Annotated in this window: 50 protein-coding genes, 1 tRNA gene and 2 pseudogenes (1 of these 53 running past the window's edge); 33 read left to right on the top strand and 20 right to left on the bottom strand. The window is 68.7% G+C overall.

Translation table 11 applies throughout. The features are described 5' to 3' along the window. A protein-coding gene (locus AB0N66_RS12020) for a YafY family protein (protein WP_365431968.1) crosses the window boundary here: on the bottom strand, positions 1 to 255 show its 5' portion. It extends 732 nt beyond the left edge of the window; only the first 255 of its 987 coding nucleotides appear in the window; it begins with the start codon at positions 253 to 255; its stop codon lies off the left edge, out of view. Positions 256 to 357: 102 nt separating this feature from the next. On the opposite strand from AB0N66_RS12020, the gene AB0N66_RS12015 reads away from it, so the two are divergent. The 5 genes from AB0N66_RS12015 (at position 358) to AB0N66_RS11995 (ending at position 7,062) form a co-directional block, all read left to right on the top strand. Beyond that, a complete protein-coding gene (locus AB0N66_RS12015; RefSeq protein ID WP_365431965.1) occupies positions 358 to 1,875 on the top strand; it encodes an MFS transporter in 1,518 nt (505 codons plus the stop codon). Positions 1,876 to 2,083: 208 nt separating this feature from the next. Next, a complete protein-coding gene (locus AB0N66_RS12010; RefSeq protein WP_365431962.1) occupies positions 2,084 to 2,845 on the top strand; it encodes a DeoR/GlpR family DNA-binding transcription regulator in 762 nt (253 codons plus the stop codon). A gap of 155 nt (positions 2,846 to 3,000) precedes the next feature. After that, the gene (pfkB, locus tag AB0N66_RS12005) at positions 3,001 to 3,954 is read left to right on the top strand and encodes a 1-phosphofructokinase (RefSeq protein ID WP_365431959.1); all 954 of its coding nucleotides are present in this window, start codon (positions 3,001 to 3,003) and stop codon (positions 3,952 to 3,954) included. A gap of 556 nt (positions 3,955 to 4,510) precedes the next feature. Next, positions 4,511 to 6,640: a fructose-specific PTS transporter subunit EIIC gene (locus AB0N66_RS12000; RefSeq protein ID WP_365431956.1), complete on the top strand. Its 2,130-nt coding sequence runs from the start codon at positions 4,511 to 4,513 to the stop codon at positions 6,638 to 6,640. A gap of 128 nt (positions 6,641 to 6,768) precedes the next feature. Continuing rightward, positions 6,769 to 7,062: a hypothetical protein gene (locus AB0N66_RS11995; RefSeq protein WP_365431953.1), complete on the top strand. Its 294-nt coding sequence runs from the start codon at positions 6,769 to 6,771 to the stop codon at positions 7,060 to 7,062. A gap of 32 nt (positions 7,063 to 7,094) precedes the next feature. On the opposite strand, the gene AB0N66_RS11990 is transcribed toward AB0N66_RS11995, so the two are convergent. From AB0N66_RS11990 to AB0N66_RS11975, 4 genes are all read right to left on the bottom strand, one after another. Continuing rightward, entirely contained in the window at positions 7,095 to 7,844 is a 750-nt protein-coding gene (locus AB0N66_RS11990; protein WP_365431950.1) for a DUF6227 family protein, read from the bottom strand. Positions 7,845 to 8,001: 157 nt separating this feature from the next. Then, positions 8,002 to 9,231, bottom strand: a complete 1,230-nt coding sequence (locus tag AB0N66_RS11985) for an Ig-like domain-containing protein (RefSeq protein WP_365431947.1) — start codon at positions 9,229 to 9,231, stop codon at positions 8,002 to 8,004. Between the two features lie 384 nt (positions 9,232 to 9,615). Continuing rightward, complete coding sequence (locus AB0N66_RS11980; RefSeq protein WP_365431944.1) at positions 9,616 to 10,647, bottom strand: P1 family peptidase; 1,032 nt, start codon at positions 10,645 to 10,647, stop codon at positions 9,616 to 9,618. Further along, the gene (locus AB0N66_RS11975; protein ID WP_365431941.1) at positions 10,644 to 11,891 is read right to left on the bottom strand and encodes a low temperature requirement protein A; all 1,248 of its coding nucleotides are present in this window, start codon (positions 11,889 to 11,891) and stop codon (positions 10,644 to 10,646) included. The genes AB0N66_RS11980 and AB0N66_RS11975 overlap by 4 nt, the downstream gene beginning before the upstream one ends. A gap of 196 nt (positions 11,892 to 12,087) precedes the next feature. Here AB0N66_RS11975 and AB0N66_RS11970 point away from each other — a divergent pair, with 196 nt between their 5' ends. Continuing rightward, positions 12,088 to 12,273, top strand: coding sequence for a hypothetical protein (locus AB0N66_RS11970; RefSeq protein WP_365431938.1), 186 nt, complete (start codon positions 12,088 to 12,090; stop codon positions 12,271 to 12,273). 106 nt (positions 12,274 to 12,379) lie between these two features. Here the strand turns inward: AB0N66_RS11970 and AB0N66_RS11965 are convergent, their stop codons facing one another. The 6 genes from AB0N66_RS11965 to AB0N66_RS11940 all read right to left on the bottom strand — a co-directional run bounded on the left by AB0N66_RS11965 (position 12,380) and on the right by AB0N66_RS11940 (position 18,213). After that, a complete protein-coding gene (locus AB0N66_RS11965; RefSeq protein ID WP_365431935.1) occupies positions 12,380 to 12,859 on the bottom strand; it encodes an MscL family protein in 480 nt (159 codons plus the stop codon). A gap of 141 nt (positions 12,860 to 13,000) precedes the next feature. Next, positions 13,001 to 13,639: a hypothetical protein gene (locus tag AB0N66_RS11960; RefSeq protein ID WP_365431932.1), complete on the bottom strand. Its 639-nt coding sequence runs from the start codon at positions 13,637 to 13,639 to the stop codon at positions 13,001 to 13,003. Positions 13,640 to 13,784: 145 nt separating this feature from the next. Beyond that, the gene (locus tag AB0N66_RS11955; protein ID WP_365431929.1) at positions 13,785 to 14,663 is read right to left on the bottom strand and encodes an S-methyl-5'-thioadenosine phosphorylase; all 879 of its coding nucleotides are present in this window, start codon (positions 14,661 to 14,663) and stop codon (positions 13,785 to 13,787) included. A gap of 79 nt (positions 14,664 to 14,742) precedes the next feature. Further along, on the bottom strand, positions 14,743 to 15,078 hold the full coding sequence (locus AB0N66_RS11950) for an FmdB family zinc ribbon protein (RefSeq protein WP_365431926.1): 336 nt from the start codon (positions 15,076 to 15,078) through the stop codon (positions 14,743 to 14,745). Between the two features lie 69 nt (positions 15,079 to 15,147). Further along, positions 15,148 to 16,410, bottom strand: a complete 1,263-nt coding sequence (locus AB0N66_RS11945) for an MFS transporter (protein WP_365431923.1) — start codon at positions 16,408 to 16,410, stop codon at positions 15,148 to 15,150. 261 nt (positions 16,411 to 16,671) lie between these two features. Further along, positions 16,672 to 18,213, bottom strand: coding sequence for a potassium/proton antiporter (locus AB0N66_RS11940; protein ID WP_365432710.1), 1,542 nt, complete (start codon positions 18,211 to 18,213; stop codon positions 16,672 to 16,674). 249 nt (positions 18,214 to 18,462) lie between these two features. Between AB0N66_RS11940 and AB0N66_RS11935 the strand changes: the two genes are divergently transcribed. Beyond that, entirely contained in the window at positions 18,463 to 21,216 is a 2,754-nt protein-coding gene (locus AB0N66_RS11935) for a penicillin acylase family protein (RefSeq protein ID WP_365431920.1), read from the top strand. 72 nt (positions 21,217 to 21,288) lie between these two features. Here AB0N66_RS11935 and AB0N66_RS11930 read toward each other — a convergent pair whose 3' ends face one another. After that, a complete protein-coding gene (locus AB0N66_RS11930) occupies positions 21,289 to 21,864 on the bottom strand; it encodes a 5-formyltetrahydrofolate cyclo-ligase (RefSeq protein WP_365431917.1) in 576 nt (191 codons plus the stop codon). A 131-nt stretch (positions 21,865 to 21,995) separates the two neighbouring features. On the opposite strand from AB0N66_RS11930, the gene galU reads away from it, so the two are divergent. The 7 genes from galU (at position 21,996) to AB0N66_RS11895 (ending at position 27,781) form a co-directional block, all read left to right on the top strand. Then, on the top strand, positions 21,996 to 22,898 hold the full coding sequence (gene galU / locus AB0N66_RS11925; protein ID WP_365431914.1) for a UTP--glucose-1-phosphate uridylyltransferase GalU: 903 nt from the start codon (positions 21,996 to 21,998) through the stop codon (positions 22,896 to 22,898). Positions 22,899 to 22,902: 4 nt separating this feature from the next. After that, complete coding sequence (gene glp / locus AB0N66_RS11920; protein ID WP_365431911.1) at positions 22,903 to 24,225, top strand: gephyrin-like molybdotransferase Glp; 1,323 nt, start codon at positions 22,903 to 22,905, stop codon at positions 24,223 to 24,225. A gap of 60 nt (positions 24,226 to 24,285) precedes the next feature. Next, positions 24,286 to 24,798 (top strand): cyclic pyranopterin monophosphate synthase MoaC, encoded by a 513-nt coding sequence (moaC, locus tag AB0N66_RS11915; protein WP_365431908.1) that lies wholly within the window; start codon positions 24,286 to 24,288, stop codon positions 24,796 to 24,798. After that, positions 24,795 to 25,340 carry a MogA/MoaB family molybdenum cofactor biosynthesis protein gene (locus AB0N66_RS11910; RefSeq protein ID WP_365431905.1) on the top strand — a complete coding sequence of 182 codons (546 nt, stop codon included), beginning with the start codon at positions 24,795 to 24,797 and terminating at the stop codon, positions 25,338 to 25,340. Before moaC ends, AB0N66_RS11910 begins: the two co-directional genes overlap by 4 nt. After that, the gene (locus AB0N66_RS11905) at positions 25,337 to 26,071 is read left to right on the top strand and encodes a GNAT family protein (RefSeq protein ID WP_365432707.1); all 735 of its coding nucleotides are present in this window, start codon (positions 25,337 to 25,339) and stop codon (positions 26,069 to 26,071) included. The genes AB0N66_RS11910 and AB0N66_RS11905 overlap by 4 nt, the downstream gene beginning before the upstream one ends. Positions 26,072 to 26,244: 173 nt before the next feature. Next, positions 26,245 to 27,612: a gephyrin-like molybdotransferase receptor GlpR gene (gene glpR / locus AB0N66_RS11900; protein ID WP_365431902.1), complete on the top strand. Its 1,368-nt coding sequence runs from the start codon at positions 26,245 to 26,247 to the stop codon at positions 27,610 to 27,612. A gap of 95 nt (positions 27,613 to 27,707) precedes the next feature. After that, positions 27,708 to 27,781, top strand: a tRNA-Ala gene (locus AB0N66_RS11895). A gap of 95 nt (positions 27,782 to 27,876) precedes the next feature. On the opposite strand, the gene AB0N66_RS11890 is transcribed toward AB0N66_RS11895, so the two are convergent. Continuing rightward, positions 27,877 to 28,287, bottom strand: a complete 411-nt coding sequence (locus tag AB0N66_RS11890) for a helix-turn-helix domain-containing protein (protein WP_365432704.1) — start codon at positions 28,285 to 28,287, stop codon at positions 27,877 to 27,879. 180 nt (positions 28,288 to 28,467) lie between these two features. On the opposite strand from AB0N66_RS11890, the gene AB0N66_RS11885 reads away from it, so the two are divergent. Together AB0N66_RS11885 and AB0N66_RS11880 are read left to right on the top strand one after the other, a co-directional pair. Next, entirely contained in the window at positions 28,468 to 28,926 is a 459-nt protein-coding gene (locus AB0N66_RS11885) for a cupin domain-containing protein (RefSeq protein WP_365431899.1), read from the top strand. 194 nt (positions 28,927 to 29,120) lie between these two features. Next, complete coding sequence (locus tag AB0N66_RS11880) at positions 29,121 to 29,720, top strand: DinB family protein (RefSeq protein WP_365431896.1); 600 nt, start codon at positions 29,121 to 29,123, stop codon at positions 29,718 to 29,720. A gap of 84 nt (positions 29,721 to 29,804) precedes the next feature. Here the strand turns inward: AB0N66_RS11880 and AB0N66_RS11875 are convergent, their stop codons facing one another. Continuing rightward, a complete protein-coding gene (locus tag AB0N66_RS11875; RefSeq protein WP_365431893.1) occupies positions 29,805 to 30,290 on the bottom strand; it encodes a GNAT family N-acetyltransferase in 486 nt (161 codons plus the stop codon). A gap of 84 nt (positions 30,291 to 30,374) precedes the next feature. Here AB0N66_RS11875 and AB0N66_RS11870 point away from each other — a divergent pair, with 84 nt between their 5' ends. After that, positions 30,375 to 31,178 (top strand): exodeoxyribonuclease III, encoded by an 804-nt coding sequence (locus AB0N66_RS11870; protein ID WP_365431890.1) that lies wholly within the window; start codon positions 30,375 to 30,377, stop codon positions 31,176 to 31,178. 135 nt (positions 31,179 to 31,313) lie between these two features. Here AB0N66_RS11870 and AB0N66_RS11865 read toward each other — a convergent pair whose 3' ends face one another. Further along, positions 31,314 to 31,940, bottom strand: coding sequence for a MerR family transcriptional regulator (locus tag AB0N66_RS11865; protein ID WP_365432701.1), 627 nt, complete (start codon positions 31,938 to 31,940; stop codon positions 31,314 to 31,316). Positions 31,941 to 32,093: 153 nt separating this feature from the next. Here AB0N66_RS11865 and AB0N66_RS11860 point away from each other — a divergent pair, with 153 nt between their 5' ends. From AB0N66_RS11860 to AB0N66_RS11845, 4 genes are all read left to right on the top strand, one after another. Next, entirely contained in the window at positions 32,094 to 33,611 is a 1,518-nt protein-coding gene (locus AB0N66_RS11860) for an NAD(P)/FAD-dependent oxidoreductase (protein WP_365431887.1), read from the top strand. Then, positions 33,608 to 34,543: an alpha/beta hydrolase gene (locus AB0N66_RS11855; protein WP_365431884.1), complete on the top strand. Its 936-nt coding sequence runs from the start codon at positions 33,608 to 33,610 to the stop codon at positions 34,541 to 34,543. The genes AB0N66_RS11860 and AB0N66_RS11855 overlap by 4 nt, the downstream gene beginning before the upstream one ends. Continuing rightward, positions 34,540 to 35,418, top strand: coding sequence for an SDR family oxidoreductase (locus AB0N66_RS11850; protein WP_365431881.1), 879 nt, complete (start codon positions 34,540 to 34,542; stop codon positions 35,416 to 35,418). The genes AB0N66_RS11855 and AB0N66_RS11850 overlap by 4 nt, the downstream gene beginning before the upstream one ends. 115 nt (positions 35,419 to 35,533) lie before the next feature. After that, positions 35,534 to 35,755, top strand: a complete 222-nt coding sequence (locus tag AB0N66_RS11845) for a hypothetical protein (protein ID WP_365431878.1) — start codon at positions 35,534 to 35,536, stop codon at positions 35,753 to 35,755. Positions 35,756 to 35,836: 81 nt separating this feature from the next. On the opposite strand, the gene AB0N66_RS11840 is transcribed toward AB0N66_RS11845, so the two are convergent. Continuing rightward, complete coding sequence (locus AB0N66_RS11840) at positions 35,837 to 39,322, bottom strand: S41 family peptidase (RefSeq protein WP_365431875.1); 3,486 nt, start codon at positions 39,320 to 39,322, stop codon at positions 35,837 to 35,839. Between the two features lie 200 nt (positions 39,323 to 39,522). Here AB0N66_RS11840 and AB0N66_RS11835 point away from each other — a divergent pair, with 200 nt between their 5' ends. Together AB0N66_RS11835 and AB0N66_RS11830 are read left to right on the top strand one after the other, a co-directional pair. After that, positions 39,523 to 40,113 (top strand): TetR/AcrR family transcriptional regulator, encoded by a 591-nt coding sequence (locus AB0N66_RS11835; RefSeq protein ID WP_365431872.1) that lies wholly within the window; start codon positions 39,523 to 39,525, stop codon positions 40,111 to 40,113. Positions 40,114 to 40,261: 148 nt separating this feature from the next. After that, positions 40,262 to 42,478: an MMPL family transporter gene (locus AB0N66_RS11830; RefSeq protein WP_365431865.1), complete on the top strand. Its 2,217-nt coding sequence runs from the start codon at positions 40,262 to 40,264 to the stop codon at positions 42,476 to 42,478. A gap of 66 nt (positions 42,479 to 42,544) precedes the next feature. Here AB0N66_RS11830 and AB0N66_RS11825 read toward each other — a convergent pair. Both AB0N66_RS11825 and AB0N66_RS11820 read right to left on the bottom strand, forming a co-directional pair. Continuing rightward, a pseudogene (locus AB0N66_RS11825) lies at positions 42,545 to 43,286 on the bottom strand (hypothetical protein). A gap of 84 nt (positions 43,287 to 43,370) precedes the next feature. Continuing rightward, complete coding sequence (locus tag AB0N66_RS11820) at positions 43,371 to 43,817, bottom strand: ATP-binding protein (RefSeq protein ID WP_365431862.1); 447 nt, start codon at positions 43,815 to 43,817, stop codon at positions 43,371 to 43,373. A 136-nt stretch (positions 43,818 to 43,953) separates the two neighbouring features. Here AB0N66_RS11820 and AB0N66_RS11815 point away from each other — a divergent pair, with 136 nt between their 5' ends. The 5 genes from AB0N66_RS11815 to AB0N66_RS11795 all read left to right on the top strand — a co-directional run bounded on the left by AB0N66_RS11815 (position 43,954) and on the right by AB0N66_RS11795 (position 53,092). Beyond that, the gene (locus tag AB0N66_RS11815) at positions 43,954 to 44,799 is read left to right on the top strand and encodes a helix-turn-helix transcriptional regulator (RefSeq protein ID WP_365431859.1); all 846 of its coding nucleotides are present in this window, start codon (positions 43,954 to 43,956) and stop codon (positions 44,797 to 44,799) included. Beyond that, positions 44,796 to 44,984, top strand: a complete 189-nt coding sequence (locus AB0N66_RS11810) for a DUF397 domain-containing protein (RefSeq protein WP_365431856.1) — start codon at positions 44,796 to 44,798, stop codon at positions 44,982 to 44,984. The genes AB0N66_RS11815 and AB0N66_RS11810 overlap by 4 nt, the downstream gene beginning before the upstream one ends. Before the next feature lie 393 nt (positions 44,985 to 45,377). After that, positions 45,378 to 51,467, top strand: coding sequence for a DNRLRE domain-containing protein (locus AB0N66_RS11805; protein WP_365431853.1), 6,090 nt, complete (start codon positions 45,378 to 45,380; stop codon positions 51,465 to 51,467). A gap of 435 nt (positions 51,468 to 51,902) precedes the next feature. After that, positions 51,903 to 52,211, top strand: coding sequence for a transposase (locus AB0N66_RS11800; protein WP_365431851.1), 309 nt, complete (start codon positions 51,903 to 51,905; stop codon positions 52,209 to 52,211). Beyond that, entirely contained in the window at positions 52,208 to 53,092 is an 885-nt protein-coding gene (locus AB0N66_RS11795) for an IS3 family transposase (RefSeq protein WP_365431848.1), read from the top strand. The genes AB0N66_RS11800 and AB0N66_RS11795 overlap by 4 nt, the downstream gene beginning before the upstream one ends. 17 nt (positions 53,093 to 53,109) lie before the next feature. On the opposite strand, the pseudogene AB0N66_RS11790 reads toward AB0N66_RS11795, so the two are convergent. After that, a pseudogene (locus tag AB0N66_RS11790) lies at positions 53,110 to 53,349 on the bottom strand (ATP-binding protein); the annotation flags it as partial. A gap of 317 nt (positions 53,350 to 53,666) precedes the next feature. On the opposite strand from AB0N66_RS11790, the gene AB0N66_RS11785 reads away from it, so the two are divergent. Both AB0N66_RS11785 and AB0N66_RS11780 read left to right on the top strand, forming a co-directional pair. Then, positions 53,667 to 53,912 carry a hypothetical protein gene (locus AB0N66_RS11785; protein WP_365431845.1) on the top strand — a complete coding sequence of 82 codons (246 nt, stop codon included), beginning with the start codon at positions 53,667 to 53,669 and terminating at the stop codon, positions 53,910 to 53,912. Positions 53,913 to 54,252: 340 nt separating this feature from the next. After that, entirely contained in the window at positions 54,253 to 54,402 is a 150-nt protein-coding gene (locus AB0N66_RS11780) for a hypothetical protein (protein ID WP_365431842.1), read from the top strand. 22 nt (positions 54,403 to 54,424) lie between these two features. On the opposite strand, the gene AB0N66_RS11775 is transcribed toward AB0N66_RS11780, so the two are convergent. Beyond that, positions 54,425 to 54,781, bottom strand: coding sequence for an SsgA family sporulation/cell division regulator (locus tag AB0N66_RS11775; RefSeq protein WP_365431839.1), 357 nt, complete (start codon positions 54,779 to 54,781; stop codon positions 54,425 to 54,427). A gap of 209 nt (positions 54,782 to 54,990) precedes the next feature. Here AB0N66_RS11775 and AB0N66_RS11770 point away from each other — a divergent pair, with 209 nt between their 5' ends. From AB0N66_RS11770 to AB0N66_RS11760, 3 genes are read left to right on the top strand one after another with little or no spacing between them, the layout of a single operon-like run. Next, entirely contained in the window at positions 54,991 to 56,052 is a 1,062-nt protein-coding gene (locus AB0N66_RS11770) for an energy-coupling factor ABC transporter permease (protein WP_365431836.1), read from the top strand. A gap of 1 nt (position 56,053) precedes the next feature. Then, positions 56,054 to 56,815, top strand: a complete 762-nt coding sequence (gene cbiQ / locus AB0N66_RS11765; protein ID WP_365431833.1) for a cobalt ECF transporter T component CbiQ — start codon at positions 56,054 to 56,056, stop codon at positions 56,813 to 56,815. Further along, a complete protein-coding gene (locus tag AB0N66_RS11760) occupies positions 56,803 to 57,564 on the top strand; it encodes an ABC transporter ATP-binding protein (protein WP_365431830.1) in 762 nt (253 codons plus the stop codon). Before cbiQ ends, AB0N66_RS11760 begins: the two co-directional genes overlap by 13 nt. The last annotated feature ends 107 nt before the right edge of the window (positions 57,565 to 57,671 follow it).

Genomic DNA, 57,671 nt, shown 5'->3' with positions numbered 1-57,671 from the left:
CCCCACCGCGATCGCCACCGCCTCCTCGTCGTCGAGGACGAGGGGCGGCATCGCCTTCCCCGCCACCAGCCGGTACCCGCCGTCGGAGCCCTTGGTCGCCTGCACCGGATAGCCCAGTTCGCGGAGCCGGTCGATGTCCCGCCGGACGGTACGACGGGATACTCCGAGCCGCTCGGACAGCTCACCGCCGGGCCACTCGCGGGTCTGGAGGAGGGAGAGGAGCTGGAGAAGCCTGGCCGGCGTATCCGTGGTCATGTCCGAGCCCCCGTCGTCACGTCGTTGCTTCCGTCGTCATGTTTCTCAGAGTGCCGCACAACTAGGACACGATCTGACCTAATCGAGACCTACCTTCGGTGCATGACCTCCACCGAGACCATTCTCAACAGCCCGGCCCCCGCGGCCGACCGACGCCGTTGGTTCGCACTCGCGATCGTGATGACCGCGGCCTTCATGGACCTCGTCGACGTCACGATCGTCAACATCGCGATCCCGTCCATCCAGCGGGAAGCGGGCGCCTCGGTCAGCCAGATCCAGTGGATCACGGCGGGTTACGCGCTGGCCTTCGCCGCCGGGCTCATCACCGGCGGGCGGCTCGGCGACATCCACGGCCGTAAGCGGCTCTTCCTGGTCGGCATAGGCGGATTCACGATCGCGTCGGCCTTGTGCGGCTTCGCCGCGAACCCCGAGATGCTCGTCGCCTCCCGCATCCTCCAGGGCGGGATGGCCGCGCTGATGGTGCCGCAGGTGCTGTCGATCGTGCACGCGACCTTCCCGGCGCACGAGCGGGGCAAGGTGTTCGGGCTGTTCGGCGCGGTTGTGGGACTGGGCGCCGTGTCCGGCCCGCTGCTCGGCGCACTGCTCACCGAGTGGAACCTGTTCGGCCTCGAATGGCGGCCGATCTTCCTCATCAACCTTCCGGTCGGTATCGCGGGTCTGATCCTCGGCCGCCGCTTCATCACCGAGTCCAAGGCCCCGCGGGCCCTCAAGCTCGACCTCGTCGGTGTCGCCCTCGTCGTGCTCGGCCTGGTGATGCTGCTCTACCCGCTGACGCGCGGGCGTGAGCTGGACTGGCCGCTGTGGGGTCATGTGTCGATGGCCGGTGCGTTTGTCGTCTTCGCGGTGCTGGTGGCGTACGAGAAGCGCAAGGCGCGGGTCGACGGTTCGCCGCTCGTCGAGCTCTCCCTCTTCAAGGTGAAGAGCTTCGCGGCGGGCATCGCCGTGCAGACCGTCTTCGGTGTCGGGCTCGGCATCTTCTTCCTGGTGTGGACGCTGTACATGCAGACCGGTCTGGGATGGAGCCCGCTGCGGGCCGGCCTGACCGGGGTCCCGTTCTCGATCGCGGTGTCGGCGGCGGCTGGGATGTCGGTGCAGCTGCTGGTCCCGCGCTTCGGGCGCAAGGTGCTCCAGGCGGGCGCGCTGCTCATGGCGGCCGGTGTACTCCTCTACATCTGGGAGTCCGAGCGGTACGGCATGTCCATCGCCTCCTGGCAGATGGCCCTTCCGCTGGTGGTCATGGGTGCGGGGATGGGCTTCATCGTGGCGCCGCTGACCGACGCGGTGCTGTCGGAGGTGCCGCGTGAGCATGCAGGTTCGGCGTCCGGGCTCATCAACACCGTGCAGCAGATGGGCAACGCGCTGGGCCTCGGCCTGGTGTCCGTCGTCTTCTACGGCGCGATGGCGGACCGACTGGCCCCGGCCGAGGTGGGACCGGCCTTCGTGAACGCCTTCCAGCACGCGCTGGGCTGGGTCGCGGCGGTGATGACGGCCATCTTCCTGCTGATGTTCGCGCTGCCGAAGCGGCCGGCGCAGCCTGTGGAGGGCGCGGAGGGCGCCCCGTCCGCCGAGGTCACGAAGGAGCCCGAGCTCGTTTCGTGAACCATGACTGAACGGGACTGAGCAGGACTGGGCAGGACTGAAAGGGCCCGGCACCTCACGTGCCGGGCCCTTCGTGTTGCCCGTTGCCCTCGGCAACTGGAAGTCCGTTCATGTCCGTATCGAGCCCGAACCTGTTTACTTTCTCGAAATCCGGGCGTAGCCTCCGATTGAAACCACAGGTTCGGGCATATCTCGGAGGCGAACGGACATGTACGCACCGGAGCGGCAGCAGGAGATCCTCCGGCTCGCCCGTGACGGCGGCCGGGTGGACGTGGTGTCACTGGCCGAGGAGTTCCAGGTCACCGCGGAGACCATCCGACGGGACCTGAAAACCCTGGACCGCGCGGGCCTCGTACGTCGGGTGCACGGTGGCGCGATACCGGCCGGGCGGCTGGACTTCGAGCCCGACCTCGCCGAGCGCGAGTACACGGCGGCCGATGAGAAGGACCGCGTCGCCCAGGCCGCCGTCGCCGAACTGCCGCACGACGGCACGGTGATCCTGGACGCCGGATCGACGATCGCCCGGCTCGCCGGAGCGGTCCCGCTGGAGGCGACGCTCACCGTCGTCACCCACAGCCTGCCGATCGCGGCCCGTCTCGCGGACCACCCCGGCATCCAACTCCACCTCGTCGGGGGGCGCGTGAGGCACCGTACGCGCGCCGCCGTGGACGCCTGGGCGCTCCGCGCGTACAGCGAGATCCGCGCCGACGTCCTCTTCATCGCGGCCAACGGCTTCTCCGTCTCGTACGGACTGACCACCCCCGACCTCGCCGAGGCCGCCGTCAAGCGCGCGACCATGCGCGCCGCGCGCCGCGTGGTGCTCCTCGCGGACTCCTCCAAGCACGGCCAGGAGCACTTCGCCCGCTTCGGCGACCTGAGCGATGTGGACCTGTTGATCACCGACCGAGGACTGAGCCCGGACAACGCCTCCGCCATCGAGCGCGGCGGCACCGAAGTGCTGTGCGTGTAGAGCGCCCGCGCCCGATGTCCCGAGGCGCTGTGTGTATTGAGCTGCCTGTACCGAGCTGTAGCTACTGAGCTGTATGTGCTGAGTTATGTGTATTGAGTTGTGTGTATTGAGCGGCAAGCGGTACGTGACCGCTGTGTGTTGAGAAACGAGTGCGCATGATCCTCACCGTCACCCCCAACCCCTCCCTCGACCGTACGTACGAGGTCCCGTCGCTCGACCGCGGCGAGGTCATCCGGGCCACCGGCGAACGCATGGACCCGGGCGGCAAGGGTGTGAACGTCTCGCGCGCGGTCGCGGCCGCCGGGCAGCGCACGGTCGCCGTCCTGCCCCTGGGTGGTGCGCCCGGCGCACTCGTCGCCGACCTGCTGGACGCGCAGGGCATCGAGGTCGCACCGGTCCCGATAGCCGGAGCCACCCGCTCGAACATCTCGGTCGCCGAACCCGACGGCACCATGACGAAGATCAACGCACCCGGCCCCGAACTCTCCGCAACCGAGGCCGAACTCCTCCTGGAGACCGTCCGCTCCCAGTACCGCTCCGGCGAAACCGACTGGATCACCTGCTGCGGCAGCCTGCCGCGCGGACTCGGGCCTTCCTGGTACGCCGATCTCGTCGCCCGTGCGCACGCGGCGGGCGCCCGGATCGCGCTGGACACCTCAGGCCCTGCGCTGCTCGCGGCGCTGCGGGAGCGGCCCGACGTGGTGAAGCCGAACGCCGAGGAGCTCGCGGAAGCCGTCGGGCGCCCCCTCACCACGGTGGGCGACGCGGTTAAGGCGGCCGAGGAGTTGCGCGCGTTGGGTGCGCGCGCCGTGCTCGCGAGCCTGGGCGCCGATGGCCAGTTGCTCGTGGACGACGCGGGCGCCTGGTTCGCGAGCGCACGGGTGGACGGCGTACGCAGCAACGTGGGCGCCGGTGACTCCTCGCTCGCAGGTTTCCTGATCGCCGGCGGCAGCGGCCCGAAGGCGCTGGCCTCCGCCGTCGCGCACGGCGCCGCGGCCGTCCAACTCCCCGGCAGCGTGATGCCGGGCCCCGCCGACCTCGACCCCTCCGCCGTGACGGTCACCTCGGAGATCCCGGTGGACCGCGTACTGACGGAGCCGGTGTCATGACCGCGCGCCACGCCGGACCGGCCGACACCCGATCCGGCCTCGGACTCGCCGACCTCAGGCTCGCCGGCCCCGGGGACATGGGTCCCGTACTCACTGGCCGCGGAGGCGTTGGCCTCGGGCTCGCTGGTCTCGGAGCGGTTGGCTCCAGGCTCGCTGGTCTCGGGCTTGCTGGTTTCGGAGCCGTTGGCCCCGGACGTACGGGTCTCCGACGTACAGGTCCTGGAAAGACCGGTCCCGGGCTCGCTGGCCTCGGACTCACTAGTCCCGGGCTCACTGACCAGGGAGCCGCGGGTCCCGCTCTCACCGGCCTCGCTCTCACCGGCCCCGAACCCCCCGAACCCCCCGAACCGGCCCTGAAGCGGCGGGGTTTCCCCTTCCTCGCCGCAGCCGTACGACGACGGGGCTTGCCCGGTCCCGCCGCCGGGGGGAGGAGGGGCTTGCCCGGTCCCGCCTCCCCCACCCGTCCAGTACCTCACTTCACCCCCGTCCCTACCCCCGTACTCACCCCCGCCCCCGCCCACTTCCCCCGGGCGATACGCGTGCGAAGGAGCCCGCGATGAGCGAGATGATCACCGCGGACCTGGTCGACCTCGACCTGTCCGCCGATACGAAGGAAGCGGCGGCACGAGCCCTCGCCGAGCGCATGGTGGCCCTGGGCCGGGTGACCGACCTCGACGGCTTCCTCGCCGATGTGGCCGCCCGCGAGGCCCAGATGCCGACCGGCCTCGACGGTGGCATCGGCATCCCGCACTGCCGGAGCGTTCACGTCACCGAGCCGACGCTCGCCTTCGGGCGCAGCGCGGCCGGGGTCGACTTCGGTGCGCCGGACGGGCCCGCCGACCTGATCTTCCTGATCGCCGCCCCGGCGGGCGCGGACGACGCCCACCTCACGATGTTGTCGTCCCTTGCCCGGCATCTGATGAACGCCGAGTTCACGGCCGCGCTGCGGTCGGTGGACGACGCGGCGGCCGCGGCCGCGCTCATCCGCGGGGACGAGCCCGAGGCGACAGCGACTGCCTCCGAGCCCGAGGCGGCAGCCGCCGCCTCCGATGACTCCGCGGCGGAGTCGAACGCGGCGGCCTCCGCCGACCCCGCCACGGACGGCACGGCCCCGGCGCCGGGTGCGACCGTCGAGGACGGACCCGCCCCGGCGCCGGGCGCCACCGACACCTCCGACGAGCGCCCGTTCCGTATCGTCGCCGTCACCTCCTGCCCCACCGGCATCGCGCACACGTACATGGCGGCCGAGTCGCTGGAGAACGCGGGACGCGAGGCCGGTGTTGAACTCGTTGTCGAGCCGCAGGGCTCGGCCGGTTTCACCCGGCTCGACCCGGCGGTCATCGCGGCGGCGGACGGCGTGATCTTCGCGCACGACGTGCCCGTACGGGACAAGGACCGCTTCGCCGGGAAGCCGACCGTCGACGTCGGTGTGAAGGCGGGCATCAACCGCCCCACCGAGCTGATCTCCGAGGTCCGCGGCAAGGCGGAGCGCGGCGAGGTCTCCGCGGGCTCCGCGCCCGGCACACCGGTGGAGCGCACCGGTGAGTCCGGCGAGGGCTACGGCAGCAAGCTCCGCAAGTGGCTGATGAGCGGCGTGAGTTACATGGTGCCGTTCGTCGCCGCGGGCGGTCTGCTGATCGCCCTGGGTTTCGCGATCGGCGGCTACCAGGTCAACAAGGCGCCGTCCGTCATGGACCACTTCATGTGGCTGCAGGCGGACAGCTGGGGTGCGCTGTTCTTCCAGATCGGCGGAGTGGCCTTCGGCTTCCTCGTCCCGGTCCTCGCCGGCTACATCGCGTACGGGATGGCGGATCGGCCAGGTCTGGTCCCCGGATTCGTCGGGGGCGCGATCTCCCTCACCATCAACGCGGGCTTCCTGGGCGGTCTGGCCGCCGGTCTCATCGCCGGTGCCGTGGTGATCGCGATCCAGAAGGTCAAGATCCCGAAGGCGCTGCGCGGCATCATGCCGGTGGTGGTGATCCCGCTGATCTCCGCGGCGATCGTCGGGTTCCTGATGTTCGTGGTCATCGGCAAACCCATCGCCTCCGCGCAGAAGGGCATGACCGACTGGCTCAACGGCCTCACCGGCACCAACGCCATCCTGCTCGGCACCCTGCTCGGCCTGATGATGTGCTTCGACCTCGGCGGCCCGGTCAACAAGGTCGCGTACACCTTCGCCACGGCGGGTATCGCGGTCGCGAGCCCCAGCGACTCGGCGATGAAGATCATGGCCGCGGTGATGGCGGCCGGTATGGTCCCGCCGCTCGCCATGGCCCTGGCCACCACCGTCCGCGCCAAGCTCTTCACCCAGACCGAGCGCGAGAACGGCAAGGCCGCCTGGGTCCTTGGCGCCTCCTTCATCTCGGAGGGCGCGATCCCGTTCGCCGCGGCGGACCCGCTGCGCGTCATCCCGTCGTCCATGGTGGGCGGCGCGGTCACCGGCGCCCTGTCGATGGCCTTCGGCGCCACCCTGCGCGCCCCGCACGGCGGCATCTTCGTGGTCCCGTTGATCGGCAACCCGTTCCTCTACCTGGTCGCCATCGCCGCGGGCGTCTGCGTCACCACCGCCCTCGTGGTCGTCCTGAAGGGCATGCGCAAGCAGGGTCCCGAGGGCACGGGCGCCGGGGCCGCCGACGCTCCGATATCGGCGAAGGCCCAACGCAAGGAGCCGGTGGCGGCGGCCTGAAACGCCAACCGCCTGCCCCTTTAGGGAGTCTGTGAGACGTTCATCGCATCTGTGAGCTGTTCGCCGCATCTGCGAGATGCGTCACGGTCCGGGACCAAAGTCCCGGACCGTGGTGTCTACTGGGGCGTATGCCCGAGCAAGTGTCGATCCTTCAGCTGACAGGTATGGCCGCCCTCACCCTGGCGACCGTCATCTGGGTGGTCGGGCTGGCACGCCTCCTGCGCGGAGGCGGAGGCAGGGGCAAGGGCCGCGGCCGGGGCCGAGGTCGCTCCGAAGTCGCGGTCCGGCGCCAGGGTGACGCGCTCCGGGCGATTCCCCACCAACGTCGGTCGGGTCCCGACACCGAGTCCGTCGAGCTGACCCCGCATGAGCACGCCGCTTTCGCCGGCCTGGTGCGCCAGTTCAGCGAAAGCCGCCCGTAGGCGGCCTTCGGTGGCCGACTGAGCCGTGGGTGTCAGTTGAGCCGAGCCGCGCGCCGCTCCATGGCGTCCCGCGCCGCGTCCTCGGTGGAGTACACCTCGCACATGTGCCGCCGGTCGGGCGTCGCCGTGTGTTCGACCTCCCACAGGGAGATCTCCTGCCCGTCGCGCAGCAGGAACGCGTGCTCGTAGAGCGAGAAGGACATCCCCGGCCGGCCTGTCCGGCAGGGGCGGCCGAAGGCCTGGGTGATCTGATGCGCGAACGCCTCGCGCGTCAGCAGCGTCGCGATCTCGTCATCCGGCTGATCCGGGTTCTCCGCTCGCCGTAACAGCCGTCGGGCGTGATCCGCCGAGGCGTCGGGCACGTACTCGTGCCGTGGCTCGGGGAACGGCGACAGGTGCACGAGCACGGCCAGTTCGAAGTCCGGTGTGTCAGCCGGCAGTGGCAGCCGGCCCGTGGCGGCGTTCAGCTCCTCGTCGTCGACGTACACCTCGTGCTCCGGAACGCTGCCGGGTGCCGTGTTGTGCACCAGCTCCCACAGCGTGACGGCCGATCCGTCGGCGAGCAGCCACGTGTGCCGGTACGTCTCGCGGTGCAGCCCCGCGCTGTGGTGCGCGGAGTGCAGCGAACTGTCGTGCGCCAGCGCACAGTCGAGCCGCCGTATCGTCTCGTCCGGCAGTTCGAAGGAGTTCAGGGCACGACCGAGGAGTCGCGCGAGATGCTCCTCCGGAGACTCGGGCGACTCGGGTGGTTCGTACGCTGCTGTCTCGTACGGAACGCTCAAGGTTTCTCCCGGCGTTGCTGCATGTCACCTTGTGGGTGCATACCGTAGCCCCTCGATCGGACATCATGTCCGCGAACCGAGAAAACGTACGGCCGGAAAACGGGTGGGCCGCGCGGCAAGTTCCCGCGCGGCCCACCCGGGCATCAAAAAGCCCTCGTCAGACGGCACTTCCCGTGGTCCACGCGCTCCACGACATGTTCCAGCCGTTGAGCCCGTTGTCCGGCGAGACGGTCTTGTCGGGGGAGTTCTTGACGGTCACGACGTCCCCGATGAGGGAGTTGTCGTAGAACCATTTGGCGCTGGTGTCGCCTTGCGCGCCCTGCACATCGGCGAGTCCCACACAGCCGTGGCTGGTGCCCTCCCGGCCGAAGGGCGGATTGCCCTTGTTGTACCAGTAGTTGCCGTGGATGAACGTCCCCGAAGTCGTCAGGCGCATCGCGTGCGGCACATCCGGGATGTCGTACTCGCCGCCGTAACCCACCGTCGATCCGTTCATCCGCGTCTGGACGAACTTCTCCGAGATCACCATCTGCCCGTTGTACGTGGTGTGGTCCGGGCTGCCCGCCGAGATCGGGACCTTCTTGAGGGTCTTTCCGTCCCGCACGACCGTCATGGTCTGTGTGTTGACGTCGACCGTGGACACCTGGGAACGCCCGATGGTGAAGGTGACGGTCTTCTCCTGCACCCCGAAGACGCCGTTCGCGCCCTCCACTCCATCCAGGTCGATCTTCATCGTGACCTTGGAACTGGCCTTCCAGTACTCCTTGGGCCGGAAGTCGAGCCGCTGCGTCCCGAACCAGTGCCCCACCACCTGCTGCCCGCTGCTGGAGGACACCGTGATGTGCGACTGCACGGCCTTCTGGTCGCTGATCACCTTGTCGAAGTTGAACGACACCGGCATCCCGACACCGACCGTGGTGCCGTTGTCGGGCGTGTACGTGCCGATGAAGCTGTTGCTGGAGGTGACCGTCGTGAAGATGGAGTTGGCGGCGGCCGTGCGCCCGCTCGCGTCCTTCGCCGTGGCCGATATCTGGTACTTCGTCCCACGCTCCAGCTGTTCCTTCGGCTTCCAGGAGCTGCCGTCCGCGGATATCGCCCCGGCTACGGCGGCCCCGGTCCCGGACACCGTCATCTTCACGTCGGTGAGCTTGCCGTCGCTGACCTTCACGCCGGTCGCGTTGATGGAAGCGCTCGTCGAACCGTCCTTGGCCGAGATGACGAGGGTCGCCGTGGACGTCTTGGCCGAACTCGCGCCGTTCCCAGCGTCCTTGCCGCTCTTGCTGTCCGCTTTCGCGTTGCCACCGCAGGCGGTGAGGGTGAGGGCGCCGACCATCAGGGCGGCACAGGCCCCCAGTGCGCGCCGCGCTGTTATGTCCGGCGTTGCCACGGGCTGCTCCAGATTCTCGTGATGTGGGTGATCCGCTCCAGTACGTCGAGAAAGAGCGAGCGGCGGCGGGAAGGGTTCCCTCCGTCCGCCGTGAGCGCCATCACGTGACAGAACCGGGACAATCACACCCGGCCCCGGACCCGGAATCTCAACCCTCAGCCCTCGACCTGGGCCCCGGGAACTCAACCCTCGACCCTCGACCCTCGACTCCGGCCCCGGGAACTCAACCCCCAACCCTGGCTCCGGGAACCCCGCCCTCAACCCGGCTCCGGGAACCCCGCCCTCAACCCCGGCCCGGGAACCTCCGTCCCGAGCCTGCCCACGTCCGCGCCCGCCCCCGCCACGCAAGTCCCGGCCCCCCGGGGCACTACTCCCGACGCCCGCTTACCGCGTCCCCCCGTACAACTCCTCGTACGCCGGCCACACCCCTCCCGCCCCGTCCACCGACTCCGCCGCCCGCACCGCCCGTACGATCGCCCGCGTCACCAGGTCCGCGCCCGCCGCGAGAATGTCGTTGAGCGCCAGGGGATGCTCGTCGGCGAGGGGCCGGGCGCCCGTGGCCAGCGCGAACACCGTGTCCCCGTCGTTCAGCAGGTGCACCGGGCGCACAGCGCGCGCGATGCCGTCGTGCGCCGTGCCCGCGAGCTTCTGTGCCTGGGCGCGCGTGATGTCGGCGTCGGTGGCGACGACCGCGAGCGTGGTGTGCAGCGGGGGAGGGCCGTTCTTCTCGGTGGCCTCGGTCAGCCGCCGCCGCGCCGCCTCGTGCGCCTCGACGGACGGATACGGCGTACGCCCCTGCACCAACTCCCCGTACAGCGCTCCCGTATCCGGTTGCATCACCGACCCCGCCGCGTTGGCCACCACCAGCGCGGCCACGGTGATCCCCGAGTCGAGCACGACGCTCGCGGTGCCGATCCCACCCTTGATCGTCCCGACGACCGCCCCGGTACCGGCGCCCACGCAACCCTCACACACCGGAGCGCCGGGCTCGCTCGCGTCGGCCGCCTCGACCGCCGCACGGCCCGTTGACGCGTCCGGCCTGGCCCGGAAGTCGCCGCCGCGTCCCAGGTCGAAGACCGAGGCGGCGGGAACGACCGGCACGACCTGCGCCGGATCGCGACTCACCGGTACCCCGCGCCCGCGCTCCTCCAGCCAGGCCATCACACCGGACGCCGAATCCAGCCCGTACGCGCTGCCGCCGGTCAGGACGACCGCCTCGACCTTCTGCACCAGGTTGCGTGGGTCGAGCGCGTCGGTCTCCTTGGTGCCCGGCCCGCCGCCGCGTACGTCCACGGCCGCGATGGCGCCGCCCGGAGGGGTGAGTACAACCGTGGTTCCGGTGAGCCAACCGTCGCCGGAACACGTCGCATGCCCCACCCGCAGACCCGCGACATCCGTCAGAGCGTCAACTGTCATGGCGACAGTGTTTCCCGCGTCGAGTCGCCTGCCGCCTCCCGCGTGACCATCCGCGCCGTCAACGTCACCCCGACCGCCACGGCCAGCGCCGATACGACGCCCGCCGCGAGCACCGCCCAGTCGCCCAGAAACGTGCACAGGATGATCAACAAGGCGGTGGTCGGCAGGACGGTCTGCTGGGCGATGCCCACCTTGAAGTAGCGCGAATGCAGCACCCAGACGGTGAGGAGATACAGCGCCGTCGGCAGGGTCACCGCGGCGGACGCGGCGAGTGTGGAGATGTGAGCCTTGCCGACAGCCTGTTCCACCGCCACCTCAAGGCCCGCGCCTATCGCGGCCGCCGACGCGTAGATCAGGTAGTGGCCGTACCCCCACAGGAACGACTGTCTGTTGGACCGCAGATGCCCGTGGATGGGCACCACGAAGTAGATCCACCACGCGGAGAAGACGATCAGCAGCCCGCCCGCGGCGATCGGCAGCAGCTCACCCAGCGCGTCGTTCTCGTCCACACCCGACTTCACGGCGACCGTGGCCGCGGCGATCGTCTCGCCCAGGACGATGATCGTGAACAGGCCGTACCGCTCGGAGATGTGGTGCGGATGCCAGGACGTCTGGAAGTCCTTCTCCGCGAACACCGGGACGGACAGCTCGGCGACGGCCATCACCAGGAACACCCAGGGCCGGCCGTGCTCCGGCAGGACCAGCAGTCCGAGCCAGCCGACCTGGCACAACAGCACACCGCCCGCGTACCGCAGTGCCGTCGTTCTCTCGGCGCCCTCCGTCGACCGCGCCACCCGCAGCCACTGCGCGATCATCGCGAACCGCATGATCGCGTAGCCGAGCCAGACGACCAGGAAGTCGTGGTCGTCGGACGCCTGCGACACTCCGGCGGCGAGTACGAGGACGCCGGCGATCTGTACCAGCGTGACGACCCGGTAGAGCGCGTCGTCGTTGTCGTACGCCGAGGCGAACCAGGTGAAGTTCATCCAGGCCCACCAGATCGCGAAGAAGATCATCGCGTAGTTGAGGATGCCCTCACCCGCGTGCCCCTCGGCCACGGCGTGCACCAGTTGGACGCCCGCCTGGGCGATGGCCACGACGAAACACAGGTCGAAGAACAGCTCCAGCGGCGACGCGACCCGGTGCGCCTCGTCGCGGCCGCGGGCGGTCATTCTGCGCAATGGCCCGCGACCGGCAGGCCTTGGCGTCAGAGCGGATTCGGAAGCGGAGTGGGACGACGTCATACGGCCAAGCACAGCAGAAAAGTCCCGGAAATTCTTGTGAATGTGTTCACAAGCGGCCTGGGGGTCGGAATCCCCCAGCGATGGCCGGTCAGACCCGCTGGCGCTGTCGTCCGCTGGTGGTTTCACGCCCGCCGAGGCACTGAGGCCCCCGGCCCGGCCCGAGTGGGCTGCCGACCCCTCGGCGTATCCTGAAGGCATGAGCACCGCCCCCGAACCCGAACCCCGCGCTCCCAAGCCTGCCGCGCTGGTCTTCGACGACCCGCTGAGCCAGCAGTCCTCGGACGACACGGACCGTGGGTGGGGCGAACGGCCCGGCAGCGACGGCGACAGCGCGGCCGACCTCAAACGCTTCCTCGACGAGAAGCCGCCCCACCACATCTGAGCCCCGGCGCACCAGCTCTGAGCGCCGCCCGGCCACCTCTGGGCCTCGACCCACCATGTCCGGGCCCTGGCCCACCCTCTCCGGGCCCCGGCCCAAAGCCTCGCCGTCAGTCCTCGCTGTGCCCCGAACCGCGCTGTGCCACCAAGGCGTCGCGGATCTCCTTCAGCACCTCCAGCTCGGTCACCTCCATCATTTCCTGCGTGCCCTCCTTCGCCTTCTGGCGGGCCGCCTGCCGGGCCAGGTACTTGGACATGGGCAGGACCATCAGGAAGTAGACGACGGCCGCGGTGATCAAGAACGTGAGTGTCGCGCTGAGGACGGTGCCCCACATGATCGGGATGCCCTCTGTGGCCGTGCCCGTCGCCTTGTCGAAATGGCACGGCGACTTCAGGCACGAGCTGTACTGGTCGAGGTTCTTGGTGCCGAACGCGCCCACCAGCGGGTTGATGACTCCCTTCACCACCGAGTTGACGATGTTGGTGAAGGCCGCGCCGATGACCACGGCGACTGCCAGGTCGACGACGTTTCCCCGCGTCAGAAAGGCCTTGAAGCCGTCCAGGACACTGGGTTTCTTCTTCTCGCTCACCGAGGGGCCCCTCTGTACAAGTTGTGGAACAAACAGCTCCGCAACCTACGTCAGGGCGTGCCCGGCCTGTCCAATTCGGTAGCTCCAACGAGGGACTTGACACCGATTCTTCACCCACGGTGTCACCACCGGCCCCGTCGCTCAACACAGCGTCACCGCCAGCCGTGAGGTCGTGCTCGCGCCGGCCAGTCGCGCCGCCGTGGCCCGCGGGACGGACAGGACTACCAGCGCCCCGGTCTCGGTGGCGTCGACCTCCGGGACCTCGGTGACTCGGACCCCGGCCGCGACCACTCGCGCTTCGCCCCCGGTGTCCGCCGCGACCACATCGACCCGGTCGCCGCGCCGCAGCAACCGCACCGTGGCCGCGTCGGCGATCCGCACAGGCGCCGTCACCATCTCGACCGCGCGCCGCTCGCGTACGTGGGCCGACGCGGATGTGGAAGAGGATGAGGAAGTGGCGGCGCTCGCCGGATGCCCACGCGCCCGCTCGGCGTCACGAGGGCCCGCCGCGATGAGCGCGGCCGCGGTGACCGCCAGCCCCGCGGCCACCGCTCGCCGCCTGTGCCGGGCGAGGCGCCGCAACTGATACCGCCCGCCGCGGACACGTACGGGAGCGAAGTGAGGAACCTCGCAGATCGGAGGCGCGTCCGCACCCGGCGGACGTACAAGGTCCGTGTCGGTCGGACGTACGACAGGAGCGAGAGGAGCGAGAGGAGCGAGAGGAGCGAGCTGTGCCATGGTGACCACCACCTGTGACGAGGGATCGGATTGCGATCCCACGATGAGGCTTCTTGGCCGAGCCCGTCGGAGCCCGTGGACTACCGACGGGTTGTGGACAACTCCCTCACCCGAACGGGAAGTTCCGCCCGCGTCCCGAACCGCCCCGAACCATCCGGGCCGCCCCCCATCGCCCTCGCGCCCCTCGCTACGGCAGCGCGAACCCCGGATCCATCCCGCCCAGCGCCGTCGTGCACAGGCAGTCCCGTGTCCCGTTCGCCGGCAGCCCCGCGACCGCGTCGAAGAGCACACCCCGCAGCCGGTCCACATTCGCCGCGAACACCTTCAGCACGTCGTCGTGCGAGACGCCCTCGCCGGTCTCGGCCCCCGCGTCGAGGTCGGTGACGAGGGTCAACGACGTGTAGCAGAGCTCCAGTTCGCGCGCGAGCGCCGCCTCCGGGTGGCCGGTCATACCGACCACGGACCAGCCCTGTGCCTGGTGCCACAGCGACTCGGCACGGGTCGAGAACCGAGGCCCCTCGATGACGACGAGGGTGCCGCCGTCCACCGGCTCCCACTCCCGCCCGCGCGCCGCTTCGAGGGCGGCCTTGCGCCCGACGGGGCAGTACGGGTCGGCCAGCGACACGTGCACCACGTTCGGCACCGAGCCGTCAGGCAGCGGAAGCCCGTCGAAGTACGACTGCGCCCGCGACTTCGTGCGGTCCACCAGCTGGTCCGGCACGAGCAGTGTCCCCGGTCCGTACTCCGGTCGCAGTCCGCCCACAGCGCAGGGGCCGAGGATCTGACGGGCGCCGACGGAACGCAACGCCCACAGGTTCGCCCGGTAGTTGATGCGGTGCGGCGGCAGATGGTGGCCGCGGCCGTGCCGGGGGAGGAAGGCGACCCGCCGCCCGGCGATCTCGCCGAGGAACAGGGAGTCGCTGGGCGGCCCGTAGGGGGTGTCCACCTGTATCTCGGTCACGTCGTCGAGGAAGGAGTAGAACCCCGAGCCGCCGATGACCCCGATCTCGGCCCTGTCCGTCGCCCGCTCTCCGGCAGGGCTCTGCGCGTTCTCCGTGTTCGCCATGGACGGCACCCTAACTCGGCTCAGGAAACGCCGAAGACCCTGTCGTCGTACGACGACAGGGTCCCGTAAGAACAAGGTCCTACGCGGCGGAGCTGCTACTGCTGGACGAGCCGCTGCCCGACGACTTCGAGTCCGAAGAACCCGACGACTTCGAGTCCGACGAGGACGACGAAGAGGTCGAGGGTGTCGACGACGGCTTGGAAGCCGACGCCGGCGCCGGCGAGGTGCTCGTCGACGAACCGCGGCTGTCATTGCGGTAGAAGCCGGAGCCCTTGAAGACAATGCCGACGGCCGAGAACACCTTCTTCAGGCGGCCACCGCAGTTGGGGCACTCGGTCAGGGCATCGTCGGTGAACTTCTGCACCGCCTCGAGGCCCTCGCCACACTCGGTGCACTGGTACTGGTAGGTCGGCACTGGTTCTTCCTCCTGGCACTCTCACTCAATGAGTGCTAACGACGGTCCATAGTGGCCTATTCCGAGAGATCAGTCCACCGTCACCGGCACTCGGTGACCCACGCCACGTGCGACGGTGCGGCTTGTGGGCCGCGTCGCCAGCCGTGATCGCAGAGCCACAAGGGTTATCAGAGCCAGTGCCGTACCGGCCATCGGTACCAGGAAACCGGCGCCGTCCCAGAAGCGGTCCTCCAGCTGTCCGGAGACCGTGACGGCCACCGCCTGGCCGAGTGCGACGGCTCCGGTCAGCCAGGTGAAGGCCTCGGTGCGGGTGCCTGCGGGCACCAGGCCCTCGACCAGTGTGTAGCCGGTGATCAGGGCCGGAGCGATGCACATGCCGACCAGGAGGCCGATCCCGGCGAGCACGACCAGGGAGTGGGCGGCCCACAGTCCGGAGGCGGTGAGGGCGAGAGCCGCGTACCCGAGGACGAGTCGCCGCTGCGGGGCCACCTTCCAGGCGACGGCGCCGCAGACGACGCCGGAAAGCATGTTGCCCGCGGCGAAGACGCCGTACAGGACACCGTTCAGACCGGGTTCGCCGATGGACTCACTGAACGCGGCGAGGGACACCTGCATGCCGCCGAAGACGGATCCGATGCCCAGGAAGGCCACGATCAGAACGCGCACACCGGGGACGCGCAGCGCCGAAACGTGCTCCACGCGCGCGTGCCCGTCGAGCGCGACTGTGGGCTGTGTGCTCTTCTGCGCGGCGAACAGGAGACCACCGATCAGGGTCAGCGCGGCCTCGGTCAGCAGGCCCGCGGCCGGGTCCACGGTGGTGCACAGCGCGGTCGCCAGCAGCGGCCCGAACACGAAGGTCAGCTCGTCGGTGACGGACTCGAAGGCCGCCGCGGTGGTCATCAGGGGCGAGCCCTGGAGCTTCACACCCCAGCGGGCGCGCACCATCGGGCCGATCTGCGGTACCGAGGCGCCGGTCGGCACGGCGGCGGCGAAAACGGCCCACAAGGGGGCGTCCATCAGCGCGAGCGCTGTCAAGGAGAGGCCCGACAGGGTGTGCACCAGGACGCCGGGGAGCAGCACCGCCCGCTGCCCGAGCCGGTCGGCGAGACGGCCCGTGAAGGGCGCGAACAGGGCCATGGAGACACCGGTCACGGCGGCGACGGCGCCGGCGGATCCGTACGAGCCGGTGGTGTGCTGCACGAGCAGCACGATGGAGATGGTCAGCATTGCGAACGGCTGGCGTGCGGCGAAGCCGGGGAGCAGGAACGTCCAGACGCCGCGCGTACGCAGCAGCTGCCCGTACCCGGGGCGGGAGGTGACCGTGGATGCCACGGCCCGTGCCTTTCTGCCACCTGGTAGCGCGCCCGTGCGGGGGGCGCCGAGAGCTGTCCTCTTGCGCGGAACTGCGGTAGATACCGGCTGCCCACTGCGAGGGCACCGCGGCCGCCATACGGTCGCGCCAGCTCTGCGTCAGGCAGAGTTGGTTCGATCAAAGTCTGCCTTCATCCTACAGGGATGGAGGCACGGGTGCCTGTGAAACCCAGCACCACGGCACTGTTCACCTTGATATCCCGTCCCTGCGTCACCGACCGGTCAGCGCTCGGTTCGGGCGCCCGCCGGTCCCAGCCAGCCTGCCAGCTTGCCGCCCTGGCCCACCGCGCGGAGCCGCTGCTCGGCAGCGTCCCGAACGGGATCGGTGGCCACGACGAGGAGCTCGTCGCCGCGCCGCAGCACGGTCGTGGGCAGCGGCACGAAGGACTTCGCGTCGCGCACGACGAGCGTGACGGCGGCGCCCGCGGGCAGCCGCAGCTCGCCCACCTCGACGCCGTGCATACGTGATCCGCCCGGGATCGCGACGGACAGCAGATGGCCGCGCAGCCGCTCCAGGGGCGCCGATTCGATGCCCAGGTCGGCGGGCCCCTCGGACTCGCCGAGACGCAGCTTGCGGGCCAGCCAGGGCAGCGTGGGCCCTTGGATGAGGGTGTAGACGACGACCAGTACGAAGACGATGTTGAAGATGCGACGGCTTTCCTCGATGCCGCTCACCATCGGGATGGTCGCCAGGATGATGGGTACGGCGCCGCGCAGCCCGGCCCAGGACATCAGTGTCTGTTCCTGCCACGGCAGACGGAACGGCAGCAGGCTCAGGACGATGCTGAGTGGGCGGGCGACCATGGTCAGCACCAGGCCTATGACGAGCGCGGGCCAGACGTCGTCGCCCATCTCGTGCGGCGTGACCAGCAGGCCGAGCAGTACGAACATGCCGATCTGGGCGATCCAGCCGAGCCCTTCGGCGAAACCGCGCGTGGCGGGCCAGTGCGGCAGTTTCGCGTTGCCCAGCACCATCGCCGCGAGGTACACGGCGAGGAAGCCGCTGCCGTGGGCGAGCGCCCCGGCGGCGTACGCCACGACCGCGATGGCCATCACGGCGATCGGGTAGAGGCCGGAGGCGGGCAGTGCCACATGCCGCAGCCCGTACGAGCCCAGGAAGCCCACCGCGATGCCGATGGCCGCGCCGATGGCGAGTTCCAGAGCTATCTCGCCCAGCAGCAGGTACCAGTGCTCCACCGGGCCCGCCGTGCAGAACGCGACGACGAGGATGACCACCGGGGCGTCGTTGAAGCCGGATTCGGCTTCCAGGACGCCCGTCACGCGCGTGGGGAGGGGGATTTTCCGCAGCACCGAGAAGACCGCCGCCGCGTCCGTCGAGGACACCACCGCCCCGATGATGAGCGCCTGACGCCAGTCGAAGCCGACCAGATAGTGGGCCGCCGTGGCCGTGACCGCGACGCTCACCGCGACTCCGACCAGCGCCAGCGACGTGGCGGCGGGAAGAGCCGGCTTGATTTCCTTCCACTTCGTGCCGAGGCCGCCCTCGGCCAGGATCACCACCAGGGCCGCGTACCCGATGACCTGGGTCATCTCGGCGTTGTTGAAGTGGACGTTGCCGATTCCGTCCTGGCCCATCGCGATGCCGATGCCCAGGTACACGAGCAGGGTCGGGAGCCCGCTGCGCGAAGAGATCCGAACCGCTGCCACCGCGACGAGCAGAACGAGCGAGCACACGAGCAGGAGTTGGTTGAGGTGGTGGACAGTCAGCGGCCGTTCCTTCCTCGTCAATCCGGACACGCGGATCGGAACGCTCAGATCGGCACACGCGGATCGGAACCCTCGGATCAGAACACCGGAAGCCGAGCACTTCAGTGCAAGTACTTCGTTACCTTACCTAACTCTTGACGCTTTCTTGACGCTCGCCGGTGCAAGATCGAACGCCCGTCCGTTCGGGTACCCGACTCCGCGTCAAGGCGCGGTGGGCCCTGCGCCTATGGTTGCTCCAGCACTCCAGGACCGCCTGCCGCTCGCGTTAGGACAGCAAGGACAGCGATGCCCCCCAACACCACCGCCTCTTCCGGCCAAAAGCCCGGCAAGTCCGGCAGGAAGAAGGGGCGCAAAGCCCGACTGTTCTTGATCGTCCTGGTTTTGGCCGTCATCGGCGGCATCGCCTTCGGCGGGTTCTGGACCGTCAGCACAGTGCGCGCTTCCTTCCCGCAAACCACGGGCGAGATCACGCTCGACGGTCTGTCAGGACCCGTGGACGTCAAGCGGGACAGCTACGGAATCCCGCAGATCTACGCCTCGTCGGACGAGGACCTCTTCATGGCGCAGGGCTTCGTCCAGGCGCAGGACCGGTTCTACGAGATGGACGTACGCCGCCACATGACCTCGGGCCGGCTGTCCGAGATGTTCGGCTCGGGGCAGGTCAAGGACGACGAGTTCCTGCGCACCATGGGCTGGGACCGCGTCGCGCAGGAGGAGTACGACACCAAGCTGTCGGACTCCACGAAGAAGTACCTCCAGGCATACGCCAAGGGAGTCAATGCCTACCTGAAGGGCAAGGACGGCAAGGACATCTCCCTGGAGTACGCGGCCCTTGGCTTCCGCAACGACTACAAGCCCCAGGAGTGGACCCCGGTCGACTCGGTGGCCTGGCTCAAGGCGATGGCCTGGGACCTGCGCGGCAACATGGACGACGAGATCGACCGCTCCCTGATGACCAGCCGCCTGGGCCCGCAGCAGATCAAGGACCTGTACCCGGAGTACCCCTACAGCCGGAACGAGACGATCGTCCAGGACGGCGAGTACGACAGCGCCACCGGGTCGTACGTCCAGGGCGACAGCACCACCTCGACGGGCTCCACGGCGGGCACGGGGCTCGCGGGCAACACCGCGGCGCCCTCCGACCTGGAGAGCCAGTTGTCGGGGCTCTACGACATTCTCGGAGACCTGCCCACCGCCGTCGGAGTGAACGGCGACGGCATCGGCTCCAACTCCTGGGTCGTCGGCGGCGACCACACCATCACCGGCAAGCCGCTGCTGGCCAACGACCCGCACCTGTCGCCCTCGCTGCCCTCGGTCTGGTACCAGATGGGCCTGCACTGCAGAACCGTCTCCGCCACATGCCAGTACGACGTCTCGGGCTACACCTTCGCGGGCATGCCCGGTGTGGTCATCGGCCACAACCAGGACATCGCCTGGGGCATGACCAACTCCGGCGTCGACGTCACCGACCTCTACCTGGAGAAGCTCACCGGCGACGGCTACCAGGTCGACGGCAAGGTGAAGCCCTTCACGACCCGCAAGGAGACCATCAAGGTCGCGGGCGGCGCGTCCAAGACGATCGTCGTCCGGGAGACCGACAACGGGCCCCTGCTGTCCGACCGTGACGACGAACTCGTCAAGGTCGGTGAGAAGGCCACCGTCGACTCCGCGGCGCCCGACCGCGGCGACGGCTACGGCATCTCGCTGCGCTGGACCGCGCTGGAAGCGGGCAACACCATGGACGCCGTCTTCGAGTTGGACAAGGCCTCCGACTGGACCGAGTTCCGCAACGCGTCCGCGTCCTTCGACGTGCCCTCGCAGAACCTGATCTACGCCGACACCCAGGGCAACATCGGCTACCAGCTGCCCGGCAAGATCCCCACGCGCGGCGAGGGCGACGGCTCGCTCCCGGCGCCGGGCTGGGACTCCAAGTACGACTGGACCGGCTACATCAAGCAGGCCGAGCTGCCCTACGACTACAACCCGAAGCGCGGCTACATCGTGACCGCCAACCAGGCCGTCGTCGAGAAGGACAAGTACCCCTACACGCTCACCACGGACTGGGGCTACGGCACGCGCAGTCAGCGGATCACCGACCTGATCGAGTCGAAGATCAAGGGCGGCGGCAAGATCTCGACCGAGGACATGCGTCAGATGCAGCTCGACAACAGCAGCGAGATCGCCAAGCTGCTGGTGCCCAAGCTGCTCAAGATCGACATCGACGACCCTCACGTCCGCGAGGCGCAGAAGCTCCTGGAGGGCTGGGACTACACCCAGGACGCCGATTCCGCGGCTGCCGCCTACTTCAACTCGGTCTGGCGCAACATCCTCAAGCTCGCCTTCGGCAACAAGCTGCCCAAGGAGCTGCGGGTCGAGGGCCAGTGCCTCAACGTGGCTCCGGTCGACTCCACAGGTCCCGCGGACGAGGACCAGACGGTGCTCGAGTGCGGCGAGCGCGACGCGGACCAGGCCCAGCCGGACGGCGGCGACCGCTGGTTCGAGGTGGTCCGCAACATCATCGACGACGAGGACAACGACTGGTGGCAGTCGCCTGCGACGCGCACCGACGAGGCCACCGACACCCGTGACGAGCTGTTCGCCCGGGCCATGACGGACGCCCAATGGGAGCTGACCGCCAAGCTCGGCAAGGACATCGACACCTGGAACTGGGGCCGGCTGCACCGCCTGTTCCTGAAGAACCAGACCCTGGGCATCGATGGCCCCGACGTCGTGCAGTACATGCTCAACCGCGGCCCCTGGAAGCTCAGTGGCGGCGAGGCGACGGTCAACGCGACCGGCTGGAACGCGGCGGGTGGCTACGGCGTGGTCTGGGTGCCGTCCATGCGGATGGTGGTCAACCTCGGAGACCTCGACAAGTCCAAGTGGATCAACCTCACCGGCGCCTCAGGACACGCCTACAGCGCCCACTACACCGACCAGACGGACATCTGGGCCGAGGGACAACTGCTGGACTGGTCCTTCTCGGAGAAGGCCGTCGAGAGCAGTACGAGCGACACGCTGGTCCTGAAACCGTCGTGACGCGATGACGCAAGGAAAGGGCCCTCCACGCGCGCGTGGAGGGCCCTTTCCCATGTGACCGAGGGACGTCGGTCAGCGGAAGCGACGTAGGCCGGTCGGGGTCACCACCGCGTGCACGGGCCGGTCGTGCGGTTCCTCGGGCACTCGCTCGACGACCTCCGAGCCGTACAGCAGCACCACCAGCGCGGGATCGGCCCCCGCGCGCTCCAGACGGGCCAGTACGCGGTCGTACGACCCTCCGCCGCGCCCCAGGCGCATCCCGCGCCCGTCGACGGCGAGACCGGGCAGCAGGACGGCGTCCGCCTCCTGGACGGCCTCGGGCCCCAGCCGCTCGCCCGCGGGCTCCAAGAGGGCCATCTTTCCGCCGTGTTGGACACGTACCAGGGAGCCCGCTCCGGCGTACGCCCCCCAGTCCAGGTCGTTGTCCGCCAGCAGGACGGGGAGCAGCACGCGCACCCCGCGCGCGTGGAGCGCGTCCAGGAGCGCGAGGGTTCCGGGCTCGCCCCCCACCGAGACGTACGCCGCCACCGTGCGCGCGTGCGCCAACTCGGGCAGTTCCAGGGCGCGGGCGGCGAGAGTCGCGGTCGTTTCCCGCACGTCATCGGGCGTCAACCCGTTTCTCACCGCGAGGATTTCTTGTCGCAACATTCGCTTGTCATGCTCTGCATTGGATCCGGCGTGACTCACAGGTGACTCCAGCGGCTTCGCAATAGGCTCATATGAGAGCAAATTAACCGGAGCCACAGATTCCCACCATAGCCACCGGATATGGTTCGGACATGACTGAGTCACACCCCAGGATCAGCAAGGCTGTCATCCCCGCAGCAGGCCTCGGCACCCGGTTCCTGCCGGCCACCAAAGCCACGCCCAAGGAGATGCTGCCGGTCGTCGACAAGCCGGCGATCCAGTACGTGGTCGAAGAGGCCGCGGCAGCGGGTCTTGACGATGTCCTGATGATCACAGGCCGCAACAAGCGTCCCCTTGAGGACCACTTCGACCGTAACTACGAGCTCGAGTCGGCCCTCCAGAAGAAGGGCGACGCCGACCGGCTCGCCAGGGTTCAGGAGTCCAGCGACCTCGCCACCATGCACTACGTGCGCCAGGGCGACCCCAAGGGACTTGGTCACGCCGTCCTGTGCGCGGCCCCGCACGTCGGCCACGAGCCCTTCGCGGTGCTTCTCGGAGACGACCTGATCGACCCGCGCGACCCCCTGCTCGCGCGCATGGTCGAGGTCCAGGAGCAGCACGGCGGCAGCGTCATCGCGCTCATGGAAGTCGCGCCCGAGCAGATCCACCTCTACGGATGTGCCGCCGTCGAGACCACCGGCGAGGACGACCTCGTGAAGGTGACGGGCCTGGTCGAGAAGCCGGACCCGGCCGACGCGCCCAGCAACTACGCGATCATCGGACGCTACGTCCTTGACCCGCACGTCTTCGACATACTCCGCAAGACCGAGCCGGGCCGCGGCGGCGAGATCCAGCTCACCGACGCCCTCCAGCAGCTCGCCACCGACGAGAAGGTCGGCGGCCCCGTGCACGGCGTCGTCTTCCGGGGCCGCCGCTATGACACCGGCGACCGCGGCGACTACCTGCGTGCCATTGTCAGACTCGCATGCGAACGTGAAGACCTGGGCCCGGACTTCCGGACCTGGCTTCGCAGTTACGTAGCCGAGGAGATGTAGCGATTTGAGCACCGCCGCGACCCGTGTCACCGGCCAGGACCACATCTGGTCGGTGACCGAGCACCTGGAGGACATCCTCGCGACCGTGCGCCCCCTCGAACCCATCGAGCTGCAACTCCTCGACGCCCAGGGCTGCGTGCTGGTCGAGGACATCACGGTGCCGGTCTCCCTGCCACCGTTCGACAACAGCTCGATGGACGGGTACGCGGTGCGGGTCGCGGATGTCGCGGGCGCGAGCGAGGAGTTCCCGGCCGTTCTGACGGTCGTCGGCGATGTCGCGGCGGGCCAGGCGGAGCTGCTCCACGTGGGCCCCGGCCAGGCCGCGCGCATCATGACCGGCGCCCCGCTGCCTCCCGGCGCCGAGGCAGTCGTCCCCGTGGAGTGGACCGACGGCGGCCTGGGCGAGGGCCCGGTCTCCGGAATGCGGGCCCACAGCGCGGCACCCGAGGGCGCCTTCGGGCAGGTACAGGTCCACCGCCCGGCCCAGGCACGCGCGCACGTGCGCGCCAAGGGCAGCGACGTGAAAGCCGGCGACCGCGCCCTCGACGCCGGCACGATCCTCGGCCCGCCGCAGATCGGCCTGCTCGCCGCGATCGGCCGCGGCACCGTACGCGTACGCCCCCGCGCCCGTGTGGTCGTCATGTCCACCGGCAGCGAACTCGTCCAGCCCGACGAGGAGTTGGGCAGCGGCCAGATCTACGACTCCAACAGCTTCGCCCTCTGCGCCGCCGCCCGCGACGCCGGAGCCATCGCCTACCGGGTCGGCGCGGTCGCCGACGACGCCGAGACGCTCCGCGCCACCATCGAGGACCAGCTCATCCGAGCAGATCTGCTGGTCACCACGGGCGGGGTGAGCGTCGGAGCGTACGACGTCGTCAAGGAAGCCCTCTCCTCCGTAGGCGACGAGGACGAGGCGGGCAGCGGCATCGAGTTCCGCAAACTCGCCATGCAGCCCGGCAAGCCCCAGGGCTTCGGCACCATCGGCCCCGACCACACCCCGCTGCTCGCGCTCCCGGGCAACCCCGTGTCCTCGTACGTCTCCTTCGAACTGTTCGTCCGCCCCGCGATCCGCACCCTGATGGGCCTGAAGGACATCCACCGCCCGACGGTGCGGGCAGTCGTCGTGACCGACAAGGCACTGACCTCGCCCGCGGGACGCAGACAGTTCCTGCGAGGGACGTACGCGGACGGCCGGGTGACGCCCGTCGGAGGCGCCGGATCCCATCTGGTCGCGGCCCTCGCACAGGCCGACGCCCTCATCGTCGTCCCCGAGAACGACACCTCGGTCGAGCCCGGCGCCGAGGTCGACGTGGTCCTGCTCGGCTGAGCGGGCCGAGTTGGCGGTACCGTGTCGCGCACAACAGGCCGACCGGGAGCGCCGCAGCACATGACAGTTCCATCCCGGGGGGAGACCCCCGGACCCCATGCACAGGACCGGCTCACGCACATCGACGAGGTGGGCGCCGCCCGCATGGTCGACGTGTCCGCCAAGGACGTGACCGCGCGCACCGCCCGTGCCAGCGGCCGCGTCCTGGTCTCACCCCGTGTCATCGAGCTGCTGCGCGGCGAGGGTGTCCCCAAGGGTGACGCCCTCGCGACCGCACGCATCGCCGGCATCATGGGCGCCAAGCGCACGCCGGACCTGATCCCGCTGTGCCACCCGTTGTCGGTGTCGGGTGTCAAGCTTGATCTGTCGGTCACGGACGACGCCGTCGAGATCCTCGCCACCGTGAAGACCACGGACCGGACGGGCGTCGAGATGGAGGCCCTCACCGCCGTCAGTGTGGCGGCCCTCACCGTGATCGACATGGTCAAAGCGGTCGACAAGGGGGCGGTCATCACGGACGTACGCGTGGAGGAGAAGACGGGCGGCAAGTCGGGCGACTGGAGCCGGGCATGACGGCGCCGGTCGAACCGCCGATCGGCGGCGCCCTCGTCGCCCCGTACAGCGCCCTGGTCGTCACGGCCTCCAACCGTGCCGCGGCAGGTGTCTACGAGGACAGGGGCGGTCCGCTCATCGTGGCGGGGCTGAAGTCCTTCGGCTTCGCCGTCGACGGGCCGTGGGTCGTTCCGGACGGGGACCCGGTGGAGAACGCCCTACGAGTCGGTGTCGACGCCGGGTACGACGTCATCCTCACCACCGGCGGCACCGGCATCTCGCCCACCGACCGGACCCCGGAGGCCACCCGTCGCGTTCTCGACCACGAGATCCCGGGCATTCCCGAGGCCATCAGGGCGTTCGGAAATGTGAAGGTGCCCACGGCGGCGCTGTCCCGGGGGCTCGCTGGAGTCGCGGGAGGGACGCTGGTCGTCAACCTGCCGGGTTCCACCGGTGGGGTGAAGGACGGACTGGCCGTCCTGGAGCCCCTGCTGACTCACGCCGTCGACCAGATCCGCGGCGGCGACCACACCAGACCCAGCGGCAGTGGGGGTGTGAGCTGAACACCCCATCCTGGCCCGTCGAGCTGGTGGACGGCGATGTCGTCCTCCGGCCGATAAAGGTGCGCGACCAGCGGACCTGGCGTGAGGTCAACCGACGTAACCGGGACTGGCTGCGGCCCTGGGAGGCGACCATTCCGCCGCCCACGCCCAGCGGTCCGATCGCGCACCGGCCGACCTACCGGCAGATGGTCCGGCACCTGCGGGCCGAGGCCAACGCGGGCCGGATGCTGCCTTTCGTGATCGAGTACCAGGGGCGGCTCGTCGGGCAGTTGACGGTCGCCGGAATCACCTGGGGCTCGATGTGCTCCGGGCACATCGGCTACTGGGTCGACCAGTCGGTGGCCGGGCGCGGAGTGATGCCGACGGCCGTGGCGCTCGTGACCGACCACTGCTTCCGCACTGTCGGACTGCACCGCGTCGAAGTCTGTATTCGCCCCGAGAACGGGCCCAGCCGCAGAGTCGTGGAGAAACTCGGATTCCGCGAGGAAGGCCTTCGTCCACGTTATCTTCACATCGACGGAGCCTGGCGCGACCATCTCGTCTTCGCGCTCACCGCCGAAGAGGTACCGGAGGGGTTGCTCGGGCGTTGGCAGCGGACGCGCGCGGAGCGGGCGCGCTCCGAACAGGAGCGATTGGACCAGACCAGGCCGGGGCAGGTAGGGCACGAACAGGTGCGGCCCGGGCAGACGGGCACGCAGAACCCGAGCAAGCCGGGCAACGCCAGTAAATGAAATAGGTGTTCGAAATTGATCGCCCGGCGATCGTCTCGGGGCATTAAATTCGCGGTCCCAGCGGCCAGCTGATCGCATCGGTCACAAAAAAAGCTCGAAATATCAGCCAGATCGTGCGACACACCGACTCAATTGGCAGATGGCCTCACGCAAACCCCTCTACCGTGTGAGGCGTGAGCAGCAGCGGCCTCATCTACGCAGTCATCGTCGGGGCCTGGGCCGCCTACTTGGTGCCGATGTGGCTCCGTAGGCAGGACGAGCTGAACGAAGCCCGTCCGACGGAACGCTTCAGCACCGCCATCCGGCTGCTGTCCGGACGGGCGGGCATGGAGCGCCGATACGCCAAGGACCTGCGGGCGCGCTCCACCGAAGACGGGGAGCCCAGCGCCGATTCGGACGGCGTCACCGACTCGGTGGACGTCCGGGCCTTCGCCATGCCTCCGGCCCAGGCGCAAGCGCCGGCCCAGCACCGACCGCAGACGCACGCGCAGGCACAGTCCCGGCCGCAGGTGCGGGAGCGGGTTCAGGCGCAGCCGCCCGTCCAGCCGGAGTCGGAGCCGACGCATCAGAGTGCGGGCAGGCCCGGCACCCAGCACGGAAAACCGGCGCACACGGCGCAGGAGCCGGCGCGCGCGGCGCACTCGGCACCGGCCACCGCCAGGCCCGTACCGCAGCAGTCGGCCAGGTCCGCGCCGAAGCAGTCGGCCAGGTCCAAGTCCGAGCCCAACCCGAACTCCGTGTCCCGGCGGACCCCCGCGGCGCGGCGTGCTTCCTCGGCGGAGGCCGCGGCGCGTGCCCGGCGCTCGAAGGTGCTCGCGCGTCGGCGGCGTACGACGGTGATGCTCTTCCTCGCCTTCACGCTCGGCACGATCGTGGCGGCCGTCGGCGGGCTCGCGTTCCTGTGGGCGCCCGCCGTACCGGCAGTGATGCTGAGCGGGTACATCGTGTATCTGCGCGCCCAGGAAAGGCGTCGCTTCACGTACACGATGGACCGGCGCCAGGCAGAGGCCGCCGCGCAGCGGCTGCGGGAGAGGCAGCCGCGACGGCGGCCGACCACCGACCCCGGAGCCGACGAGCCGGACGAGGGACCCGAGCCGGAGACCGACCCCGGTCTCTCCGCGCTCGCCGCGGACCGCCGCGCGCTCGTCGAGCAGACCGATCACGCGGAGTGGGTGGATCAGCAGCGCGAGCGGCAGCGCGGCCCCGGCCGGGGCGACAGCTGGGATCCGGTGCCGGTTCCGCTTCCGACGTACGTGACCGCGCCGGTCGCGCCCCGGGCCACATCCAGTGTCGACCTCGGGGCGCCGGACGCGTGGAGCTCGGCGCGGTCCAGCGCAGTCGAGTCGAGTGCGCCTGAGGCGGAGCGCGTCGCCGAGGAAGAGTACGAGGACGACGGGGGCGCCGATGGCGCGGACTGCGCCGACGACACTCGCAGCGACGCGCGTCGCGCCGCGTCCGCCCGGCGCGCCCGCGAGCGCGGTCGCACCCCGCTGTTCGACCAGTACGAGGACGGGGAACGGCCGCGCGCGGCCAACGAGTGAGGGTGCTGTGACGGTCCCTCGGGGCCGCTGGCTGACCAGCCAGGAACGGATTTCCAGGCACCCTGATGGGGGTGCTAGAGTTTCTCTCGTTGCAAGGGCCTGTGGCGCAGTCTGGTAGCGCACCTCGTTCGCATCGAGGGGGTCTGGGGTTCAAATCCCCACAGGTCCACCGCAGCTCAGAGCCCCAGTTGGAGTGATCCAACTGGGGCTCTTTGGCGTCCAGGTGACTGCTCAAGCTCCAAGTACCCGCGCGGGCGCGGCCCGTTAGCGTGAGTCGGCTGTCCCGGCGTCGGCCCGGTGCCGGCGGATCTCGTCGTGGTGGGTGATCGACCAGTCGATCAGGGAGACCACGATGTCGATGAGGCTGGCGCCCAGCGGGGCGAGGGCGTATTCCACCCGTGGCGGCACCTCGGCATAGGCGGTCCTGGTGATCAGGCCGTCTTGGTGGAGCTGGGCCAGGGTGCGCGAGAGCATGCGCTGGGAGATGCCGGGGATGGCGTGCAGCAGTTCGGTGTAGCGCATCAGGCCGTCCTGCAGGGTCGCGATCACCATCAACGACCACTTGTCCCCGACCCGGTCCATGATCTGGCGGACGAAGTCCGCGTGCTCGACCGGGATACGGGCGCAGGGCCCCGGGAGTGCGGCTGTTTCCCTCTGAGCCGCGACGGCGTCCATTGCGGACATCCCCCTTCGGTAGCGGACACGGATGTGTGTTTTGTAGGCCCTCTCATACTGGCCTATCGTGGCGTTACATACCAATCGTAAGTATCCAGGTCACGCCGATCTGACTCGCTATGGAGGCACTACATGTCCGGATCCGCATCAACTCATGGACAGCAGGATGGAACGCCGCTGATGAGTAGCTACCGAGTAGTCGAAACCGGGGTGACCGAGACGGGACTCTCGACGATCACCCGGGACGAAGTCGTGCCCGTCACCAGCGTCCCGGACGGGCGTGGCCTCGGCCGGCTCTGGGAGGGCGACGGGGTGCTGCCGGGCGGCGACGCGGTGAAGCCAGGGGACGACGCGGTGGAGTCGCCGTTCTTCCCCACGGCGGGCGGGGTGCGGTTCTGGTCAGTGACCGTGCCCCCCGAGGCCCCCGACGCTCCGCCGCCTGCGGAGTTCCACCACACTTCCACGCTCGACGTCGGACTCGTCCTCTCCGGACGGATCGTGCTGGAGATGGAGGACGGAACATCCGCGGAGTTGTCGGCGGGGCAGGCGTTCGCCCAGCAGGGCACCCCGCACCACTGGCGGAATCCGTACCCCGTGGACGCCGTCATCGCGGTCGTCATGATGGGGCGGGACCACTGACGGGCCGGCATTGCCGAAGGGCGGCGTCCACCGTGGCTACGCCGACCGCGGATGTGCCCTGCTGGTTCTTCTCGGCGGAGCCTCAGGTCCCACGGGGCAGGGTGTACAACGGCTGAGTCGGGCCACGAGACTGTCTGCGATCGGCGCCGTTGCTCGGGATGGCGTGCGGGTTTCCGGCGGCGAAAGGGGCGAGAGTGTTCGATCTCAAAGAGGAGTTGCATCGCAAGCTGCAAGCTCACAGGGCAGGACTACTGGGCAAGCTTGCGGACCTGAGTGAGTACGACCTGCGTCGGCCCCTGACGCCGACCGGCACCAACTTGCTCGGCCTCATCAAGCACCTGGCCGGTGTGGAGTACGAGTACCTCGGTGGGTCGTTCAAGCGACCGGCGCCCGAGACCATGTCGTGGATCGAGGACGGCTCGATCTGGGAGGGCGCCGACATGTGGGCGACACCCGATGAGTCGAGCGAGTACCTGATCGGGCTCTACAGACGCGCCTGTGCGCACGCCGATCAGACCATCGCGGACCTGGACCTGGATGCTGCCGGGTGGGTGGCCCACTGGCAGGAGGGAAAGCGCGACACGACCTTGGGCGTTCTGCTCATTCGGATGGTGTCCGAGACTGCCCAGCACGCCGGCCATGCCGATGTGGTCCGCGAACTCATCGACGGGCGCGCCGGTCCGGATCATGACGAGATGGGAGACGGGGCCCGGTGGCGTGAGTACGTTGCTGGGATCCAGGCGGCAGCGGACTCATTCGCGACAGGCGTCCACACGGACAAGCCGACCGGCTAGTGCCGAACACGTTCCGCCTCTGGAAGCGACGCCCGGAGGCGCTGCGTAGTACATCAGCGAACGGGATCTCTGTTTGGGCGAGGCCTACTTCGAGCGCAGTGACCTCGCGAAGCAGCGGCTCATGGGGGAGTCGCGGTAGTGGCCGAACTTGGCGCACGGTTCGTAGCCGCTCGACTCGTACAGCGCGATCGCCTCGGGCTGCTCGGTGCCCGTCTCCAGAACCATGCGGGTACGTCCGGCCGCGCGGGCGTCCGTCTCCAGTGCGGCCAGGATGCGGCGGGCGAGGCCGAGGCCGCGGGCCTGAGGGATCACGTACATGCGCTTGAGTTCGGCGTCGCCGTCCGCGTACCCCTCGTCGTTCTCGTTCTGTGTGCGCCAGCCCCCGGTGGCCAGCGGCCGGTCCCGGTCGTCGTACGCGATGAGGTACCGGCCGAGCGGTGGCTCGAACATCCTCGCGTCGAGCGGTGTGACATCGCCCTCGTCGCCGTAGCGCTCGGCGTATTCGGCCTGCACCTGGTCGTTGAGCTTGACGGCGTCGGGGTGGTCGAAGGGGACCCGGCGGATATTCATGCGAACCATCGTACTTCTATGCGTAGGGTGGACGGTACGTGTGGGTGGTACGGGTGGGCAGTACGGATTAAGTATCGTGCCCGGGTGCTGACTATTACCTCTGTGAACGTGAATGGGCTTCGGGCCGCCGCGAAGAAGGGTTTCGTGGAGTGGCTCGCCGAGACCTCCGCGGACGTGCTGTGCCTGCAAGAGGTGCGGGCCGAGCCGCAGCAGCTGCCGGACGAGGTGCGCGCGCCCGACGGCTGGCACGTCGTGCACGCGCCCGCCGCGGCCAAGGGGCGCGCGGGTGTGTCCCTGTACACGCGGCGCGAGCCCGACCGGGTGCGGATCGGGTTCGGATCCGAGGAGTTCGACTCCAGCGGGCGGTACGTCGAGGCCGACCTGCCCGGTGTCACCGTCGCCAGCCTCTACCTGCCCTCGGGGGAGGTCGGGACCGACCGCCAGGACGAGAAGATCCGGTTCATGGGGGAGTTCCTCGCCTATCTGAAGGGGCTCAGGGAGCGGGCAGCCGCCGACGGGCGCGAGGTCGTCGTGTGTGGCGACTGGAACATCGCCCACCGTGAGGCCGACCTCAAGAACTGGCGTGCCAACAAGAAGAACTCCGGGTTCCTGCCCGAGGAGCGGGAGTGGCTGGGGCGGGTCCTCGACGCGACCGATGGCGGGTACGTCGATGTCGTCCGCGCGCTGCACCCGGACGTCGAGGGGCCGTACTCGTGGTGGTCTTATCGGGGGCGGGCTTTCGACAACGATTCAGGTTGGAGGATCGACTATCAGATCTCGACGCCGGGGCTCGCGGACAAGGCCGTCAAGGGCTTCGTGGAGCGGGCGGCGACGCATGTCGAGCGTTGGTCGGACCATGCGCCGGTGACGGTGGTCTACCAGCTGTGATCGCGTAGGCCCTCCTCGGTCCATGGGCTACGCCCCGTGATCCACGGCATGCGTCCTATGGCTTCACGGCCTACGTCCTATGGCTTCACCGCCTACGTCCTATGGCTTCACGGCCTACGTCCCGTGGTCCGCGAGCTACGCCCTGTGGTCGCGTAGCCGCCTGTCCATCGCCATCGACAGTTCCGCCTCGACCACGCTCTTCGCCAGTGGGCGCAGGCGGTGGAGGTCGGCCGGGGTGCGGTTCTCGGTGAGGGCCAGGTTGATGAAGAGGTCGGCGAGGGCGTCGGCGTGGTCGCGTACCAGGCGGGCCGTCGACAGGACGTCGGCGAGGGGGATGCCCTCGCGGACCAGGGCTGCCGAGGCGTCGAGCAGGCGGCGGCTGATGTGGACGATCTCCCCGCCGTCGGTGCCGAGATAGCCGAGGTCGAGGGAGGCGGCGAGGTTCTCCGGGGTGGCCTGGCCGGCGAAGACGTCGGCCAGTTCCTCGGGGGAGAGGCGGACCGGGGTTTCCTCGGTGGGCTCGCCGAGGCCCAGCAGCTCACCCACGTCACGGCCGTGGTCGAAGGCTTCCGCCAGTTCCGCGATGCCGTTCAGGGTGTGGCCGCGTTCGAGGAGTGCCGTGATCGTGCGCAGGCGGGCCAGGTGGGTTTCGTCGTACCAGGCGATACGGCCCTCGCGGCGGGGCGGCGGAATCAGTTTGCGCTCGCGGTAGAAGCGCAGGGTGCGCACGGTGATGCCGGCCTCCTTGGCCAGCTCCGCCATCCGGTACTCGTGCTTCTCCGTCACGTCGGCACCCTACGTCGTACCGTCGGTAACTTTCCCTGTCGCGACCCCTACCCATGAGTACGAACCTGCCCTACTCTCCCATTGCGCCAGTATTTACTGGCATGGTCGTACGGCTAGGGAGGCGTCGGCATGACCGAGCATGTGCGAGTGGCCGTGATCGGGTCCGGGTTCGGCGGGCTGGGGGCCGCTGTGCGGCTGCGCCGTGAAGGGGTCACCGACTTCGTCGTCCTGGAGCGGGCCGACAGTGTGGGCGGCACCTGGCGGGACAACAGCTATCCCGGGTGCGCCTGCGATGTACCGTCCCATCTGTACTCGTTCTCGTTCGCGCCCCATCCCGACTGGCCGCGCACCTACTCCGGGCAGGAGTACATCCGGGCCTATCTGGAGCACGTGGCGGACGTCTTCCGGCTGCGGTCGCACCTTCGTTTCAACTCCGAAGTCAAGAAGCTGACTTGGGATGCCGAGAAGCTGCGGTGGGGGATCGAGACCAGCAGTGGGTCTCTCACCGCCGATGTCGTCGTGTCCGCCACGGGCGCGCTGTCCGACCCCAAGGTCCCGGACATCGCGGGGATCGACACCTTCCCCGGCAAGGTCTTCCACTCCGCCCGCTGGGACCACGACTACGACCTGCGCGGCAAGCGCGTCGCCATGATCGGCACGGGCGCCTCGGCCATTCAGATCGTGCCGGCCATCCAGCCGGAGGTCGCGCACCTCACGCTCTTCCAGCGCACCCCGCCGTGGGTGATGCCGCGCGTCGACCGTGCCATCAGCGGCGCCGAGCGGTGGCTGCACCGGAAGTTGCCCATCACGGCGCAGGCCAGGCGCGGACTCCTGTGGGGGATCCGGGAGTTGCAGGTCCAGGCGTTCACCAAACGGCCGGGCGAGCTGGGGATGGTGGAGCAGTTGGCCAAGCGCAACATGGCCCGCGCCATCAAGGATGCTGATCTGCGTGCTCGGTTGACCCCGGACTATCGCATCGGCTGCAAGCGGATCCTGCTCTCCAACACCTACTATCCGGCGCTCGCTCAGCCCAACGTGGATCTGGTGGACGGCGGCCTCAGCGAGATCAGGGGCTCCACCCTCGTCGCGGCCGACGGCACCGAGGCCGAGGTCGACGCGATCGTCTTCGGCACGGGATTCCACGTCACCGACATGCCGATCGCCGACCGGGTCGTCGGTGCGGACGGCCGGACGCTCGCCGAGTCCTGGAAGGACGGCATGAAGTCGCTGCGCGGCGCCACCGCCGCCGGGTTCCCCAACTGGCTGACGATCGTCGGGCCCAACACGGGCCTCGGGAATTCGAGCATGATCCTGATGATCGAGTCCCAGCTGAATTACATGGCCGACTTCATGAGGCAGTTGGACGTTCTCGGCGGGCGGGTGGCCCTCGAAGCGCGCCCCAGCGCCGTGAACGCCTGGAACCGCGAGGTCCAGGGGCGTATGAAGCGCACGGTCTGGAACAGCGGCGGCTGCGAAAGCTGGTACCTCGACGCCAACGGGGTCAACACGACCATCTGGCCGGGGACCACGACCGAGTTCCGCAGGGCCACGCGGCGTATCGATCTGGCGGAGTACGAGGTGCTGCGGGCGCCCACGGAAGTCGTGGACAAGGGACGTACGAAGAAGACCGTGGAGACCGGAGCGTGAGCCGGCTCATGCATGTGTCCCACGGGCCCTACGCCCCGCCCGTTCCCGCGCGCGAGCTGACCGCCGTCTCCGCCGACGGGGCGCGGCTGCACGTCGAGGTGCACGGGGCGGAGGGGGCACCCGCCGTCGTCCTCGTGCACGGCTGGACCTGCTCAACCGCCTTCTGGGCGGCGCAGATACGCGATCTCGCCGCCGACCACCGGGTCATCGCGTACGACCAGCGCGGGCACGGACGCAGTCCCGCGAGCGACTTGTGCGGTACGGACGCGCTCGCCGACGACCTGGAAGCGGTGCTCGCGGCCACTCTCGCGCCGGGCGAGAAGGCCGTGCTGGTGGGGCACTCCATGGGCGGGATGACGCTGATGGCGGCATCGGCGCGGCCGCGTTTGAGGGAGCACGCGGCGGCTGTACTGCTGTGCAGCACGGGCAGTTCGAAGCTGGTCGCCGAGTCGCGGGTGGTGCCGATGCGCGCCGGGCGGCTGCGAACCCGTATCACCCGGTCGGTCCTCGGTTCGCGGGCGCCGCTCGGTCCGGTGACGCCACTCGCCAGGCGGATCCTCAAGTACGCGACCATGGGCCCCGGTTCGTCGCCGGGCATGGTCGAGGCATGCACGCGGATCGTGCACGCGTGTCCGCGGCGGGTGCGGTACGCCTGGTCGGTCGTGCTCGACCTGCTCGATCTCGACGACGGCGTAAGGCAGTTGGTGGTGCCGACCGCCGTGCTGGTGGGTACGGCTGACCGGATGACGCCGGCCGTGCACGCGTGTGCCCTGGTCGCCGCGCTGCCCAACTGCGTCGGGGTCACCGAACTGGCCGGGCTCGGGCACATGACGCCGGTGGAGGCGCCCGAGCTGGTGACCGGGCGGATACGCGAACTCGTCAGCACGTACGCACAAGCAACACCGACCGCACAGATCAAGGAGGGCGCATGAGCAAGGTGAGCCTCGAAGGGCAGGTCGCGGTCGTCACGGGGGCCGCGCGGGGAGTCGGTGAACTCCTCGCCCGCAAGCTCTCCGCGCGTGGGGCGAAGGTCGCGCTCGTCGGTCTGGAGGCGGACGAGCTCAAGCAGGTCTCGGAGCGGCTGCACAGCGAGAGCGGTCACTGGTACGCCGATGTCACCGACCACGAGGCGATGGCGCGGGTCGCCGAGGAGGTGAAGGAGCGGTTCGGGAAGGTGGACATCGTCGTCGCGAACGCGGGGGTGGCCAACGGCGGGCCCTTCGTGGAGTCCGACCCGGTCGCCTGGCGACGCGTGATCGAGGTCAACCTCATCGGTTCGGCGGTGACGGCTCGCGCCTTCCTGCCGGTACTGATGGAGAGCCGCGGCTATCTCCTCCAGATCGCCTCGCTCGCCGCGATCACTCCGGCCCCGATGATGACCGCGTACTGCGCGTCCAAGTCGGGCGTGGAGGCGTACGCGCACAGTCTGCGGGCCGAGGTCGGGTACAAGGGGGTGCGGGTCGGGGTCGGTTACCTGTCGTGGACCGACACCGACATGGTGCGCGGGGCCGACCAGGACGACGTGATGCGCGAACTGCGGCAGCGGCTTCCGTGGCCGTCCAACAAGACGTATCCGCTGGGTCCTGCCGTCGACCGGATCGTCGACGGGATCGAGCGCCGGTCGAGCCATGTGTACGCGCAGTGGTGGCTGCGGGGGATGCAGGGCGTCCGCGGTTACCTCCCCGGGATCATCGCGGCGGTCGGGGAACGGGAGATGCGGCGGCTCGAGCCGCGGCTCAAGGGCGTGGGTAGGGGACTTGTGGGCGCGGGCGGGGCGGCCGACGAACAGGAGCGACAGGGCGCCTGACCTGGGATTCCTGGACGTACTCACGGTGAGTGAGTGATCGAAATGCGCGCTTTGTACCCCCGTGTAAGTCTGGTCGAGCCCCGATCCCCTCACCCACAAACGGGAGTGAAATCTCATGGGTATGAAGGACCAGTTCCAGGACAAGGCCGAAGAGATGAAGCAGCAGGCCAAGAAGAAGATGGGCGAGAACCAGGACGAGGCGAGCGAGCGTTCCTCGCAGCAGCGTGAGCCCGGTCGGCAGGACCGTGAGCGCGGCGAGCGTGACCGTGACCAGAAGGGCACGGACCGCATGCAGCAGGAGGCTCAGGACCGCTTCGACCAGGACTATGACGTCTGACCTCTGACGTCTGATCGTTGGGCCGCACGAGCAGTACCTGAGTGGGGCGCCCTCTTCAATGAGGGTGCCCCACCTCTGTGTTCAGCTGCGCGGCGGCAGCTTCGGTCTCGTCCGGTCCGGCACGTTCGAGTAGTCCGGCGGGGATGCCGCCGGTTGCGTGTTCAGCAGGTCCAGGGCGAGTTGGACGGCGTCGTCGAGTTGCGCGTGGCGGCCCTCCGCCCAGTCCAAGGGCGTGCGGAGGATCTCCAGGTCCGGGTGGACGCCCTTGTTCTCGATGGACCAGCCGTACGCGTCGAACCAGGCGGCGTTCATCGGGACCGTGATCACCGTCCCGTCGCCGAGGCGGTGCCGGCCGGTCATGCCGACCACGCCGCCCCAGGTGCGCTGGCCGACGACCGGCCCCAGCTTCAGCAGCTTGAAGGCCGCGGTGATCATGTCGCCGTCGGACGAGGTCGCTTCGTCCGCCAGCGCCACCACAGGACCGCGCGGGGCACTGGAGGCGTACGACACCGGCTGGGCGTCGCGTGTCAGGTCCCAGCCCAGGATCCTGCGGGTCAGCTTCTCGACGACCAGTTCGCTGATGTGGCCGCCCGCGTTGCCGCGTACGTCGACGATGAGCGCGGGCCGGGACACCTCCAGACGCAGGTCGCGGTTGAACTGGGCCCAGCCCGAGCCGCCCATGTCGGGGATGTGCAGGTAGCCGCAGCGCCCACCGCTCAACTCCCGTACGACGTCGCGCCGTTTGGCCACCCAGTCCTGGTAGCGCAGCGGCCGCTCGTCGATGAGCGGGACGACGGCGACCCGACGCGACCGTCCCTCGCCCCGCGCCGACGTGAACTCCGCCGACGTGAACTCCGCCGACGTGGACCCCGCCGACGTGAACTCCGCCGATGTGAACGTCAGCTCCACCGTCGTACCGCCCGCGCCCGCCAGCAACGGATACGGGCCCGTGACCGGGTCCACCGGCCGGCCGTCGACGTGGGTGAGCACCGCGCCCTCACGGATCCCGGTGCCGGCCAGCGGTGAACGGGCCTTGGAGTCCGAGGAGTCGCCGGGCAGGATCCGCTTGAGCATCCAACTGCCGTCCCGTCGGACGAAGTTGGCGCCCAGGAGGCCCTGCCAGCGCTGGTAGTGGGCCGGTCCCTCGTTGCGGCGGGCGGCGGAGACGTACGCGTGGGAGGTGCCCAGTTCGCCCAGTACTTCCCGGAGCAGATCCGCGAACTCGTCCGGGGACGCGACCCGTTCGACCAGTGGGCGGTACTGGGCGAGCACCGCGTCCCAGTCGATGCCGCACATGTGCGGCTCCCAGTAGTAGGCGCGGATGATGCGGCCCGCCTCCTCGTACGCCTGGCGCCACTCGGCGGGCGGGTCCGCCTCGTGCAGGATGCGGCGCAGGTCGATCCAGACCGTGGAGTCGCCGTCGCCGGACTCGGTGGAGGGGACGGCGCGCAGGTCGCCCTCGTCGACCACGACCAGTCGGCTGCCGTCGCCGCTCACCGCGAACCAGTCCAGATGGTCGACGAGTTCGGACTTCTTCGCCTTGGCGATGTTGAAGTACTCAAGGGTGGGGCGGCCGGACGTGTCGTCGGGGTTGGCGAAGGTCTCGCCGAGCGCGCCCGAGATCGGCCAGCGCAGCCAGACCAAGCCGCCGCCCGCGACCGGGTGGAGCGCCGAGTACTTGGAGGCGGTGACCGGGAACGGCGTCACCCGGCTCTCCAGGCCCTCGATCTCGACGGTCACCGTGGAGCCGTCGCCCGCGTCGTCCTCGACCGGGTCCAGGCCTCCCGCGACCGGACGCCCGTCGGGGTTGAGCGCGAAGGGGGAAGGGGTCGCGGACGACAGGGGTACCAGGTACGGACGGCAGCCGAGCGGGAAGGACAGGTCCCCGGTGTGGACGTCGTACACCGGGTCGAAGCCGCGCCACGACAGGAAGGCCAGATAGCGGCCGTCCCGGGTGAACACCGGATTCTCGTCCTCGAAGCGGCCGTTCGTGACGTCGACGATCAGGCGGTCCCCTTGTCCCTTGGGGGAAATCCGCGCCATCTTGATCTGGCGCAGGGAGCGGCCGATCCCGGGGTGCGCCCAGGTCAGCCAGGCACCGTCCGGTGAGAAGGCCAGGTCGCGCACGGGCCCGTTGATGGACCGGATGAGCTCGGTGACCTCACCTCCCCCGGACTTCGTCCGGGAGGTGCCCCCGGACTCCCCGGACTCCTCGGAGTCCTCGGAGTCCTCGGAGTCCTCGGAGTCCTCGGAGTCCTCGGAGTCCCCGGAGTCCCCGGAGTCCTCGGAGTCCCCCGACTCCTCCGACGCGTCGAGCAGCAGCAGCCGCCCGTCGTTCGACGCGATCGCGAGGCGCTGGCCCTGCGGGTCCGACACCATTTCCTGTACGCGGCCCAGTCCGCCGGAGGCGAGGCGGCGCGGTTCGCGTTCGCCGGTCGCGCGTGGGAGGTAGGCGATCTCGACGGCGTCCTCGCCCTCCGCGTCGGTGACATAGGCGACCTGACCGCCGGAGCCGAGCATCTCGGGGAGTCTGACCCGTACGCCCGGGGTGTCCGCGATGGTGCGCGCGGGGCCGTCGCGGTGGGTGAGCCAGTACAGGCTGCCGCGTACGACGACGGCGCTGGCCCGGCCCGTCTCGTCCACGGAGATGCTGTCGACGTGCTGGGCGGCCGGCACCTGGTACGGACGGCGTCCCGCGCGCGGCCCCCCGAGCCGAACATCGAGCCGGCGCGGGATCGAGTCGACGGACAGGTCGTCGACGATCCACAGGTCGCCCGCGCACTGGTAGACGACCCGGGTGCCGTCGCTGGACGCGTGCCGGGCGTAGTACGCGTCGTGGTCGGTGTGGCGGCGCAGGCCGGAGCCGTCGTACGCGCACGAGTACAGGTTCCCGACGCCCTCGTGGTCGGAGAGGAAGGCGACGCGGCCGCTGACGAACATGGGGGCGCTGAAGTGGCCTTCGAGGTCGGCGAGGAGGCGCCTGCCGTGCAGCCAGAGCCGTCCCGTCGCGCCGCCCCGGTAGCGTTTCCAGGCGGCCGGCTCGTGCGGTGGGGTGCCGGTGAGCAGCAGGGTCTTGCGTTCGCCGTCGATGTCGGCGACCGCGATGTCGGAGACCGGGCCCCAGGGGAGTTTGCCGCCGGGGTCGCCGTCGGTGGGGACGTTGTAGGCCCAGGTGAAGTAGGAGAAGGGCTGGCCGTGCGAGGCGACAGCGAGGATGTCGCCGTTTCCGTCCTTGTCAGGGGGTGACCAGCCGCAGACCTGGGTGTCGGCGCTGCCCCAGTAGGTGAGCTGTCTGCCGGGGCCGCCGTCCACCGGTACGAGATGGATCTCCGGGACGAAGCTGCGCCAGCTCGTGTACGCGATGTGGCGGCCGTCGGGGGAGAAGCGGGGGTGGCCGACTTTGGTACGGTCGACGGTGAGGCGCCACGCACGGCCCGGTCCTTCCAGGGGGGCCACCCACAGGTCGTCCTCGGCCGCGAAGCACAGCCGGTCGCCGCTGAGGTGCGGGAAGCGCAGGTATCCGGGGGCGTTCTCCCCGGTGGTCGCGTTCTCGTACTCGTCGCTCACCTCCCTATGCTTTTCCGCTCGGGAGGCCTCGGCAACTTGTGTCTGGGTGTCGATTGCGGGGTTGAGCCGGAAACTGGTGACACACGACACGTACGAAACGGTTTCGTTTCGCTTGGTCTCGGGGTATCTTCAGAGGCATAGGCAACCGTGTCGTCCGGAGCTCTCCCGCTCCGTACGCGGAGCAGGAGAAGGTGAGTGGGATGACTGAAGCCGCAACGGCGCGACGCAGTCGGATCACGCCCGAGCGTGAGGCCGAGCTGTACGCGGCTGTGCTCGACCTGCTTCGGGAAGTCGGTTACGACGCTCTGACGATGGACGCCGTCGCCGCTCGCACCAAGTCCAGCAAGGCCACCCTCTACCGCCAGTGGGGCGGCAAGGCCGAGCTCGTGGCCAGGGCGATGCGGCACCAGAAGCCGGGCTTCTCCGACTACGTCGACACCGGGTCCCTGCGGGGCGACTTCCACGCGATGGTGGTGCGTGAGGATGACTGTCACATGGAACAGAACTCGGCGTTGATGCGAGGACTGGCCATGGCGACGCACACGAACCCCGATCTCCTGCGCGCCTTCCGGGAGTTGCTCATCGAGCCGGAGATGGCGGAGATTCGGCGCATGCTGCAACGTGCCGTCGACCGGGGTGAGGTCCGTCCGGACAACCCCGCGATCGGCTTCGTGATGCACATGCTGGTCGGTGGCTTCGCGGCCCGGACACTGATCGACGAACTGCCGCCGACCCAGACGTTCCTCACCTCGTACGTCGACGCCGTGATCCTCCCTGCTCTCGGCGCCTGACCCTCCTCAACCCCGTTACAGATCCCTGTAGTTGCACCTGACGCGACCGCTCACGTCGTCGGGCTGATCCTCCCTGCCCTCACCCGTTCCCCAACGGGTGATCGCACCGGCCCTTGCCATCCCACGACCTGACCGGGAGTACGCCCTCGTGGCTACGTTTCTCTATAAACTCGGCCGTCTCGCCTTCAGGCGACGGCACTTCGTCGCCCTCATCTGGGTGGCGCTGCTGACGCTCGCGGGCGTCGGCGCGGCAAGCGCACCCGCCGCGGGTACCAGTTCTTTCTCGATACCCGGCACGGAGGCGCAGAAGGCCTTCGACCTGCTGGAACAGCGCAACCCCGGCATGAGCGCCGACGGAGCGACCGCGCGGGTCGTCTTCAAGGCGCCCAGCGGCGAGAAGATGAAGGACGCGGACAACAAGGCGACCGTCGAGAAGGCCGTCGACGCACTCGGCGACGGTTCCGAGGTCACCTCCGTCACGGACCCGTACAAGAACAAGTCGATCTCCAAGGACGGGACGGTCGCTTACGCGCAGGTCTCGTACAAGGTCTCCGGTATGGAGTTGAAGGACTCCTCGAAGGACGCCCTGGAGGAGACGGCGAAGGAGGCGCGGGCCGGCGGGCTGACCGTCGAGATCGGCGGTGACGCGCTCCAGGCGACGCCCGAGACCGGGTCCACCGAGATCATCGGTATCGCGGTCGCCGCGGTCGTCCTCGTCATCACCTTCGGCTCGCTGATCTCGGCCGGACTGCCGCTGCTGACCGCGCTGATCGGCGTGGGCATCGGCATCTCGACCATCACGGCCCTGGCGAAGGCGCTCGACCTCGGCAGCACCACCTCCACGCTCGCGATGATGATCGGGCTTGCGGTCGGTATCGACTACGCGCTGTTCATCGTCTCGCGCTACCGAGCCGAGCTGGCCGAGGGCCGCGAACGCGAGGAAGCGGCGGGGCGGGCCGTCGGCACGGCGGGCTCCGCGGTCGTCTTCGCCGGTCTCACCGTGGTCATCGCCCTGGTCGGCTTGTCGGTCGTCAACATCCCGATGCTCACGAAGATGGGTGTCGCTGCGGCGGGCACGGTCGTGATCGCCGTACTGATCGCGCTCACCATGATCCCGGCGCTGCTCGGTTACGCCGGCAAGAGGGTCCAGCCCGCGGGCAAGAAGAGCAAGCTGCTCGGGGGAGGGCGTGCCGCCAAGAAGGTGGGCAAGCCCAACATGGGCACCCGCTGGGCGAGCTTCGTCGTACGCCGTCCGGTCGCCGTCCTGCTCTTCGGTGTCGTCGCGCTCGGCGCCGCCGCGATCCCGGCGACCTCGCTCGAACTGGGCCTGGGCGACGACGGTTCGCAGCCGACGTCCACGACCCAGCGCCGGGCGTACGACACGCTGTCCGACGGCTTCGGACCTGGCTTCAACGGCCCGCTGATGATCGTCGCGGACGTGAAGGCGAGCGACGACCCGGAGGCCGCCGTCACCACGGTGACCGACCGGCTCAAGGGCCTCGACGACGTCGTGTCCGTGACGCCCTCGCCGCTCAACGAGGCCGGCGACACCGCGACGATCACCGTGATCCCGGACTCGAAGCCCTCCTCGATCACCACCGAGGACCTGGTGCACGCCATCCGTGGCGAGGCCGGCGACATCAAGGCGGACACCGGCGCGCAGGTGCTGGTCACCGGCACGACGGCGATGAACATCGACTTCTCGCAGAAGCTCAACGACGCGCTCATCCCGTACCTGGCGCTCGTCGTGGGCCTCGCCTTCCTCCTCCTGATCCTGGTCTTCCGCTCGATCCTGGTCCCGCTGAAGGCGGCCCTCGGCTTCCTGCTCTCGGTGATGGCCGCGCTCGGCGCCGTCGTCGCGGTCTTCCAGTGGGGCTGGTTCGCCGGCCTGCTGGGCGTCGAGGAGACCGGCCCGATCATGTCGATGATGCCGATCTTCATGGTGGGCGTCGTCTTCGGTCTCGCGATGGACTACGAGGTCTTCCTCGTGACCCGCATGCGCGAGGCGTACGTCCACGGCGAGAAGCCCAACCAGGCGATCGTCACCGGCTTCAACCACGGCGCCCGCGTCGTCACCGCTGCCGCCGTCATCATGATGGCCGTCTTCGGCGGCTTCATCGGCTCCACCGAGTCGATGATCAAGATGATCGGCTTCGGCCTCGCGATCGCGGTGTTCTTCGACGCCTTCATCGTCCGCATGGCGGTCGTCCCGGCGGTCCTGGCTCTCCTCGGCAAGAAGGCCTGGTGGCTGCCGAAGTGGCTCGACCGCGTTCTCCCGAACGTCGACGTCGAGGGCGAGGGCCTGCGCAAGCTGGACGACGAGCGCCGCGGCAAGGACGAGGACCGGGAGCTGGCATCGGTCTGAGGTTCGCGTAGCGACTGACGGGGCGTCCCACGTTTCAGGTGGGGCGCCCCGTCCTGTGCGCGGCTCTTACTGCTGCTGCTGGTCGGACGGGTCTTCGGCGAACACCTCGGTGGTGGAGGTGGCGGTGATGGCACGGCGGAACCAACGGTCCAGGGCGTCGAGGTCGTCGCAGGAGGTGACGCGCTCACGGTCGGTGTCGGAGACGGGGATGCTCCGGCCTTCGAGGAGGAGCAGGATGTTCTTCACCCGCCCCTTGACCTCTCCCTCGGCGCGGATCTCCTGCGAAATCGATGATGTGAAGAACGAGGTGTCGACGGCCACGAGTTGCCTCCAGAGTTTGTGGGCCTCGGTCTTGTCCAGGCCCTGGTTGGTGAGTTCTGCGAAGATTGCCCGGCCCGAGGACCAGGGGGTGCAGGGTGAGGGAGGGCCACTGTGGTGGACCGATCTTCACGGGACGGGCTGCCCACTTGGCGGTCTGCTGGTCTTTGCAGACGACGAGGAGTACCGGGGGCAGTTTGTACTTCGCGTACAAGTGCGCCATGTAGTACGTCCAACTGTTGTGCTTGTCCTCGTCCGGCTCCAACTGCGCCTCGACGGCGAGGAGGTACTCACCGCTCGGCGCCTTGATGCGCATCAATGTGTCCACGCGCCGCTCCACCGGCCGGTTCTCGGTTAAGTCGGTCGGCAGTGGGGTGGAGGAGATGGGCGTTTCGAACGGCGGGATGTCGAGCGCGCGGGTGGCGCGGGCGAAGAGTCCCGGGTCCTCCCGGAAGATCCGGTGCATCGCCTCGTGCAGGGAACTGACCATCGTGGAGATTGTGCTCCTTTCGGGATGAACGGCGGCGAGCATATGACGACCGACTAGTCGGAAATCCGGCCAATGGGGCGATGATCACCCTTGTGGGTGACGGGTCCTGCCCACGTCCACCTCCGCCCAGACCGTCTTGCGCGGCGGTAGTCCCGATGTCACACCCCATCGGTCCGCCAGAGCCTCCACGAGGAGCAGGCCGCGTCCCGAATCCGCGTGTGGCTCCGCCCGGTTGAGCCAGGGGAGGCGGTCACCGCGTGTGTCCGTGACCTCGATGCGGAGGGTGTCGCCGACGACGTAGAGCGTGAGGCGGAAGTCGCGGCCCGGGATCCGCCCGTGGGTCGCGGCGTTGGCCGCCAACTCGGCGACGATCTGGCTCGGCGCCTCCAACGGCAGCTCCCAGCTGCGCAGTTGTTCGACGGCCAGCAGCCGGGCGAGTCGGGCGCCGCGGGGCGTGGGGGAGAGGGGAACGCTGAAGTTGCGGATGGGGTAGCCGAGTTGGGGGTGAGGGGCGGCGGTTTCTTGATTCACATCACTCAGCGTGGCCGATTCTGCCTACGGTGAGGAGTCGCGGCGCGTGTACGTACCGTTACTGTCCGGCGTTTGTCTCGGGCTGTCTCGGCTGTCTCCGTGCCGTACGGGTACGAGTGCGCGTTGGAGGTGGGCGATGAGCGAAGGCGTGGACGAGGCCGGCTGGGGCATCGAGCTCGGGGACGAGATGGCGCCGATGATCGAGGTCGTCGGCGGTGTCATCAAGTTCCACCGGGAGGCCGCAGGGATGAGCGCGGCCGACTTCGGGGAGGCCATGGGGTACGGCGAGGACATGATCCGCAAGATCGAGCGCGGGGCGCGGATCCCCCGGCTGGAGTTCCTGTACCAGGCGGACGAGGTGCTGCACGCGAGCGGGGCGATCGCCGCGCTGCGGGTGCACACGGAGAAGGCCCGCTATCCGAAGAAGGTGCGGGAGCTTGCTCAGCTGGAGGCGCGGGCGGTTGAGTTGCTGCTGTACAGCAACCACAACATCCATGGGTTGTTGCAGACGCCGGAGTACGCGAAGGCGCTGTTCGAGACGCGGCAGCCGGCGCTATCGCCGGACGTGGTTGCGCGAGAGGCCGATGCGCGGATGGCTCGAAAGGTGATCTTCGAACGGGATCCCGCGCCGACGCTCGGTTTCGTCCAGGAACAGGTGACGCTGGAACGCCCCATCGGAGGGAAGATGGTGTTGCGTCGACAGCTCGAACACCTGCTGGGGGTAGCGCAGTTGAGGAATGTCACGCTCCAGGTCATGCCGACCGACCGGGAGGACCACGCCGGAATGGACGGCCTGATCGAGGTGCTGAAGTTCCAGGACGGCACGGGGGTCGGGCGCTCCGACGGGGCCTTCAACGGACGCCCTGTCTCAAGTCCCAGGGATCTTCGTATCCTTGAACTGCGCTACGGCATGATCCGGGCACAGGCTCTCAGGCCGAGAGAGTCGCAAGCCTTCATCGAGCAACTGCTGGGGAGACTATGAGCACCACGGAACTCCACTGGTTCAAAAGCAGCTACAGCAGCAGCAGCGAACCCGGCGACTGCGTCGAGATAGCCGTGGCCCCCGCCACTATCCACGTCCGTGACTCCAAGAACACCCAGGGCCCCCGCCTCGCCGTGGAACCCACCACGTGGGCGGACTTCGTGGCGTACGCATCGGGGATGTAGCCCTCAGCACCCTCGCCTGTCCAGAGCATGGGAGTGGCCCGTCACGACTCTGTCACGATCCTCATTCGTGCAGGTCGGAATGGCGAGGGTGGGGGTTGGGGTAGATCTGCCCGCATATGATGCGGGACTAGTCACGGCGAACCCATGTGATTCACACAGGTTTGACTTGTCCTCGAAGCTCTACTGCCTGGATGTCAAGGCGGCTCATGCGACGCGAAGTCACTTGTGGCGATAGCGAAGAGGGAGTGAAGGTTCTCTCACGGGATCTTGCTCATATGATCACGCAGCTCGTGACGCACTCGGCGTCATGGCGTGATTACAGGAGTTGTGTTGAGGCTCAAGGGGAGATGGGTTCCGGGCGCGAGGGGGCGGGGGAGACCGTCGCGTGCCGCGTTGAGACGTACGGCGCTTGCCGTTGCCACGGTGCTGGCCGCGGAGGCGGCGCTGGTGTCGTTGGAAACGGGTGCGGTGTTCGCAGCCGATTCCACTACGACGAACGTGGCGGCTGCGTCGGACGCGGCGGAGTTGGCGTCGTCGGCGGATTCGGTATCGGCGGCGCTGCTGATGGCGCGGTTGCAGGACCGGAAGATCGAGGTGCTGTCGGAGCGTTCGGCGACTTCGACGACGTACGCGCTGCCCACGGGTGAGTTGCAGACGTCCACGTACGCGGGTCCCATCCGGCAGCAGGTGGACGGCAGTTGGCGGGATATCGACACCACGCTCTCGGACACGGGTGACTCGCTGGAGCCTGACGTCGCGGCGGCGGACATCGCGGTCTCGGACGGCGGCGACACGGCGCTGGTGGCGGTGGGCCAGGGGGAGAAGTCGTTCGGGCTTGGCTGGGGAGTCAGGCTGCCGACGCCGTCGGTGAAGGGCGACACCGCCTCGTACGACCTGGGAGACGACCAGACTCTGACGGTGACGGCGCTGGCCCAGGGCTTCAGCCAGAACGTCATCCTCGATTCCGCGCCCGAGGGGGGCCTGGAGTACCGCATTCCCCTGAATCTCAAGGGACTTGAGCTGTCGGAGGCCGACACAGGGCATCTGCTGCTGAAGGACTCCGAGGGCAAGCTGGTGGCGGAGGCCCCCGCGCCGATGATGTGGGACGCATCCAAGGGCGACGCCTCGGGTGAGTCGAAGCATCAGGCCAAGGTCGCCACGAAGGTCGAGACGGCCAACGACGGCTCCCAGACCCTGGTGCTGACCCCGGATGCCGACTACTTCGACCAGGACCTGACCTACCCGGTCACTGTGGACCCGACGTCGACGCTCGCGGTCACCACGGACACCTGGGTGGCGACCAACTACACCGACTCGCAGGTCTCCTCGACCGAGCTGAAGTCGGGCACCTACGACGCGGGCACCACGAAGGCGCGTTCGTATCTGAAGTTCGATGTGGCGGCGTTCAAGGGCAAGCACATCACCGACACGAACCTGGCGCTGTACTCGTACTACGCCTCGACGTGTGCCACCACGGGTGCGGGTACGCAGGTGCGGCGGATCACCGGGTCTTGGACGTCGACGGACATCACCTGGGCGGCTCAGCCGGCCACCACGGCGACCGGTGCAGTGACGAATACGGCCGCGCTGGGCTACAGCACCGCCTGCCCGGCCGGGACGATGAACTTTGACATCGATGCCATCGTGCAGGCGTGGGCGGACGGTTCGTCCAACTACGGTGTCCGCGTCGCGGGTGCGTCCGAGACGGACTCGCTGACCTGGCGGCGCTTCCGGTCGGCCAACTACGTCTCCGGGGACGGTTCGACCGAACCGCACCTGACGGTGACCTACAACTCCTACCCCGCCACGCCGTCTTCGGCGGCGATCTCGCCGTCGCAGGTCAACGCCTACAACGGCGTTCGGTACGGCACCTCGCTGACCCCGACACTGTCGGCGAAGGTGACGGACCCGGACGGGTCCGCCACCAAGGCACAGTTCGAGGTCACGGCGGATCCGGCCTACGCCGACACCACGTACTCGTACACAGGCACGTCGGCGTCGGTGGCCTCGGGCTCGACGGCGAAGCTGACGATCGCCTCAGCGAACGCGTTCCCGGCGGCCACGCATCTGCGGTACCGGGTGCGGGCTTACGACGGGACGGACTACGGGGCGTGGACCGGCTACACCACGTTCACGTTGAACACGGGCAAGCCGGTCGCGCCGACGGTGTCGTGTGACACGTACGAGGAGAGCGGCTGGACGGCGAAGGCCGATGCGGCGGTGTCCTGCACGATCGACACCTCCTCGACCGATGGTGCGGGCTACCACTGGGGGCTGGACGACTCCTCGCTGCCGAACAAGAAGCTGGACACCACCAACGGCAACGGCGGCGACTCGGCGACCGTTTCCATCGACCCGGCGAACGGCTGGCACACGCTGTACGCCCGCACGGTCGACTCCGGCGGAAACCTTTCCTCAGCCACCACCGCGTACAGCTTCGGAGTCGGCGCAGACGGCGCGGCGATTCTGTCTCCGCAGGACGGCGACGACACGGCCCGCCGACTAACCCTTTCAGCCAAGGGCCTCGCCTCCTATACCGGGGTGACCTGGCAGTACCGGCGCGGCGAGACCGACGACTCCTGGCACACCGTCCCGGTCGGCGACGTCACCGCCTCCGGCAACGCGGTCTCGGCCTGGCCGGTCACCGTCACTGACGGCACCGCCACCAAGCTGGTGTGGAACATCGTCTCCACCCTCGCCGAGGACGGCGCGATCGAACTGCGCGCCGCGTTCACGGACGGGACGACGACCGGGCATTCGCAGACGGTCGAGGTGACCCTCGACCGCGACGCGGGCACCGCGCCCACTGCAGCGGTGGGTCCTGGCGAGGTGAACGAACTCACCGGTGACTACACGCTGTCGGTCACTGACGCTTCGGCGTTCGAGGCGAGCTTGGAGCGCACCTACTCGTCGCGCGCCAACGACACCGACACCGAAGGCCAGGCGGAGATCTTCGGGTCGGGCTGGTCCTCCTCCGTCACCAGTGCGGCGAGCGACTACACGCAGATCCGCAAGACCTCGGGCACCTCGGTGGAGTTGTTGAGCGCGGACGGCAGCGCGGTCGCGTTCACCGCAGCAAATGGCGGTGGATGGAAGCCGCAGGCCGGCGCCGAGTTCCTCACCCTGACCGGCACGCTCAACGGTTTGAAGTTCACGCTCACCGACACCGACGCCACCACGACGGTGTTCGCCAAAGCCGCAGACACGGCGACGACGTGGACACTGGCCTCGTCGGCCTCGGCGGTCGACGACTCCACGGTCACCACGGCCTCGGAGACCATCACATCCGGCAGCGAGACGCTCGCTCGCCCCAAGTACGTGGTCTCGCCCACTGGAGCGGTCACCGCCGCGACCTGCCAGGCCACCCCGTCCACCAAGGGCTGCCGCGTGCTGGAGCTCGTCTACGCGGACACCACGACGGCCACCGGCAGCGCGCTCGGCGACTACAAGAACCAGGTCAAGGCCATCAAGCTGTGGGCCACCAGCCCCGGCGCGTCCACTTCCACCGCTGAGACCATCGCCTCCTACGCGTACGGTTCCACCGGCCAGCTCCGCCAGGAGTGGGACCCACGCATCAGCCCCGCGCTGAAGACCGCCTACACCTACGACACCGACGGCCGCGTCGCCACCCTCACCGAACCCGGCGCGCTTCCGTGGACCTTCACCTACGGCAAGGCGGGTTCGGCACTTACCGCCGGTGCGGGCATGCTGCTCAAGGCGTCCCGCTCGGCCCTGACAGAGGGCACCAGCAGCACCGTCTCGGGTACGGCGGCCACCACGGTCGTCTACGACGTCCCGCTCTCCGGTACCACCGCCCCGCACCAGGTGGACGCCAACACGGTCGCCACCTGGGCCCAGGACGAGGCGCCCACGGACGCGACAGCTGTTTTCCCGGCCGACTCCGTGCCGCTGTCCAACACCGGCAGCGATCTCACATCGGCCTCGTATGACAGGGCCACCGTCACCTACATCAACGCCAGCAGCCAGGAGACCAACACCGCCAGGCCTGGTGGCTCGATCACCGCGACCGAGTACGACGTGTACGGCAACGTGGCGGCTGAACTAACTGCCACCAATCGCGAACTCGCCCTCGGAACCTCCACCGGCGCGTCCGACAAGCTGGCCGCACTCGGCCTGACCGACCTGTCCACCACCGACCGCGCCCAGCAACTGGCCACGGTCTCCGAGTACTCGGCGGACGGGCAGCAGCTCACCGACGAGTACGGTCCGCTCCACGAAGTCACCCTCACCAAGGAACTCCCCGGCACCACCACGGAGTCCACCCTCGCCGCGGGCACAGTGATCCCGGCCCGCGCCCACACCGCGTACACCTACGACGAGAACCGTCCGAGCGACGCGGCCGTCTCCGACCTTGTGACCTCGATCGTGACTGGTGCGGCGATCCCCGGCTACGCCGCCGACGCCGACACCAAGGGCTCGACCGCGATCTATGACTGGTCCACCGGACAGCAGAAGTCCAGCAGCGGAGTAGATACCAGCCCGACGATCACGACGTACGACGACGCCGGCCGGGTGGCTACCACCCGCACCAACGGCTCGTCGGGCTCGGACGCGGGCTCCCTCGCCTACACGTACTACAGCGCGAGCGCCACGGCCACCTGCTCCTCGGTGATCTGGGCCGGGCTCCTGTGCAAGACGGCACCCGCGGCCACGATCACCGGCGGCGGCAGCAACCCGACTGCGGCGGTCACTACCGTCTACACGTACGACCGCTGGGGCCAGGTCGCGACGAAGGCGGAGACCGCCAACGGCGTGACCCGCACCACCACTAACACGGTGGACAGCGCGGGCCGTACCACCAAGTCGGCGATCACCGGCGGTACCGGGGAAGCCACCCCGGCCACCACGATCACCTACAACGCGGACAACGGCCGGATCGCCACCCAGACGTCCAACGGCCAGACGATCGCGTACACCTATGACGCCCTCGGGCGCCAGACCTCGTACGCCGACGGCGCGGGCAACACCACGACCACGGCGTACGACGTCCTGAACCGATCAGTGAAGACCACCGACTCGGCCCCGTCCACCGTGACGTACGCCTACGGCACCGCGGGCAACGTCAAGACCCTGACCGACTCGGTCGCGGGCACCTTCACCGCCACCTACGACTCCGACGGCACCCTCACGACCGAGACCCTGCCTGGCGACCACACCCTGACCGTCACCACCGACACAACCGGCCAGGAGACCGGCCGCGAGTACACCACCTCCGACGGCACCACCGTCGCCTCCGACACCGCCGGCTACACCGTGACCGGCCTCCAGGCCGGCCACACCCAGACCGACGGCTCGACCACCCAGTCCGACTACACCTACGACAGCGCCGACCGCCTCACCCAGGCCACCGATACCGCCGTCACCGGTTGCACCACCCGCGCCTACATCCTCGACGAGAATAGCAACCGCACGGCTCTGACAGCTAGTTCGGACGACTGCGACAGCAACACCGAGGACACCACCACAGCCACCACCGCGTACGCCTACGACAGCGCCGACCGTCTGGTGAACTCCGGCTACGTCTACGACGCCTTCGGCCGCACCACCACCAGCGGCGACACGACCCTGTCGTACTACACCAACGACCTGGTCGCCATGGAGACCGTCGGTACCAGCCGCAACACCTGGACCCTTGACGCCGCAGGCCGCCTCGCAGTCCAGGCCGCACAGACCCAGGCCACTGACGGCACTTGGGGCGTCAGCAGCACGACAACCAACCACTACAGCAGCGGAGACAGCCCCACCTGGACCAAGACGGGCGACACCATCAGCCGCAACGTCCACGACCTCACGGGCGGGCTGAGCGCGACCACCACAGCCAGTGGCGGCACGGTCCTGCAACTCGCCAACATCCACGGCGACATCACGGTCCAGTTGCCGCTGGACACCACAGTCGCAGCGACCGTTCAGCACTACGACGAGTACGGCAACCCGGCCGCAGGTACCGCAGCCACCGCCTACGGTTCGTTGGGCAGCTACCAGCGGTCCGCACGCACCCTGAGCGGCTGGACCCTCATGGGAGTACGGCTGTACGACCCCAGCACCGGACGTTTTCTCAGTGCCGATCCCGTGTACGGCGGCAACGCGAACGCCTACGGCTACCCCGTCGACCCGGTAAACAAGCACGACCTAGATGGCCGAAAGGTCATAGCGAAGTACAACAAGAATAAGCTTTCCTGCGGCTATTGGAGTTGTACTCTGAAATTGAGCCGAAAGAGGACCAGGACGCTTATTGATATCATCGAAATCGGAAGTAAGGGGATAGCTGCACTGGCTGCCTGGATCGAATACGTGACAGGTGGTGCCGCGACGCCCGCCGTTCTCCTGGCTGTCGCTATACTCCTCACAGGCGAAGCGATCGCGGCGTACCTTGGGAAATTGCTCGACAGGTACTCAAGGAGAGGTACAAAGATCGTGAAATCCTACGTAGGGGGGGTTCCGGCATATGCGTGGCATCAGTAATTCCTCTCGGAGCGGCCGTGTGCGCCGCCCGTCGGCCAGGCCTCTTCGGTCATCGCTCATCGGTAAGGCCTCGCTTTTCTTTGGGATATCCGGAATGTTTGTCTGGATTTTCGGGGCGGCTTGGATGTGGTTCTCCTGGGGGCAGGGGAATGCAACGGGAAGGGGAATGCTCTACTTTTCCCCTGCCCTTGAGGTCGTGGCGATAGTTCTGACGTATTTCCATTATCGGCGATATGGGAGGCGTGACCAAAGGGAGTGAACGGAATTTTCTCGTCGGGCCGAGGTACCTCCTCGGTCCGACGGGTGCCGCTGCCCCCGAGTTGGACGGGTCGCCGCTGTAGCCGATATCGCTGAGGGGGTTGACCTTGCCTGGAGTGCCCCCCGAAATTCCGACACCTGGACGCTGGATGTTTCGTCATCCAGGGGAAGTGATCCATGGTGGCAAAACGGAAGAATTACCCTCCGGAGTTCAAGCGGGACGCACTGGACCTGGTGCACTCCTCGAAGGACCGCTCCCTCACCGACATTGCTCGGGGGCTGGGCATCCATCTGGAGACGCTGCGCAATTGGGTCCGCGACGACAAGGCACGTCGCGAAGCAGCGGACGGCGGAAGTGATGCCGGCATGACCCCCGCCGACAACGACGAGCTCAAACGCCTGCGGCGGGAGAACGTGCGGCTGAGGGAGGACAACGAGATCCTCCGGAAAGCCGCCGTCTATTTCGCACGGGAGACGACACGGTGATCCGCTTCCGTTTCGTCGACGAGCACCGGAACGCCCACGGCGTGAAGCGGATGTGCGACGTCCTGGGATGGGACCGCTCCGGCTACTACGCCTGGCACGGAAACAAGGAGGCACGGCAGGAGAAGGCCGATGCGGAGGAGGACCTGGCCCGCCGCATCCGGGACATCCACACCGCCTCCCGGGGTGCCTACGGCGCCCGCAGGATCACGCAGAAACTGCACCACCAGGGCCAGGTCCTGAACCACAAAAGGGTCGCGCGGATCATGCGAGAGCGGAAGATCGCCGGGATAACGCGACGGAAGTCGCGGTGCCTGACGAAACAGGACCGTGCCGCGCCGCCCGCGCCGGATCTGATTCTGCGGGACTTCACGGCTCCGATGCCAGGGCTGAGACTCGTCGGCGATATCACCTATTTGCCGACGAGTGAGGGATGGCTGTATCTGGCGACGGCGATCGACCTGTGCACGCGGGAGGTCGTGGGCTGGTCGATGGCCGACCACATGCGCACTCAACTGGTGGCAGATGCCATCCGGATGGCTCATAGCGGCGGACACACGGCGGGCAACGCAATCTTCCACACCGACCGCGGGTCGCAATATACATCGCGCCAATTCCGGGAAATCTTGACCGAGTTGGACATCCGCCAGAGCACCGGCCGGACCGGTTCGTGCTTCGACAACGCGGCAGCGGAGAGCTTCTTCGCCGTCCTGAAAGCCGAGATCGGTACGACCGTATGGGAGACCAGGGCCGCAGCTCGACAGGACGTTTTCCGGTGGATCGCCGAGTATTACAACCGGGAGCGGCTCCACTCGACCATCGGCTACATCACGCCGTACCAGGCGAGGACCCGCTTCCACCAACGGCTGGACCTCGCAGCATAAAAAGGAAGTGTCGGTACCTACGGGGTCACTTCACCTGATGTCACACCCCATCGGTCCGCCAGAGCCTCCACGAGGAGCAGGCCGCGTCCCGAATTCGCGTGCGGCTCCGCCCGGTTGAGCCGGGGGAGGCGGTCACCGCGTGTGTCCGTGACCTCGATGCGGAGGGTGTCGCCGACGACGTAGAGCGTGAGGCGGAAGTCGCGGCCCGGGATCCGCCCGTGGGTCGCGGCGTTGGCCGCCAACTCGGCGACGATCTGGACGGATTCACGCTCAGCGTTCCGGTCGGCTGCTGGTTCACCCATAGCATCAACGGATCCAAGAGGTACATCAAGTGGGAGATGGCGGGGGTGGACTGCTATGGGCTGGGAATATTTTCACGGTTCTGCAACACGCGAATCGACTTCGCCTATGCCGACACCAACAATCACACGTACAGCACGAGTAAGGGTAAGACGCACTACACGTGCTACTGGGGCCATGTCCCGGTGCGCTATGCCCCGGGGAAACGGTATCTTCCGCACTACGGGAAGGCATGCGCCAAGCTCTATATCAACGGGACAAGGAGGGCGACGCAGTGCCACTACATAACGAAATAGGGCGTAACGGCGCTGCGCGGCCGACGATGAAGATGTGGCTGGCCGAATGGTCGGTCTTTGTCGTCGCCTCGGCTGCGACGTTCGTTGCTTGCCTGGCGTCACTCTCCCGCCCGGTCACACTGGATGCTGGAGCCACAGCCTTGCTGATCGCTGTATCCGCCGGTGTGGGCATCTTCGCGAGCAACCGCTTCCGTGCCTGGGGGATGCGCCGCAAGACGAAATAGCCTCGCTCGTCTACCTCGTGGCTGCTCTGCCTGTCGACTTATTGGCAGGCAGAGCAGCCGTGCTTCGGGGGTTTTGGTTCCGGTGCATTCTCAGCGCATTCGGTTTGCTGTCGGGCTCGCGGGCTGTATGTCGGTGTGGCCTGGGGCGAGTCGAGTGCTGGTGTCTGGCGGCTGATCACCCTGTGACTATTGTGCTCGACGACTTCCGGGTCTTTGATCCTCGACGAGCATCCGCTCATTTCGACCGGGTCCGCTGTCTGGCCGGTATTCAGTGTCTCTGTCATTCTTGCCGGGATTACAGGCGTTGCCTTGGGGTTCACCGTTTGGAACAATTGGGGCGTTGCGGGAATCTCGGCACGCGCGGATCCTCACGACCCCGATCCTCGCGGGAGCCGCACTCGACGCGCTCACGCGGGAGCGTAGATCCTCACGCGAGATATCGACGGCCGTGGCACTGGTCGTCGCGTTCCCGGTGGCCGCCACCGGGTGAACCCCGTGAAACTCACCCCACGTCAGCCAGCCACCGGCGCCGCAGCCATGTACGTACGACGCAAGAAGCGCAGCAGTGTTTTCGACTCGAACTGTACGACCGCGACCCCGTGGGCCGAGTGGAACTCCATGACGGCCTGGACGCGGCCGCAGGGCCAGACGCGGATGTCGCCGCTGCTGACGGGGGCCCGGAGGCCCTGTTCGAGCAACTCGCGGGCGAAGACCCACTCGTGGGGGCCGGGCAGGGTCACGTGTACCTGGCGGGGGTCGGCTTCGGGGTCGTAGCGAAGGGCGATCGGGACGGCCCGGTGTTCGTCGGCGGCGGTGTCTGCGGTGTCGGTGACGATATGAGCGCGTGCGTACTGTTCGACAGCGGACATGAGCCGACTCCTTACGCTGCGTAACCTGTGCGGAATCTGTGAATCCGTCACCTCTCCAATGTCGCACACTCGGCGGATTCCGCTTCCGCTGCCGGCGCACGCCTGGCCTCCCCGGGACCTGTCCCAGTGCTCCTGCCCGATGTCCGTCCGCTTATTCGTGGCAACCTCGCTCTTGCGAGGACCTCGCAACAAGGCGCTACTCTCGTACGGTGCATGTGCCAGATGGATTCATCAACGCCCCCGTCTCCGCGGTCACCGGAGTAGTCGCCGCCGGCGCCATCGCCGTGAGCCTCAAAGGGGCGCGCCGCGAGCTGGACGAGAAGACCGCGCCGCTCGCAGGCCTGGTCGCCGCCTTCATCTTCGCCGTGCAGATGCTGAACTTCCCGGTCGCCGCCGGGACCAGCGGACATCTGCTGGGAGGTGCGCTCGCGGCGATACTCGTCGGCCCCTACACAGGGGTCCTCTGCGTCTCCGTGGTCCTGCTGATGCAGGGCATCCTCTTCGCGGACGGCGGCCTCACCGCGCTCGGCGTGAACATCACGGACATGGCGATCGTCACTACGGTTGTCGCGTACGCCGTCTTCCGCGGCCTGGTGAAGGTGCTCCCGCGCGGGCGCCGCTCCATCACGGCCGCCGCTTTCGTCTCCGCGCTCCTTTCCGTACCGGCCGCCGCCGTCGCCTTCACCCTCCTCTACGCGCTCGGCGGCACCACCGACGTCTCGATCGACAAGGTCGCCACCGCCATGGTCGGCGTCCACATCCTCATCGGGATCGGCGAGGCCGTGATCACCGCGCTCACGGTCGGCGCCGTCATCGCCGTACGACCGGATCTCGTGTACGGAGCGCGTGGCCTGACCCAGCAGCTCAAGCTGCGCGTCAACGGCGAGCTGGTCGACGCGCCCGAGGCCGCCCCGGTGCCTGATGCCGCCCCGGCCCCCGTCGCCGCCCGCACCTCCCACCGCAAGGTGTGGATCACCGGACTCGTCGCCTCCCTCGTCCTCGCCGGGTTCGTCAGCTTCTACGCCTCCGCCAACCCCGACGGCCTGGAGAAGGTCGCCACGGACAAGGGCATCGACAAAAACGTCGAGGAGCACGCCGCCGCCGACTCCCCGCTCGCCGACTACGGCGTCAAGGACATCTCGAACGCCCGGCTCTCCGGCGGCCTCGCGGGCGTCATCGGCGTCGGCGTCACCGTCGTCGCGGGCACCGGCGTCTTCTGGGCCGTCCGCAAGCGCCGTACGACCGAAGTGTCCCCGTCGCAGGTCGCCTGACATGGGTGCCGGCCACGCCCACAAGCTCTACCGGCACGGCCACTCGCGCGTGCACGCCCTGCCGCCGCACACCAAACTCGCGGCCACCTTCGCCTTCGTGGTCGTGGTCGTCTCCACCCCGCGCGAGGCGATGTGGGCGTTCGCGCTGTACGCCGGCCTCCTCGCGGTGGTCGCGTACCAGGCCCGGGTGCCCGCCCCCTTCCTGCTGAAGCGGCTGCTCATCGAGGTCCCGTTCGTCGCCTTCGCGGTGCTCATGCCGTTCGTCGCGGAGGGCGAGCGGGTCGACGTCCTCGGCATGTCGTTGAGCGTGAACGGGCTGTGGGGCGCCTGGAACGTCCTCGCCAAGGGAACCCTGGGCGTCGCCGCCTCCGTACTCCTGGCCTCCACCACCGAACTGCGCCAACTGCTCCTCGGCCTCCAGCGGCTGAAGCTCCCGCCGCTGCTCGTGCAGATCGCGTCCTTCATGATCCGGTACGGCGATGTCATCGCGGACGAGATGCGGCGGATGCGGATCGCGCGGGAGTCGCGCGGCTTCGAGGCCAGCGGGGTCAAGCACTGGGGGGTGCTCGCGAAGTCCGCGGGCGCCCTGTTCATCCGCTCCTACGAGCGCGGCGAGCGTGTGCACCTCGCCATGGTGAGCCGGGGGTACGCCGGTTCGATGCCGGTCATCGACGAGGTGACCGCGTCCCGGGCACAGTGGTCGTACGCCCTCGCCCTCCCGTCCGCCGCGCTCGCCGTATGTCTGTTGGGATGGACCTTGTGACGACCCCCTCTCTCCAAGTCGCCGGACTGGCCTTCGCCTACCCCGACGGGCACCAGGCCCTCTTCGGCGTCGACTTCACCGTCGCGCGCGGCGAGCGCGTCGCGCTGCTCGGGCCGAACGGCGCCGGCAAGACCACCCTCGTGCTGCACCTCAACGGCATCCTGAACGGCGGCGCCGGGACGGTGACGGTGGCCGGACTGCCCGTCGGCAAGCAGCACATGGCGGAGATCCGGCGCAAGGTCGGCATCGTCTTCCAGGACCCGGACGACCAGCTGTTCATGCCGAGCGTGCGGGAGGACGTCGCCTTCGGTCCTGCCGCGGCCGGGATGAAGGGCGCCGAGCTGGAGGAACGTGTCCGCAGGGCCCTGGAGCAGGTCGGCATGGCGGACTTCGCCGACCGTCCGCCGCACCACCTCTCCTTCGGGCAGCGGCGCCGAGTGGCCGTGGCGACCGTCCTCGCGATGGAGCCGGAGATCCTCGTCCTCGACGAGCCGTCCTCCAACCTCGACCCTGCCTCGCGGCGCGAACTCGCCGATATCCTGCGGTCGTTGGACGTGACCGTCCTCATGGTCACCCACGACCTGCCGTATGCCCTCGAACTGTGCCCCCGTGCCCTCATCCTCAGCGACGGCGTGATCGCGGCCGACGGCAGGACCGGCGAACTGCTCTCCGACGACGAGCTGATGCGCAGCCACCGTCTGGAACTGCCCTTCGGCTTCGACCCGCGCTCCGTGACGACGGGCGCGTGACCGAGAGCAAGGACGACGGGCGCGTGACCGAGAGCAAGGACGACGGGCGCGTGACCGAGAGCAAGGACGACGGGCGCGTGACCGAGAGCAAGGACGACGGGCGCGTG

This window comes from Streptomyces sp. NPDC093544, assembly GCF_040683495.1.
GTDB lineage: Bacteria > Actinomycetota > Actinomycetes > Streptomycetales > Streptomycetaceae > Streptomyces.
The sequence above is the reverse complement of the archived record's forward strand: the minus strand, read 5'-3'. Positions and strand labels throughout refer to the sequence as shown.

Coding starts and splice junctions, on each gene's coding strand:
- AB0N66_RS11845 (WP_365431878.1), top strand. CDS start 35,534: ATGGGTATGAAGGACCAGTTCCAGGACAAGGCCGAAGAGATGAAGCAG.
- AB0N66_RS11810 (WP_365431856.1), top strand. CDS start 44,796: ATGAGCACCACGGAACTCCACTGGTTCAAAAGCAGCTACAGCAGCAGC.
- AB0N66_RS11975 (WP_365431941.1), bottom strand. CDS start 11,891: ATGACGTCGTCCCACTCCGCTTCCGAATCCGCTCTGACGCCAAGGCCT.
- AB0N66_RS11910 (WP_365431905.1), top strand. CDS start 24,795: ATGACGGCGCCGGTCGAACCGCCGATCGGCGGCGCCCTCGTCGCCCCG.
- AB0N66_RS11930 (WP_365431917.1), bottom strand. CDS start 21,864: ATGTTGCGACAAGAAATCCTCGCGGTGAGAAACGGGTTGACGCCCGAT.
- AB0N66_RS11955 (WP_365431929.1), bottom strand. CDS start 14,663: ATGGCGAACACGGAGAACGCGCAGAGCCCTGCCGGAGAGCGGGCGACG.
- AB0N66_RS11815 (WP_365431859.1), top strand. CDS start 43,954: ATGAGCGAAGGCGTGGACGAGGCCGGCTGGGGCATCGAGCTCGGGGAC.
- AB0N66_RS11865 (WP_365432701.1), bottom strand. CDS start 31,940: ATGGCGGAGCTGGCCAAGGAGGCCGGCATCACCGTGCGCACCCTGCGC.
- AB0N66_RS11980 (WP_365431944.1), bottom strand. CDS start 10,647: ATGACAGTTGACGCTCTGACGGATGTCGCGGGTCTGCGGGTGGGGCAT.
- AB0N66_RS11970 (WP_365431938.1), top strand. CDS start 12,088: ATGAGCACCGCCCCCGAACCCGAACCCCGCGCTCCCAAGCCTGCCGCG.
- AB0N66_RS12015 (WP_365431965.1), top strand. CDS start 358: ATGACCTCCACCGAGACCATTCTCAACAGCCCGGCCCCCGCGGCCGAC.
- AB0N66_RS11885 (WP_365431899.1), top strand. CDS start 28,468: ATGAGTAGCTACCGAGTAGTCGAAACCGGGGTGACCGAGACGGGACTC.
- AB0N66_RS11800 (WP_365431851.1), top strand. CDS start 51,903: ATGGTGGCAAAACGGAAGAATTACCCTCCGGAGTTCAAGCGGGACGCA.
- AB0N66_RS11995 (WP_365431953.1), top strand. CDS start 6,769: ATGCCCGAGCAAGTGTCGATCCTTCAGCTGACAGGTATGGCCGCCCTC.
- moaC (WP_365431908.1), top strand. CDS start 24,286: ATGACAGTTCCATCCCGGGGGGAGACCCCCGGACCCCATGCACAGGAC.
- AB0N66_RS12000 (WP_365431956.1), top strand. CDS start 4,511: ATGAGCGAGATGATCACCGCGGACCTGGTCGACCTCGACCTGTCCGCC.
- AB0N66_RS11775 (WP_365431839.1), bottom strand. CDS start 54,781: ATGTCCGCTGTCGAACAGTACGCACGCGCTCATATCGTCACCGACACC.
- AB0N66_RS11860 (WP_365431887.1), top strand. CDS start 32,094: ATGACCGAGCATGTGCGAGTGGCCGTGATCGGGTCCGGGTTCGGCGGG.
- AB0N66_RS11760 (WP_365431830.1), top strand. CDS start 56,803: ATGGACCTTGTGACGACCCCCTCTCTCCAAGTCGCCGGACTGGCCTTC.
- AB0N66_RS11835 (WP_365431872.1), top strand. CDS start 39,523: ATGACTGAAGCCGCAACGGCGCGACGCAGTCGGATCACGCCCGAGCGT.
- pfkB (WP_365431959.1), top strand. CDS start 3,001: ATGATCCTCACCGTCACCCCCAACCCCTCCCTCGACCGTACGTACGAG.
- AB0N66_RS11850 (WP_365431881.1), top strand. CDS start 34,540: ATGAGCAAGGTGAGCCTCGAAGGGCAGGTCGCGGTCGTCACGGGGGCC.
- AB0N66_RS11875 (WP_365431893.1), bottom strand. CDS start 30,290: ATGAATATCCGCCGGGTCCCCTTCGACCACCCCGACGCCGTCAAGCTC.
- galU (WP_365431914.1), top strand. CDS start 21,996: ATGACTGAGTCACACCCCAGGATCAGCAAGGCTGTCATCCCCGCAGCA.
- cbiQ (WP_365431833.1), top strand. CDS start 56,054: ATGGGTGCCGGCCACGCCCACAAGCTCTACCGGCACGGCCACTCGCGC.
- AB0N66_RS12010 (WP_365431962.1), top strand. CDS start 2,084: ATGTACGCACCGGAGCGGCAGCAGGAGATCCTCCGGCTCGCCCGTGAC.
- AB0N66_RS11935 (WP_365431920.1), top strand. CDS start 18,463: ATGCCCCCCAACACCACCGCCTCTTCCGGCCAAAAGCCCGGCAAGTCC.
- AB0N66_RS11890 (WP_365432704.1), bottom strand. CDS start 28,287: ATGGACGCCGTCGCGGCTCAGAGGGAAACAGCCGCACTCCCGGGGCCC.